We start from the raw sequence: 41,655 nt of genomic DNA, 5'->3' as shown, positions 1-41,655 counted from the left end.
CGTAAGTAACGAAGTTTGATGCAAATGTCAGATCGTATGCGCCTGTTAGGGCGCGGCTGGTAAGAGAGCCTTACAGGCGCATCAGAAAAACCTCCGGCTATGCCGGAGGATATTTATTTATATCAGGCAAAAATCGTCATCAGATAGGCGGCAAATAAAGCCAGATACGCCGCGCCGTTTAGCACGTTGGTGCGTCCGGTAGAGAACGAAATATGGCACAGCACTAACGAGGCCACCATCACTACCATTTCCGGCGCGCCTAAACCAAACACCAGATCATTACCTGTCGCCCATGCGATGAGCGTGACGACCGGCACGGTTAATGAAATCGTCGCCAACACCGATCCGAAGAACAGATTCATTGCCCGCTGAACCTGATTATTCAGTACCGCCTTCAGCGCGCCCAGTCCTTCCGGCGAGAGAATTAACAGCGCGACCAGGAAACCGGTAAAGGCGACCGGAGCGTTCATGCTGGTCAGCAACGCCTCCAGCGGGCTGGCATTCATTTTGGTAACGGCAATGACCGCAATTAAATGAATGAGTAACCAGACCGTATGCCAGCCGCTACTGTGCGCGGAGGGTTTACCGTGGTGTGGATTGTCATCATCGCCTTCATCTTCATGTTCATAGATAAATAAGCTCTGGTGCGTTTTGGTTTGAATCAACAAAAATACGCCGTACATCGCGGCGGAAATTAACGCGACCAATAATGCCTGACCAGTAGAAAAATTGGCTTGCGGCAATGCCATGGGAAAAACCAGCACAATAATCGCCAGCGGAAATAGCGCGATAAGATACTGCTTAATCCCAAATAAATTCATATATTGCGTTGCGAATTTACGCCCGCCCAACAACAACGAAAAACCGACCAGTCCCCCGGTGACAATCATAATAATAGAGTAGAGCGTATCGCGCATAAGCGTTGGCGCAGCATCGCCGGTAGCCATCAGCGCGGAAATTAAACTCACCTCAAGAATAACGACGGACAGGCTTAAAATAAGCGATCCGTAGGGTTCGCCGAGTCGGTGCGCTAATACATCGGCATGACGGACCACGCTAAATGCGCTGCTTAAAATACCAATAAGTGCAAGGATATTGATGCCAATAACCACTGGTAGTGACTGGCTACTTCCCCAAAGGAACAGCACTACCAGCGCAAGAACCGGGAAAATAAGCGAAGTCTCCTTATGGCGGGTTTTCACCGCCTCACAGGCATGTGTCATGTGGGTCTCCCTTGTGCAGGTGTTAATATTTTGGAAAGAGTAAAGAAGGTAAAAATAGCAGAAATTTGTATTTTTTTAGTGGTTTTTTACGTAGTTTTACGGCGTAGACGATTTTTTTCTTTCAAGGTCAGTAAAACAAGTATCTTGTTTTAACAGTGTTTAAATAACAAAAAGTTAATTTCCGTAAAAAGCAAAAATCCTCCTCGACTGGCGTAATAACGCATTGTTTACCACACTTAATGTTTTCCCTGAAGACGGAGGCGCTGATGCCGTATAAAGCCAAAAGTGATTTACCCGATAATGTGCGGAATGTTCTTCCAGCCCATGCCCAGGACATTTACAAAGAAGCGTTTAATAGCGCCTGGGAGCAATATAAAGATAAAGCCGATCGTCGTGATGACGCCAGTCGCGAGGAAACCGCACACAAAGTCGCTTGGGCGGCGGTTAAAAACGATTATGAAAAAGGCGAGGATGATAAATGGCATAAGAAAAAATAAACGCGGTATTACTCACGCGTTAGCCTGATTTTCTTGCCGGAAGTCTATCCTGACGCGGGAGCTTTTCCCGCGTACAGATTCAAAATGTCAGCACTTTGTCCGCCGCCAGCGTCCATTGCGCCAGCTCGACCAGCGTTCCGATTTCCACACCGTCAATCAGCGGCAGGGGAGTGATACCACGTCCGTCCGCACAGGTTTTGCATAATTTTACCGGTACGTTTTGCGCGGTTAGAATTTCCAGCATTTGCTGAATATTGTAGCCTTCGGCTGGTTTTTGACCGCGTAACCCTGCGGTTACGGCATCTGACATCAAAAACAGGCGTAAATCGAGATGGCTTTCCTGCTCGCGAAGCGCAATGGCCAGACGCAGGCTATTAAATAATGATTCGCTGCCGTAGGCGGCGCCGTTAGCGATAATGACGATATTTTGCATGGATAACCCTTCTCCTTGAGAAATTTTGTCGGCAATGGCGTTATGTTACCTCGGGAACCGGGTACCGCCAAATGCGTGGAGAAAATCCCGGGACGCTCTGCGGAAAAAATAAGGATATTCCTGGAAACACGAGAAAAGGCTGCAAAACCTGTCCGGACACGTTATGGTTTACTCTGATGCCATTCCTCTTATCTTTTGTTGTAGAAGTTGCCGACACGTTGAGCCGTATTGTTTTTCGTTCATTCTCACTCTCGCTTCTCTTGCTGGCTGCCAGCGGTACGATCCGTGCGCAGGCGCAAGACCCTTTCGATCAAAACCGTCTGCCGGATTTAGGCATGATGCCGGAATCCCACGAAGGGGAAAAGCATTTTGCCGAGATGGCCAAAGCGTTTAGCGAAGCCAGCATGAAAAATAACGATCTGGATACCGGTGAACAGGCGCGGCAATTCGCTTTCGGACAGGTACGCGATGTGGTCAGCGAGCAGGTTAACCAGCAGCTTGAAAGCTGGCTATCAGCCTGGGGCAGCGCCAGCGTGGATATTAACGTCGATAACGAAGGTCATTTTAACGGCAGTCGCGGAAGCTGGTTTATCCCTTTACAGGATAAACAGCGCTATCTGACCTGGAGCCAGCTTGGTCTTACGCAACAGACTGACGGACTGGTAAGCAACGTTGGCATAGGACAGCGCTGGGCGCAGGATGGCTGGCTTCTTGGCTATAATACCTTTTACGATAATCTGCTGGATGAAAATCTGCAGCGCGCCGGCTTTGGCGCGGAGGCGTGGGGAGAATATTTGCGTTTATCCGCCAACTATTATCAGCCTTTTGCCGACTGGCAGACGCATACGGCGACCTTAGAACAGCGAATGGCGCGCGGATATGATATCAACGCGCAAGTGCGGCTGCCGTTTTACCAGCATATCAATACCAGCGTTAGTCTGGAGCAGTACTTTGGCGATAGCGTGGATCTGTTTGACTCCGGAACGGGGTATCACAATCCTGTCGCGTTAAAACTGGGTCTCAACTATACGCCAGTACCTTTGCTTACTATGACCGCCCAGCACAAACAGGGCGAGAGCGGGGTCAGTCAGAATAACCTGGGGCTGACGCTTAACTACCGCTTCGGCGTGCCGCTCAAAAAGCAGCTTGCCGCCAGTGAAGTGGCGCAAAGCCAGTCATTACGCGGTAGCCGCTATGATACGCCGCAACGTAACTCGCTGCCGACAATGGAGTATCGGCAGCGTAAAACGTTAACGGTTTTTCTGGCGACGCCGCCCTGGGATCTTACGCCTGGTGAGACGGTTGCGTTAAAATTGCAGGTGCGCAGCGTGCACGGTATTCGTCATTTGAGCTGGCAGGGCGATACACAGGCATTAAGTTTGACGGCAGGAACGGACACCCGCAGTACCGAGGGCTGGACAATCATTATGCCGGCCTGGGATCACCGCGAAGGCGCGGCAAATCGCTGGCGTTTATCGGTGGTGGTTGAGGATGAAAAAGGTCAGCGTGTCTCTTCCAATGAGATCACGCTCGCGCTGACTGAACCGTTTATCACGATGCCGGACGATAATCCGCATTGGCAACCGTTCCAGGAGCAATAATTAAAAGATGCGTTCCTGATGCATCCAGACGGCGGCCTCCACGCGCGATTTCAGCTTCATTTTCTTGAGCATATGTTTCACGTGCACTTTGACCGTACTTTCGGTGATATCCAGACGCCGGGCAATCATCTTATTTGGCAATCCCTGCGCGATGAGCTTCAGAATATCGCGCTCACGCGGGGTGAGTTGCGTCACATCGCGATCGGTGGTAGCGCGGTTGGCCCGCAGGCTGGCCGCCAGTACCGGCGTTAACGCTTCACTTAATACCATTTCGCCGGCGGCGGCCTGTTGTAACGCTTTGAGCAAGTCCTCCGGCTCTATGTCTTTCAACAGATAACCATCCGCGCCGCGCTTTAGCGCCGTGACGACATCTTCTTCATGGTTGGATACGCTGAAAACGACAATACGTCCTGACAGCGCTTTTTCGCGTAATTTATCCAGCGTTTCGAGACCATTCATTCCCGGCATATTCAAATCAAGGAGGATCAGATCGGGATCGAGCGATTCCGCCAGGTCAATACCCTGCTCACCGTTGCTGGCTTCTCCGACCACGCTGATATCGGGCGCCATACTCACAAGCTGCTTTACACCCGTGCGTAGCATCGGATGGTCATCGATTAACAGGATGGTTGCCGGTTCCTGATTATTCATGGGTATCTCCCTGGGTTTCTGTGAAGTTTGTTTCTGGAATAAAAGTAACAGTGACCTCTGTTCCGCCAGTCTCGCGTCGGCGTACCTGGCAATCGCCGCGCAAACTTTGCGCCCGATCGCGCATGATGATCATGCCGTAGTGATTACTGCGTTCGGCGTTTTCCGGGACGCCGCAGCCATTGTCCTGCACTTTTAGTTTGACCTGTTTGCCACATTGCGTCACTGTCACCACCACATCGTCGGCATGAGAGTGTTTAAGGGCGTTGCTGGGGGCTTCCCTGGCAATTTGCAACAGGTGTATCGCCTGGTGTGATGGCACCAGGCGGGGGGGAAGCTGATAATCCAGTTTTACCGTAAAGCCAAACCGGGCGCTGAACTCCTGGCAGCTTGCCTCCAGCGCCGGACGTAGCCCGGGTTCCGTCAACTGTAAGCGGAAAGTGGTTAACAGTTCGCGCAGTTGCGCCCAGGAGCAGTTCAGCTCATTGCGAATTTGGCTGAGTAACTCACGGCTGCTTTCCGGTAACGCGTCGCCCTGCATTTGCAGGCAGCTCACCTGCATCTTCATACAAGAGAGCGACTGGGCAATAGAATCATGCAGTTCGCGGGCAATGGTGGCACGCTCTTCCATGACAATCAACCGCTGCTGGCGCTCCTGATGCCTGTCGAGCGCCAGAGTCGCGGTAAGCTGTTCAACCAGCGTGTCCACCAACTGTTGCTGATCGTGGCTGAGATGGCGTCCATAGGGCAGCGTCGCCAGCAAAATACCGTATTGGGTGTGAGAGTCGGTGAGCCGCCATTTTAAGGTGGTGCCGCCGTTAATCATCGGCAGGGCGCTACGTGGGCAAAGGTGGCAGCCTTTATCATCGCAACTGATGTCCGACTGACAGGTAAATTCCTGGTGATTATCTTCATCTTCCAGGTCATAGACTCGCAGCTCAATATCATGCAACTGGGTTAAATTTTGCAGGCCATTCAGTACCGGTGAAAGACGTTCACATAGCGGAGCCTGTGAATGCAGTCGGCGGTTGGCTTGCCACAAAAACGAGAGAATCTGGTTTTTATGTTCCAGACCGGCTGTTTTTTCCTGTACTCGCTGTTCCAGTACTGCATAACTTTCGGCCAGTTCTTCAGACATATTATTGAGCGCAGAACCCAACGCGGCCATCTCATTGCGTCCACTGATATTGGCACGTTGGGTAAAGTCGCGCTGACTGACGGCGCGCGCCATTGATAACAACTGTTTCCAGGGCTGCAAAAGGCGAACACGTAGCCAGATAATCGTAAATACCAGCAATAGCGCCATAAAGATCGCCATTACCCGGTGAACTAATACCACTCGTTCGATACGCAATTCAGTCGTATGGTCGAACGACGTCACCAGGCGATCCAGGCCCGCCACAAAGCGCGTGATATCTTCTGCGACCGCGTGCGCGTTTTGCGCGTGCTGTAGCCTTGGCGAGAGTTCGTTATGCCAGTAATCCTGCAACGCTTTAAGCTGCTTCTGCTGCCCGTCTCGCTCAGCGGCGCGGGTCAGTTCAGGGCTGAATGCCGTTTGCTCCATCTCATCCAGCAGCTTTTGATCTTTAGCATCCAGCGGGACAGCGGCCAGTAGTCGATAGCTTTGCATACGCAATGAGCCCGCTTTATTAATCGCATGAGCGCTACCCTGCACGCCCTGAACCAGCCAGCCGGAAACCGCCATCCCCGCCACGCCGATAGCGGTAGAGAGCATGACAATCAGCGCCAGTTGGTTAACCAGCGTAAGAGGAGAGAAACACCGTTTAAACATGTTACCTTCTTTCTTCGGGGTAATGTCGCCGAAAAAACGTAGCAAAAAAGGGGGCGTCAATCGGCTGTGCCGCTATTCTCAACGATACAGCGGAGTATACCCATACCTATAACGAGTTACTCCTTAATTGCCGCCGTAAAGAGGTATCTGCGACGGGAAGGAGTAGACAGACACAGCATGGTGAAAAACCACAGCTTTTTTACCAAAATAGCCTACTCATTAAGGGTAATAACTATTTTTAGTCGCCGGTGATGACGACTTTTCCTTTGATTTATATCAACTTACCTTCGGCAGTAAACCCTAATGTGGCAGACATCAAATCAAGAATCAGAGGTGTCTATGAGTCACTCATCCGCCCCGGAAAGGGCAACTGGCGCTGTTATCACGGAATGGCGTCCGGAAGATCCGGCGTTCTGGCAGCAGCGCGGCCATCGTGTCGCTAGCCGTAATTTGTGGATTTCTGTCCCGTGTTTACTGCTGGCGTTTTGCGTCTGGATGCTATTCAGCGCAGTGGCGGTGAACCTGCCGAAAGTGGGATTTAATTTTACGACCGATCAGCTCTTTATGTTGACTGCGCTGCCATCTGTTTCCGGCGCGCTGCTACGGGTGCCTTACTCCTTTATGGTGCCGCTATTTGGCGGACGTCGCTGGACAGCGTTCAGTACCGGTATCCTCATCGTGCCTTGCGTATGGTTAGGCTTTGCCGTTCAGGATACCAGTACGCCATTTAGCACTTTCATTATTATTTCCTTGCTGTGTGGTTTTGCCGGCGCGAACTTTGCCTCCAGTATGGCGAACATCAGCTTTTTCTTTCCTAAACAAAAGCAGGGCGGCGCGCTGGGTCTGAACGGCGGTCTGGGCAATATGGGCGTGAGCGTGATGCAGCTGGTTGCGCCGCTGGTGGTTTCGCTCTCTATCTTTGCCGCCTTTGGCAGCCACGGTGTAGAGCAGCCGGACGGTTCTCAGCTCTATCTGGCGAACGCAGCCTGGATTTGGGTGCCTTTCCTGGCCATTTTTACGCTGGCAGCGTGGTTCGGCATGAACGAACTGGCGACGTCTAAGGCCTCGCTAAAAGAGCAACTGCCGGTGCTCAAACGTGGTCATCTGTGGATCATGAGTCTGCTGTATCTGGCGACCTTCGGATCGTTTATCGGTTTCTCCGCGGGGTTCGCTATGCTGTCTAAAACGCAATTCCCGGATGTGCAGATCCTGCATTATGCGTTTTTCGGTCCGTTTATCGGCGCGCTGGCGCGTTCGGCAGGCGGCGCAATTTCTGACCGTCTGGGGGGGACTCGCGTCACGCTTATCAACTTTGTCCTGATGGCGATTTTCAGCGGTCTGCTGTTCCTGACATTACCTACTGGCGGCGTTGGCGGTAGCTTTATCGCATTCTACGGGGTATTTCTGGCGCTATTCCTGACGGCGGGGCTGGGGAGTGGTTCTACCTTCCAGATGATCTCCGTTATCTTCCGTAAACTGACGATGGACCGGGTAAAAGCGGAAGGCGGGTCGGACGAAAGAGCCATGCGTGAAGCGGCGACCGATACGGCGGCGGCGCTGGGCTTTATTTCCGCGATTGGCGCGATTGGCGGCTTTTTTATTCCGAAAGCGTTTGGTTCATCTTTAGCATTAACCGGTTCGCCAGTCGGCGCGATGAAAGTCTTTCTTATTTTCTATATCGCCTGCGTCGTTATTACCTGGGCGGTATATGGACGTCATTCTAAAAATAAAAAGTAACTTTTGATTATCCTTTGCGCGGCGTTAGACCGCGCTTTTTTTTACCCGCATTTAGTTACAACATACTTATAGTCAAGAAGAGAGGCGCGACAGGGCTGACCACGCACATTTTTATCGGTCATCCAGGGGGATACCCCTTAATACCCACTTGTTGAAAATTTAACATTCATGTCGTGCGTAAATTTAATTTTATGTAATTAAATCAGTAATATATATAAATAAAACTCCTCCTCCAAAAGGAGTATGCCGGAGGTTTGCGCGCCATTTGCATCCCTGTCCGCCTTGATCGTTATCAATTCTCACGCCCATTCAGCGCGTTACCTTCGCCCTTAGTTAAGCAATGTCGATTTATCAGAGAGCCGTAAGGTTCCACACAGGAGAAACCCGATGAGTAAATTCCTGGACCGGTTTCGCTACTTCAAGCAGAAGGGCGAAACCTTTGCCGATGGGCACGGCCAGCTTCTCGAAACAAACCGGGACTGGGAGGACGGATACCGCCAACGTTGGCAGCATGACAAAATTGTGCGCTCAACCCATGGGGTGAACTGCACCGGTTCTTGTAGCTGGAAAATTTATGTCAAAAATGGTCTGGTGACCTGGGAAACACAGCAAACCGATTACCCGCGCACCCGTCCTGATATGCCAAACCATGAACCTCGCGGCTGCCCGCGCGGGGCAAGTTACTCCTGGTATCTCTACAGCGCTAACCGACTGAAATATCCGCTAATGCGCAAACGTCTGATGAAGATGTGGCGCGAGGCGAAAAAACTGCATCGCGATCCGGTAGAGGCATGGGCCTCCATCATTGAAGATGCCGATAAAGCCAAAAGCTTCAAACAGGCGCGTGGTCGTGGCGGCTTTGTTCGCTCCTCATGGCAGGAAGTGAACGAGCTGATCGCCGCTTCCAACGTGTACACCGTGAAAACCTATGGCCCTGACCGCGTCGCGGGCTTCTCACCCATTCCGGCGATGTCGATGGTTTCCTACGCTTCCGGCGCACGTTATCTTTCGCTGATTGGCGGTACCTGCCTGAGCTTCTACGACTGGTACTGCGACCTGCCGCCAGCCTCCCCGCAAACCTGGGGCGAGCAGACCGACGTGCCGGAATCCGCTGACTGGTACAACTCCAGCTATATTATCGCCTGGGGCTCTAACGTGCCGCAAACCCGTACGCCGGATGCCCACTTCTTTACCGAAGTACGTTACAAAGGCACTAAAACCGTCGCGGTGACGCCGGACTATGCCGAAATCGCCAAACTGTGCGATCTGTGGCTGGCGCCGAAGCAGGGGACCGATGCGGCGATGGCGCTGGCGATGGGCCACGTCATGCTGCGCGAGTTCCACCTCGACAACCCGCGCCAGTACTTCACCGATTATGTCCGTCGCTATACCGACATGCCAATGCTGGTGATGCTTGAAGAGCGTGATGGTTATTATGCCGCAGGTCGTATGCTGCGCGCTGCCGATCTCGTTGATTCGCTGGGGCAGGAAAATAACCCGGAATGGAAAACCGTCGCTATCAACAGCAACGGTGAAATGGTGGCGCCAAACGGTTCAATTGGTTTCCGCTGGGGCGAAAAAGGCAAATGGAACCTCGAACAGCGCGACGGGACTACCGGTGCAGAAACTGAATTGCAGCTCAGCTTGCTGGGCAGCCAGGATGAGATTGCTGACGTGGGCTTCCCGTATTTCGGCGGCGAGGGTTCAGAGTACTTTAATCATGTGGCGCTGGATAACGTCCTGCTGCATAAACTGCCGGCAAAACGTCTGCAACTGGCCGATGGTTCTTCAGCGTTAGTCACTACCGTTTACGATCTGACCATGGCGAACTATGGTCTGGAACGCGGCCTGAACGATGAAAATTGTGCCGCCAGTTATGATGATACCAAAGCATATACGCCAGCATGGGCCGAGCAGATCACCGGCGTGCCGCGGGCGCAGATCATCCGTATCGCACGGGAATTCGCCGATAACGCGGACAAAACGCACGGGCGTTCAATGATTATCGTTGGCGCCGGTCTGAACCACTGGTATCACCTCGATATGAACTATCGCGGGCTGATCAATATGTTGGTGTTCTGTGGTTGCGTTGGTCAGAGCGGCGGCGGCTGGGCGCACTACGTCGGCCAGGAAAAACTGCGTCCGCAGACCGGCTGGCAGCCGCTGGCGTTTGCCCTTGACTGGCAGCGTCCCGCGCGTCACATGAACAGCACCTCTTACTTCTATAACCACTCCAGCCAGTGGCGCTACGAGACGGTGACCGCCGAGGAGTTACTGTCGCCGATGGCGGACAAATCCCGCTATAGCGGCCATCTGATTGACTTCAATGTGCGCGCCGAACGTATGGGCTGGTTGCCGTCGGCACCGCAGTTAGGCACCAACCCGCTGTATATTGCGCGTGAAGCGGAAAAAGCCGGTATGACGCCGGTAGATTATACCGTCAAATCCCTGAAAGACGGTTCGATTCGCTTTGCCGCCGAGCAGCCGGAAAACGGTAAAAACCATCCACGTAACCTCTTTATCTGGCGTTCCAACCTGCTTGGGTCTTCCGGTAAAGGTCACGAGTATATGCTGAAATATCTGCTGGGTACTGAGCATGGTATTCAGGGGCTGGATCTCGGCAAGCAGGGCGGTGTGAAGCCGGAAGAAGTGGAATGGCGTGACAATGGCCTGGACGGCAAACTGGATCTGGTGGTGACGCTGGACTTCCGCCTGTCGAGCACCTGCCTGTACTCCGATATCGTACTGCCGACCGCCACCTGGTATGAAAAAGACGATATGAATACCTCGGATATGCATCCGTTTATTCATCCGCTGTCTGCCGCCGTAGATCCGGCCTGGGAATCGAAAAGCGACTGGGAAATCTACAAAGGCATTGCGAAGAAATTCTCCGAAGTCTGTGTAGGCCACCTGGGTAAAGAGACTGACGTCGTGACGCTGCCGATCCAGCACGACTCTGCCGCTGAACTGGCACAGCCGCTGGACGTGAAAGACTGGAAAAAAGGTGAATGCGATCTGATCCCAGGGAAAACCGCGCCGCACATCATGACCGTTGAGCGCGATTATCCGGCCACCTATGAGCGCTTTACCTCTATTGGCCCGCTGATGGAGAAAATCGGCAACGGCGGGAAAGGGATTGCCTGGAACACGCAGAGCGAAATGGACTTGCTGCGTAAGCTCAATTACACCAAAGCGGACGGTCCGGCGAAAGGCCAGCCGATGCTCAACACGGCGATTGACGCGGCAGAGATGATCCTGACGTTAGCGCCGGAAACCAACGGTCAGGTGGCAGTGAAAGCCTGGGCGGCGCTGAGCGAGTTTACCGGTCGCGACCATACGCATCTGGCAACTAATAAAGAAGAAGAGAAAATCCGCTTCCGCGATATTCAGGCCCAGCCGCGCAAAATTATCTCCAGCCCGACCTGGTCTGGTCTGGAAGATGAGCATGTTTCTTATAACGCCGGTTATACCAACGTTCACGAGCTGATCCCGTGGCGTACGCTGTCTGGTCGCCAACAGTTGTATCAGGATCACCAGTGGATGCGCGACTTCGGCGAAAGTCTGCTGGTGTATCGCCCACCGATCGACACCCGCTCGGTGAAAGCGGTGATGGGGCGTAAATCCAACGGTAATCCGGAGAAGGCGCTCAACTTCCTGACGCCGCACCAGAAATGGGGTATCCACTCGACCTACAGCGATAACCTGTTGATGCTGACCTTGTCGCGTGGCGGCCCGATTGTATGGATGAGTGAAACCGACGCCAAAGAGCTGGGCATTGAAGATAACGATTGGATCGAAGTCTTCAACAGCAACGGCGCATTGACCGCACGCGCAGTGGTCAGCCAGCGTGTACCGGCGGGCATGACCATGATGTACCACGCGCAGGAACGTATCGTAAACCTGCCGGGGTCGGAAATTACCCAGCAGCGCGGCGGTATTCATAACTCGGTGACGCGTATTACGCCGAAACCGACCCATATGATCGGCGGCTATGCGCAGTTAGCCTACGGCTTTAACTACTACGGTACCGTCGGCTCCAACCGCGATGAGTTTGTGGTGGTACGTAAGATGAAGAACATTAACTGGTTGGATGGCGAAGGCAATGACCAGGTACAGGAGAGCGTAAAATGAAAATTCGTTCACAAGTCGGCATGGTGCTGAATCTCGATAAGTGCATCGGCTGTCATACCTGTTCAGTCACCTGTAAAAACGTCTGGACCAGTCGCGAAGGTATGGAATACGCCTGGTTCAACAACGTAGAAAGTAAGCCCGGCGTTGGTTTTCCTAATGACTGGGAAAATCAGGAAAAATGGAAAGGCGGCTGGATCCGCAAAATCAACGGCAAACTACAGCCGCGCATGGGCAACCGGGCGCTGCTGCTGGGTAAAATCTTCGCTAACCCGCATCTGCCGGGCATCGACGACTACTACGAGCCGTTTGATTACGACTACCAGAACCTGCATACTGCGCCGGAAAGCAAACATCAGCCGATCGCGCGTCCGCGCTCGCTGATTACCGGCCAGCGGATGGACAAAATTACCAGCGGGCCAAACTGGGAAGAGATTCTGGGCGGCGAGTTCGAAAAACGCGCCAAAGATCAGAATTTCGAAAACATGCAGAAGGCGATGTACGGCCAGTTCGAAAACACCTTCATGATGTACCTGCCGCGCCTGTGCGAGCACTGCCTCAATCCGGCGTGCGTGGCAACCTGCCCAAGCGGTGCCATCTACAAGCGTGAAGAAGACGGCATCGTGCTGATCGACCAGGACAAGTGCCGCGGCTGGCGTATGTGCATCACCGGCTGCCCGTACAAGAAGATTTACTTCAACTGGAAGAGCGGGAAGTCCGAGAAGTGCATCTTCTGCTACCCGCGTATCGAAGCGGGTCAGCCGACCGTTTGCTCCGAAACCTGTGTTGGCCGTATCCGTTATCTTGGCGTACTGCTGTATGACGCCGATGCCATTGAAAGCGCTGCCAGTACGGAAAACGAAAAAGATCTGTACCAGCGTCAACTGGACGTGTTCCTCGATCCGAACGATCCGGCTGTCATTGAGCAGGCGCTGAAGGACGGCGTGCCGCAGAGCGTGATCGATGCGGCGCAGCAATCGCCAGTGTACAAAATGGCGATGGACTGGAAGCTGGCGCTGCCGCTGCATCCGGAATACCGCACGCTGCCGATGGTCTGGTACGTGCCGCCTTTGTCACCGATTCAGTCTGCCGCCGACGCGGGTGAACTGGGCAGCAACGGTATTCTGCCGGATGTAGACAGTCTGCGTATCCCGGTGCAGTACCTGGCGAATCTGTTGACCGCTGGCGACACTCAGCCGGTACTGTTGGCGCTGAAACGGATGCTGGCGATGCGTCACTACAAACGTGCGGAAACCGTAGACGGTAAAGTGGATACCCGCGCGCTGGAAGAGGTGGGTTTAAGCGAAGCCCAGGCGCAGGAAATGTATCGTTACCTGGCGATTGCTAATTACGAAGATCGCTTTGTGGTGCCGAGCAGCCATCGTGAACTGGCGCGTGACGCATTCCCGGAGAAAAGCGGTTGTGGCTTTACCTTCGGCGATGGTTGCCACGGGTCTGATACCAAATTCAATCTGTTCAACAGCCGCCGCATCGACGCTGTTGATGTGACCAGCAAAACGGAGCCGCACGCATGATTGAACTCGTCATTGTTTCGCGTCTGCTCGAGTACCCGGATGCTGCCCTGTGGCAGCATCAGCAGGAGTTGTTCGATGCGCTCGCGTCATCTGAGAACCTGGATAAAGAGGATGCCCAGACTCTGGGCGTTTTCCTGCGCGATTTAACCGCGCAGGACATGCTGGATGTACAGGCCGCTTATAGTGAACTGTTTGACCGTGGTCGCGCCACATCGCTGCTTCTGTTTGAACATGTACACGGGGAATCCCGCGATCGCGGTCAGGCGATGGTTGACCTGATGGCACAGTATGAACAGCACGGTTTGCAGCTCGACAGCCGCGAACTGCCCGATCATCTGCCGCTGTATCTGGAATACCTTGCGCAGTTGCCGAAAAGCGAAGCGTTAGGGGGGGTACAGGATATCGCGCCGATTCTGGCGTTGCTCAGCGCACGTTTGCAACAGCGTGACAGCCGTTATGCGGTGCTGTTCGATCTGCTGTTAAAACTGGCGAATACCGTTATCGACAGCGGCAAAGTGGCTGAAAAAATTGCGAATGAAGCACGTGATGATACCCCGCAGGCGTTGGATGCGGTCTGGGAAGAAGAGCAGGTGAAATTCTTCGCCGATCAAGGGTGTGGCGAGTCGGAAATCTCCGCTCACCAGCGTCGTTTTGCCGGGGCCGTGGCGCCGCAATATCTGAATATCACCACCGGAGGACAGCACTAATGCACTTCCTGAATATGTTCTTCTTTGATATCTACCCGTACATTGCCGGATCGGTATTTCTGATCGGTAGCTGGTTACGTTACGACTACGGCCAGTACACCTGGCGGGCGGCTTCCAGTCAGATGCTGGATCGCAAAGGAATGAACCTGGCGTCAAACCTGTTCCACATTGGGATTCTGGGTATTTTCGCCGGTCATTTCCTGGGCATGTTAACGCCGCACTGGATGTATGAAGCTTTTCTGCCGGTCGACGTGAAGCAGAAGATGGCGATGATTGCCGGCGGCGCCTGCGGAATGCTGACGCTGGTTGGCGGTATTTTACTGCTCAAGCGTCGTCTGTTCAGCCCACGTGTCCGCGCCACCACTACCGGTGCAGATATTTTGATTCTCTCATTGCTGGTGATTCAGTGCGCGCTGGGTCTGCTGACCATTCCGTTCTCCGCCCAGCATATGGACGGGAGTGAAATGATGAAGCTGGTCGGGTGGGCGCAGTCAGTTGTGACCTTCCACGGTGGCGCATCCGCACATCTGGACGGTGTAGCCTTTATCTTCCGTATGCACCTGGTACTGGGGATGACGCTGTTCCTGTTATTCCCATTCTCGCGCCTGGTGCATATCTGGAGCGTGCCGGTCGAGTACCTGACCCGCAAATACCAGATTGTACGTGCGCGTCACTGATTTTCTCTCGATGCCCTAAACTCCGCTTCGGCGGAGTTTTTTTATGGCTGTTTGCCGGAGTGCAGCATAAATGCCTTATCGACCGCCGCCTTGTTTCGTTTACAGCGGGTCTGCCATGTCTGGCATCTGAATCCGGACTCTTTGTTTCTGGGTTTATTCAGCATCTGTGCGAGTTTTTTGTAAGCAGAAAAAGGATGATGCAGCATATAATCACGCCATAAACGACAATAAGGATAGTTGTATGCGTTTTTCATCAATTTTCAAAATAATAATATTAAATATATTTATTTCAAAAATGGCTCACGCTGCTGTCTGCGAGGAGCGCTATCCCCCCGACTCAGAAGAATGCCAGTACGTTCAGGAATTAGAGCAAAAAGCGGAACAAGGAGATGAAGGCGCGCAGTTCTCGCTTGGAAGCTGGTATGCGGAGGGGCGATACGTTAAGCCTGATTATAAACTAGCCATAAAATGGCTGGAGAAAGCGGGTAAACAAGGTTCTGATTTTTCCTATTTCATCCTTGGCTATCATTACAACTATGGTGAAAATTTTCCACTTAGTCGGCAAAAAGCGCTGGAGTGGTATCGCAAGGCGGCAGAACTAGGGGATAGTAGTACGCAAGAAATCCTCGGTGACGCCTATATGTATGGCGATGGGTTTCCCCAAAATACCCAGCTAGCGCTGGAGTGGTATCGAAAAGCCGCCTCTCCAACCAATGATGCGGGCGTTGTCCGCGGCCAGGGTTCAGCTTCGTCAGCACAATTTAAGCTTGGAGTAATGTACGCCCACGGTCAGGGCGTTCCTCAGGATTATCAGCAAACGGCGATCTTGATGCGTAAAGCGGCGGAAAATATGTACTACCCCGCGCAACTTTATCTCGGTGTTGCCTATTTTTATGGTGAAGGCGTGCCTCAGGATTATCGTCAGGCAGTTTACTGGCTTAATGAAGGTATACCAGGCAGCTATACGCCAGGCCACATTCCGCTGAATGCGCTCTATGATAAAGCGCATCCCGCTGACCAGGTTCACTCTCAGACGTGGTATCGAAAAACAGCGCAACGCGTGATGGCAAAGGTACAGTTCAATTTTGGCGTATGGTATTACAACGGTTATCACTTATTGAAAGATCACAATCTGGCGCTGGAGTGGTATCGCAGAGCCGCAGCGCAGGGATTGGCCGAGGCGCAGGATGCGATCGGCGTGATGTTTATGCAGGGCGAGGCCGTTTCTCAGGACTACCAACAGGCGCTGGCGTGGTATCGCAAAGCCGCACGCCAGGGACTGCCTGCTGCGCAAACGCATCTGGGCATCATGTCTGCTTTTGGTCGCGGCGTCGCGCAAAGCGACAGACAGGCTATCGCATGGTATCGAAAAGCAGCAAAACAGGATTTTGCGAAAGCGCAATATCAGCTTGGCGTAGCATATAGCATGGGAAGAGGCGTGCCTGAAAATAGCCGGAATGCGCTGAAGTGGTACCTTAAAGCGGCAGAGCAGGGGTTTACTCCGGCACAATTAGCGCTTGGGGAAATTTATGCTCATGGGCGCCAGGGGGTGCCTAAAGATAATAAGCAGGCCTATATTTGGTATTACATGGCAAGTATATATACGGAAAAATCTAAGGATGATTGTTCAGCGCTCATTGCCGAAAGAAACCGACTCAAGGGAACGCTTACCCCAGATCAACTTAGCGAGACATATGCCGCCTTTGATCTCATCAGGCGAAAAATCAACCAGTCAAAGGAGGCGAAAAAGATTGCCAGGAAGAAGTATTGATAAGATAGCCAATAAGCTATGGCGCCATGGTGTGAAGTCTGCCTGTGGGGTAAGGATACGGGGCAGTGCTGATTGATTTGAAATTGGTGCCTTATGAAGTAATGGTGGTGGGGGAAGGATGACTCAGCGCTGCGCGTTTCGCCCTTCGGGTCGTTGCCTGCGGCAACGTTCTCTCGCTTTCGCTCGAATCGAACCTTAGTCGAAGCTTCTCATCCTTCCCCACATGGGTAGAATTATGACAAACCGATGTCGAATGAAGGTTAGATGCTTTCTGAAGATCATGATGGTGGTGGGGGAAGGATGACTCAGCGCTGCGCGCTTCGCCCTTCGGGTCGTTGCCTACGGCAACGCTTTCTCGCTGCGCTCGAATCGAACCTTCGAAGTCGATGACGGCAGATTTACAGTCTGCTCCCTTTGGCCGCTCGGGAACCCCACCACGGGATAAATTCATTATGCTGCTTGCATTCTATAGCGGGAAGGATTATTCGGAGCTAAAGCTCCTCACCCTTCGGGCCGTTGCCTGCGGCAACGTTCTCTCACTATTGCTCGAGTCGAACCTTGAAGTCGATGACGGCAGATTTGCAGTCAGCTCCCTTATGATCGCTCGGGAACCCCACCACGGGGTAATGCTTAATACTGGCCCGCTTCCTTTCGGGAAGCGGGGCGCATCATATCAAATGACACGTCGCTGTAAAGCATTCCTTTGCCTGAAATGAACTGTTTGCGTACTTTTCATCCGTAACGGATTAAAGCTAATCAATTCATATTACTGACGATTAAAGAATAATCGTCCGATTGCCGTAAACAAAGACCCGCTGCGCCAGAACCTGATACAGCGCGCGGCTTAATACGTTTTTCTCAACGTCGCGCCCGGCACGCATCATATCTTCTGCGGTGTAGGTGTGATCGACGTGAATCACGTCCTGCATAATGATTGGGCCTTCATCTAGATTATCATTCACATAGTGCGCGGTAGCGCCGATGATTTTCACGCCGCGCTCATAGGCCTGATGATAAGGACGCGCGCCGATAAACGCCGGCAGGAATGAGTGGTGGATATTGATAATTTTGTTCGGGAAGCGCGCCACAAAACCTGGCGTCAAAACACGCATATACTTGGCCAGCACTACATAGTCCGGTTGATGGGTATCAATGGCGTCCGCCATCTTCGTGTCATGCTCTTCACGCGTTAATCCCTCATGGCTGACCAGTTCGAAAGGGATCTCAAAACGTTCAACCAGCGAGCGTAACGTTTCATGGTTGCCAATGACCGCGGCGATTTCAACATCCAGCCCGCCATAGTTGGCTTTCATCAGCAGGTCGCCCAGACAATGCGCCTCTTTGGTAACCAGAATCACTACCCGACGGCGTCCGGCGGGATTGAGTTCACGAACAGAGCCTTCCGGTAAGGCGCTGTCCAGATCGGCCAGAAGAGTGGAATCATTGAAGATGCCTTCCAGCTCGGTCCGCATAAAAAAGCGTCCGGTGCGATGGTCCACAAATTCATTGTTTTGCACAATATTAAGCTCGTGCTTATAGCAAATGTTGGTAATCCGCGCGATAAGGCCTTTTTGATCGGGACAAATAGTACGCAGAACTTTACGTTGTAGTGATTGCATTGCCGGAAAAATCCTGTTGAGAGTGTTTGCTGTATCAATACTGTCAGGCGTCACTGGCCGCAGCACTTTTTAAATTTTTTGCCTGAACCGCACGGGCAGGGATCATTTCGACCCAACTGCGGGCGGGTACCGTCAATATAATACCACTGACCGTTTTCTTTGATAAAACGAGAACGTTCGATAATCGCCCCGTTTTTCCCTTGTTCGGAAAAACGCGCGATAAAACTAACATACCCTGTATTTTCTGCTTCTGACTAGGTATGTTCAAAAATAGTCAGGCCGAGCCACCTGGTATTGGCAAATCCGGCGATGATATCATCACGAAACGCGGCCGCATTGCAAGTTGGATGCCAGCTCTTAATTAAGTAATCTGCGTCTTTCATCACAAAAGCGCAGTAACGAGAGCGCATGAGATGTGACGGATCGGGTGCTACTCGTTCTCCGGACACAATACGACCACAACATAGGCTATACTCGTCAGCGCTACCACAGGGACAAGGCTGAGACACAATAATCTCCCTGAATATAAAACGGCGTTGAACGCCAGGGTGGCATTATGTTAACTGAGCAGTGGCGATGTTGCTACGTCTTGAAGCCAGGGGAAGTCGTTAAGTACGATGAGAAAAATGAAAATAGGGCTGGCGCTGGGATCTGGCGCAGCGAGAGGATGGTCTCATATTGGGGTCATCAAAGCCCTCAAGCAAACAGGCATTGATATTGATATCGTTGCAGGATGCTCAATAGGTTCACTGGTCGGCGCCGCGTATGCCTGTAATAAATTATCGGCGCTTGAACAGTGGGTATGTTCATTCCGCTACTGGGATGTTTTACGCCTGATGGATGTATCCTGGGGCAGAGGAGGGTTGCTTCGCGGCAAACGCGTATTTAATCACTATCGGGATATTATGCCCGTCACGGATTTTGACCACTGTTCAAGACGTTTTGGCGCGGTCGCGACGAATCTTAGCACGGGACGAGAGCTATGGTTTACTGAAGGCGATCTACACCTTGCCGTACGCGCGTCGTGCAGTATGCCAGGGCTGATGTCTCCGGTTGAACATAACGGTTACTGGCTGGTAGATGGCGCAGTCGTTAATCCGGTACCTGTTTCGTTAACCAGGGCGCTGGGGGCTGATATCGTTATTGCGGTAGACCTGCAACATGATGCCCACCTCATGCAGCAAGATTTGCTCTCTGTAAATGTCGGGAATATCAATGAAGAGAGCGATGATGCGCTGCCCTGGCATAAGCGTTTAAAAGAACGTTTCAGTAGCCTGACTTCACGCCGTGGCGTGAGTTCGTCTGGGGCAATGGAAATCATGACAACCTCCATCCAGGTGTTGGAAAATCGTCTTAAACGTAACCGTATGGCTGGCGATCCGCCTGATATTCTCATTCAACCATTCTGTCCGCAAATCTCTACGCTGGATTTTCATCGCGCCCATGCCGCTATTGCGGCGGGTCAGTTAGCCGTAGAGAAAAAGATGGACGAACTTATACCCTTGGTGCGTACCGACGTTTAATGTACCTTTTACGATCACTTAAGCAAATTCTGACAGGCGCAAGCGGCAATACCATGCCACTATTGATTAAAGCCAGTCAGGGGAGAGAACATGACGCAGCCATTGGTCGGAAAACAGATTCTTATTGTTGAAGACGAGCCTGTATTTCGCTCGCTTCTGGATTCGTGGTTTTCCTCTTTGGGAGCGACAACGGCATTGGCAGGCGACGGGGTGGATGCCCTGGAGTTGATGGGGCGTTTTACCCCTGATCTCATGATATGTGATATCGCTATGCCGAGAATGAACGGTCTCAAACTGGTAGAAAACTTACGTAATCGCGGAGACCAGACGCCTATTCTGGTTATTTCCGCAACAGAAAATATGGCGGATATCGCCAAAGCGTTACGCCTTGGGGTTGAAGATGTCTTGCTGAAGCCGGTAAAAGATCTCAACCGCTTGCGGGAAACCGTATTCGCTTGCTTATACCCTAATATGTTTAACTCGCGGGTTGAAGAAGAAGAACGCCTGTTTCGTGACTGGGATGCAATGGTGAGTAATCCGACCGCCGCAGCGCAATTGTTGCAGGAATTGCAGCCCCCGGTACAGCAGGTGATTTCTCATTGCCGCATTAATTACCGGCAGCTCGTCTCCGCCGATCAGCCTGGACTGGTGCTGGATATTGCGCCGCTATCTGATAACGAACTGGCATTTTATTGCCTGGATGTCACCCGGGCGGGCGATAACGGCGTGTTAGCCGCATTGTTGCTGCGGGCGCTATTTAACGGCTTATTGCAGGATCAGCTCGGCCAACAAAAGCACCGTTTACCGGAGTTAGGCGCGCTATTAAAACAGGTAAATCATCTGCTCAGACAAGCCAATTTACCTGGGCAATTCCCGCTATTTGTCGGCTACTATCACAGTGAGCTCAAAAATTTGATTCTCGTCTCCGCCGGATTGAACGCCACCTTAAATACGGGCGCTCATCAGGTTCAAATTAGCAGCGGCGTGCCGCTAGGAACATTGGGTAACGCCTACCTTAACCAATTAAGCCAGCGTTGCGACTCGTGGCAGTGTCAAATATGGGGCGCAGGAGGGCGTCTGCGATTGATGTTGTCTGCGGAATGACCAAACGGAAGAGTGAGCGGAAATTGCTTTACCGGCCTTTCCCGACGAGTGTTACTATCTGCGGCAGATTTATAAGTATTTGTCTTAATTATACCAATATAAGTCCTTTTTGGACCTGAGGCTTGTTCTGGTACTGATATACTGGAACACGATACAGATTAATGAACACGTTCAATACATGAACAGTCCAGGAGAATTTTAAATGGCTGCCCTTAATTCGAAAGTCAAAAAAGCCGTTATCCCGGTCGCGGGATTGGGAACCAGGATGCTGCCAGCGACCAAAGCTATCCCGAAAGAGATGCTGCCGCTGGTTGATAAGCCATTAATTCAGTACGTCGTGAACGAATGTATCGCTGCTGGCATTACTGAAATCGTGCTTGTTACGCACTCGTCTAAAAACTCTATTGAAAACCACTTTGATACCAGTTTTGAGCTGGAAGCGATGCTGGAAAAACGCGTTAAGCGTCAGCTTCTGGAGGAGGTTCAGTCTATTTGCCCTCCGCATGTCACTATTATGCAGGTACGTCAAGGGCTGGCAAAAGGCCTGGGCCATGCCGTATTGTGCGCGCATCCCGTTGTCGGAAACGAACCTGTCGCTGTTATTCTGCCAGACGTTATTCTTGACGAATATGAGTCCGACCTGTCTCAGGATAACCTGGCTGAAATGATCCGCCGTTTCGACGAAACCGGCAATAGCCAGATTATGGTTGAGCCAGTAGAAGATGTGACTGCATACGGCGTGGTCGATTGCAAAGGCGTTGAGCTGGCGCCGGGCGAAAGTGTGCCGATGGTTGGCGTGGTTGAAAAACCAAAAGCGGATGTCGCGCCGTCTAACCTTGCGATTGTCGGGCGTTATGTGTTGAGCGCGGATATCTGGGCGTTGCTGGCGAAAACCCCTCCGGGCGCCGGGGATGAAATTCAGTTGACCGATGCTATCGATATGCTGATCGAAAAAGAAACGGTTGAAGCCTACCACATGAAGGGTAAAAGCCATGACTGTGGTAATAAGTTAGGATATATGCAGGCATTCGTTGAATATGGCATCCGTCATAATTCGCTGGGTGCTGAATTTAAAGCCTGGCTTGAAGAAGAAATGGGTATTAAGAAGTAACGATACGTTATAAATTTTTTAACAGAAGCGCTGGTAAATCCGGCGCTTTTTTTATGCCTGGGGTCGTCAGCGGAGAACTCAGGCAAAAAAAATCCCGCCAGCGGCGGGATTTTAAGCATCCAGGAAGTAAATTATTCCTTGATCAGGAAATCTTCCAGTTGCTTACCTTGTTCTTCCATTGCTTTTTTGATTACAGCCGGTGTACGACCCTGGCCAGTCCAGGTTTTAGTTTCACCGTTTTCGTCAACATAGCTATATTTAGCCGGACGAGCTGCGCGTTTAGCTTTGGTACCGGATTTAGCGGCAGCCATGCTATTCAGCAGTTCATTCGGGTCAATGCCGTCGGCAATTAACATTTCACGATACTGTTGCAGTTTACGAGTGCGTTCTTCCACTTCAGCAGCAGCAGCGCTTTCTTCTTCACGACGCTCATTAACGACAACTTCTAATTTTTCCAGCATTTCTTCAAGCGTTTCCAGAGTACATTCTCTTGCCTGCGCACGAAGAGTACGGATGTTGTTCAGAATTTTAAGTGCTTCGCTCATTGTAGTAATCTCAAACTTATATTGGGGTGGTTTGTTGAGCTAATAATAGAGCGATAAATTCAGTTGTGCAATAGCCAGGAATGTAAGGAATTCAAAATTACGCTTTATTAAGCACACGTTTTAATTATCTCAACTTAAATTTTCCTTGAGGCGCCGCACAAAAAAGAGCTTATTGCCAGGGGGGATACTCACCGTCTGTCACTAAAAATTTAGGATTCAGGTCACATTTTATCATGATGAAATACGATCTCATTGCAGAGATATCAATCTCTTGTATTAGCTTTCCTTACAAGAAAACCCTATTACTTTGCATTGGGTATGAGTAACGGTAACAATAAGTACAAGGTTTTCATATTGGCGGGTGATGATAAGCATTGTTGATGAATTTTAACGGCATAATTTGTGAAGGAATGTGTATATACCCTTCATACTTCAAGTTGCTTATGTGTTGGCTACGCTCGCGCACCCCAGCCACATAGTTATCTATGCTCCTGGGGACTCACTCCCTTGCCGCCTTTAAGCAACTCGAATTATTTTGGGTATAGTGAGCGATGTTTGTACAATTCTTAATACTCACCGGAGCGCGAGCCGCGCCGTCGCATCGGTAAATTATGGTACAATCCCGCCAATCTTTATTTCACTCAGGTGAGGTCCTGCGACCAATGGCACAGCTATATTTCTACTATTCGGCAATGAATGCGGGTAAGTCGACTGCACTGCTGCAATCTTCATACAATTATCAGGAACGCGGGATGCGTACCGTCGTATATACGGCGGAAATCGACGATCGTTTCGGCGCAGGCAAAGTCAGCTCTCGTATCGGTTTGTCGTCGCCGGCAAAATTGTTTAACCAAAATACATCCTTGTTTGAAGAGATTCGTGCCGAGAGCGCGCGGCAGACAATACATTGCGTGTTAGTCGACGAAAGCCAGTTTTTGACTCGCCAGCAGGTTTATCAATTATCCGAGGTTGTCGACAAATTAGATATTCCAGTACTCTGCTATGGGCTACGAACAGACTTTCGTGGGGAGCTCTTTGTCGGCAGCCAATACTTGCTGGCATGGTCAGATAAGCTGGTGGAATTAAAAACTATCTGTTTCTGCGGTCGTAAAGCCAGTATGGTTTTGCGCCTTGATCAGGACGGCAGGCCTTATAACGAAGGCGAACAGGTGGTTATTGGCGGGAATGAACGCTACGTTTCAGTTTGCCGTAAGCATTATAAGGACGCGCTGGAGGAGGGCTCACTGACGGCGATTCAGGAGCGCCATCGGCACATATGATACCTGAGGTAAAGATCGGCTTATAAAACGCCCTGTAGCGCTTTGGAGGTCATTATTCAGGCCTCCTGACGAAGGGCGTGCCGTGAGCGCGTAGGCCAGATGGTAAGCATAGCGCCTTCAGGCATCAGATAAACAGGTAAAACAAAAAAACGGCCTCAATTGAGGCCGTTATTGTCATGCTAAAACAGATAACGAATTAAGCGGATTTTTTCGCTTTTTTCTCTGCTTTCGGTGCGGCAACGACGTCTTTCTTCGCTGCAACTTCACCTTCGGTGAAATCACGACCGTAGTAGGTATCCAGCAGAATCTGTTTCAGTTCGGAGATCAGCGGATAACGCGGGTTAGCGCCGGTGCACTGGTCATCGAAGGCATCTTCAGACAGTTTGTCAACGTGTGCCAGGAAGTCAGCTTCCTGCACGCCTGCTTCACGTATAGACTTAGGAATGCCCAGCTCAGCTTTAATGCTTTCCAGCCATGCCAGCAGTTTTTCAATCTTAGCGGCGGTACGGTCGCCCGGCGCGCTCAGGCCCAGGTGGTCAGCAATTTCAGCGTAACGACGGCGTGCCTGCGGACGATCGTACTGGCTGAAAGCGGTCTGCTTGGTCGGGTTGTCATTCGCGTTGTAGCGGATAACGTTACAAATCAGCAGGGCGTTCGCCAGACCGTGCGGAATGTGGAACTGAGAGCCCAGTTTGTGCGCCATGGAGTGACATACACCGAGGAAGGCGTTGGCAAACGCGATACCGGCGATAGTCGCTGCACTGTGAACACGTTCACGCGCAACCGGGTTTTTAGACCCTTCGTGGTAAGACGCCGGCAGGTTTTCTTTCAGCAGTTTCAGAGCCTGCAGAGCCTGACCGTCAGAGAACTCAGAAGCCAGTACGGAAACGTAAGCTTCCAGGGCGTGAGTTACCGCATCCAGACCACCGAACGCACACAGGGACTTCGGCATATCCATCACCAGGTTGGCATCGACAATCGCCATATCCGGGGTCAGGGCATAGTCAGCCAGCGGATATTTCTGACCGGTTGCATTGTCGGTCACAACCGCAAACGGTGTGACTTCAGAACCGGTACCGGAAGTGGTGGTGACGGCGATCATTTTCGCTTTCACGCCCATTTTCGGGAACTTGTAGATACGTTTACGGATGTCCATAAAGCGCAGCGCCAGTTCTTCGAAGTGAGTTTCCGGATGTTCGTACATGACCCACATGATTTTCGCGGCGTCCATCGGGGAACCGCCGCCCAGCGCGATGATCACGTCCGGTTTGAAGGAGTTAGCCAGCTCAGCGCCTTTGCGAACAACGGAAAGCGTCGGGTCTGCTTCAACTTCGAAGAAGACTTCGGTTTCAACGCCAGCCGCTTTCAGCACAGAGGTGATCTGGTCTGCATAGCCGTTGTTGAACAGGAAGCGGTCAGTCACGATGAGCGCACGTTTGTGGCCATCAGTAATCACTTCATCCAGCGCGATGGGCAGAGAGCCACGGCGGAAGTAGATAGATTTCGGAAGTTTGTGCCACAACATGTTTTCAGCTCGCTTAGCAACGGTTTTCTTGTTGATCAGGTGTTTCGGACCAACGTTTTCAGAGATGGAGTTACCACCCCAGGAACCACAACCCAACGTCAGGGAAGGTGCGAGTTTGAAGTTGTACAGGTCACCGATACCACCCTGAGAGGCCGGGGTGTTGATCAGGATACGCGCGGTTTTCATCATCTGACCGAAGTAAGCAACGCGTTCTGGCTGGTTATCCTGGTCAGTGTACAGGCAGGAGGTGTGACCGATACCGCCCATAGCGACCAGTTTTTCTGCTTTTTCTACCGCTTCTTCGAAATCTTTCGCACGGTACATCGCTAGAGTCGGAGACAGTTTTTCGTGTGCGAACGGTTCGCTTTCGTCAACGACCGTAACTTCACCGATCAGAATCTTGGTGGTTTCTGGTACGGAGAAGCCTGCCAGTTCAGCGATTTTGTAGGCTGGCTGACCGACGATAGCGGCGTTCAGAGCGCCATTTTTCAGAATAACGTTTTGAACCGCTTTCAGCTCCTGGCCCTGCAGCATGTAGCCGCCGTGGCTGGCGAAACGTTCGCGAACGGCATCATAGACGGAATCAACAACGACAACAGACTGTTCAGAAGCACAGATTACGCCGTTATCGAAGGTTTTAGACATCAGAACAGACGCCACAGCGCGTTTGATATCAGCGGTTTCATCAATGACAACCGGGGTGTTACCTGCGCCTACGCCGATTGCCGGTTTACCGGAGCTGTATGCAGCTTTAACCATGCCTGGACCGCCAGTGGCGAGGATCAGGTTAATATCCGGGTGGTGCATCAGCGCATTAGACAGTTCTACGGAAGGTTGATCGATCCAGCCAATCAGATCTTTCGGTGCGCCGGCAGCGATAGCCGCTTGCAGAACGATGTCTGCCGCTTTGTTAGTTGCTTCTTTAGCGCGCGGATGCGGAGAAAAGATGATGGCGTTACGGGTCTTCAGGCTAATCAGCGATTTGAAGATCGCAGTAGAGGTCGGGTTAGTGGTTGGAACGATACCGCAAATAATGCCGATAGGTTCAGCAATGGTGATGGTCCCGAAGGTGTCGTCTTCTGACAGCACGCCGCAGGTTTTTTCATCTTTATAGGCATTGTAAATATATTCAGAAGCGAAGTGGTTTTTAATCACTTTGTCTTCCACGATACCCATACCTGATTCGGCGACGGCCATTTTGGCCAGCGGAATGCGGGCATCAGCGGCTGCCAGAGCGGCGGCGCGGAAGATTTTGTCGACCTGTTCTTGAGTGAAACTGGCATATTCACGCTGGGCTTTTTTTACACGCTCTACGAGTGCGTTAAGTTCAGCGACATTAGTAACAGCCATAATGCTCTCCTGATAATGTTAAACTTTTTTAGTAAATCATCTGCGCGATACGTGAGTATAGACAGATCGACGATACTTTGTATAAATACCTGAAATTCAGGTGGTTACTTAACGTCCGTTTCGCTCTGATTTACTAAAAGAGCTTCTGCGTTAGTATCATTTAACTCTAACGCGTTACGTCCAGGTGGCGTAAGCAAGATTACTCACTTCTGAGTAGCGATTGTGTGATCTAAATCAAGATTACGCAAAGCTGACACCTTTCAGCAGGCCATTTTAGCCTTTTATGTAAATTGTTAAGAAATCGTTGTCATGAAGAGTAAGTGGATTAGCATAACGAGTACATATAAATAACAGCGATGAATGGATGAAATTAGGTGTAGATAAGAGGTGAACTATGCGAATAAAAGGCGTATCTTCTGCGCGTTTTGATCATTAACGAACATTGACTTCATCCGGCTAACGCTTCGGAGCTAACCGTGATTCAACCGCTTTTTGATTTTCCTGTTTACTTTAAGTTCTTTATCGGGCTCTTTGCGCTGGTTAACCCGGTGGGGATTATTCCCGTTTTCATCAGCATGACCAGCTACCAGACGGCCACGGCGCGTAATAAAACTAACCTCACCGCGAATCTGTCGGTCGCGATTATCTTGTGGAGTTCCTTATTCCTCGGCGATGGCATCCTGCAGCTGTTTGGTATTTCTATTGATTCGTTCAGAATTGCGGGCGGTATCCTGGTTGTCACCATTGCAATGTCGATGATCAGCGGGAAGCTGGGGGAAGATAAACAAAACAAGCAAGAAAAGTCAGAGACGGCCATACGCGAGAGCATTGGCGTTGTGCCGTTAGCGCTACCGTTAATGGCGGGGCCAGGGGCGATTAGCTCCACTATCGTCTGGGGGACGCGTTATCACAGCATCGCGCATTTGCTTGGTTTTTCAGTTGCCATTGCGCTTTTTGCGCTTTGCTGCTGGGGCGTGTTCCGTATGGCGCCGTGGCTGGTTCGTTTGCTGGGGCAAACCGGTATCAACGTTATTACCCGAATCATGGGGTTGTTGTTAATGGCGCTCGGCATCGAATTTATTGTCACAGGAATAAAAGGCATTTTCCCCGGCTTGCTCAACTAAACTCCCACCTGTTGATTTACAGGCGGCGCCCTAAGGGGGCCGCCTTGTGACATTCCCAGTGACATTCCCACGTAACACTTCTTACTTTGATAAGCATTCAGCGTTTAAATGATAAAAAATACTAATATAATCTAACGCTATTTATTTTTATTAATCAATCTATTATGAACATTACTGAGACCGTGAGAAGCGGTAGGTCTGTTATTTTATTCACACCATACTCTGGGGCTTGATGAAGGATTATTGAAATGTTATTAGTTGTTTCAGCTCCATCGTAGATGAATGTGCTAAATAATGAGCATTTGTTAAATTTGTGTGTGTTTTCTGGCGCAGGCATAACCTACGATGCGACAGAGAGATATTTTTCTTTCAACTTATTGATTATAAAGAATAAATCAAAGATTTTTAACATTCTTTAACCGTTTTTCTGGGCAGGCAATTTTCCATAAAAGAGAATTGGTTAACAAAATTGTAAAATGAATTGGCGGTTCAGAAACGCATTTGATACTTTTCGGCCAAACATTTTGCAGAAGATTTCACATTGTTGATAACTATTTTCATTTACATGGTTGTCAGAAATAACGTGCGACGTGGGCAGGTACGTCGTATACCGAATCGACGAAAGCGATCGAACGAATCGTCAGAATAAATAAAGTCGGTGATAGCAAAAGCAGTGACAGACCTGGCAGTACACCACCAGTGCTGTACAGGAGCCCTGACGGGATTAAACAGGCTGGTAAAAACCAGTAATTATAATGAGTGGAGTACAAACACAATGTCTAACATCACGAAAAAAAGTTTAATTGCAGTGGGAATACTCACTGCGTTCATCGCCGCCAGCGCCGCGACTGCGGCAGACGTGCCCGCCGGTGTTCAGTTAGCCGACAAGCAAACGTTGGTACGTAATAATGGATCAGAAGTGCAGTCTCTCGACCCGCATAAAATTGAAGGCGTGCCGGAATCGAACGTCAGCCGTGATCTCTTTGAAGGCTTATTAATTAGTGATGTCGAGGGGCATCCTTCACCGGGCGTCGCGGAAAAATGGGAAAATAAAGATTTTAAAGTCTGGACATTCCATCTACGTGAAAATGCGAAATGGTCAGATGGTACGCCCGTCACCGCCCATGATTTCGTTTATAGCTGGCAACGCCTGGCCGATCCTAATACGGCATCGCCGTACGCCAGCTATCTGCAATACGGTCATATCGTTAATATCGATGACATTATCGCCGGTAAAAAACCCGCCACCGATCTGGGGGTAAAAGCGCTTGATGATCACACCTTTAAAGTGACCTTAAGTGAGCCGGTGCCTTATTTCTACAAATTGTTGGTCCACCCTTCAGTGTCTCCTGTACCGAAATCAGCGGTCGAAAAATTTGGCGATAAATGGACGCAACCAGCCAATATTGTCACTAACGGCGCTTATAAGTTAAAAAATTGGGTGGTGAACGAACGTATCGTGCTGGAGCGTAACCCGCAATACTGGGATAACGACAAAACCGTCATCAATCAGGTAACTTATTTGCCTATCTCTTCGGAGGTGACGGATGTTAACCGCTACCGCAGCGGCGAGATCGATATGACTTATAACAATATGCCGATCGAATTATTCCAGAAACTGAAGAAAGAGATCCCGAATGAAGTCCGCGTAGACCCTTATTTGTGTACCTATTATTACGAAATTAATAATCAAAAAGCGCCGTTTAACGATGTCCGCGTGCGTACCGCGCTGAAACTGGCGTTAGATCGCGACATTATTGTTAATAAGGTTAAAAATCAGGGCGATTTACCCGCTTATAGCTACACGCCGCCGTATACCGATGGCGCAAAACTGGTAGAGCCTGAGTGGTTCAAATGGTCCCAGCAAAAGCGTAATGAAGAAGCGAAGAAATTGTTGGCTGAAGCCGGCTTTACGGCGGATAAGCCCTTAACATTCGACCTGCTGTATAACACCTCCGATCTGCATAAAAAACTGGCTATTGCCGTGGCGTCTATCTGGAAGAAAAATCTGGGCGTCAATGTGAATCTGGAGAATCAGGAATGGAAAACCTTCCTGGATACCCGTCATCAGGGCACCTTTGATGTCGCCAGAGCCGGGTGGTGCGCAGATTATAATGAACCGACCTCGTTCCTGAATACCATGTTGTCCGACAGTTCAAATAACACCGCGCATTATAAGAGCCCGGCGTTTGATAAGCTGATTGCCGACACGCTGAAAGTGGCGGACGATACGCAGCGCAGCGAACTCTACGCTAAAGCGGAGCAGCAGTTAGATAAAGACTCGGCTATTGTGCCGGTGTATTACTACGTTAACGCGCGCCTGGTGAAACCCTGGGTGGGCGGGTATACCGGTAAAGACCCGCTGGATAATATTTATGTGAAAAACTTATATATTATCAAACATTAATGGCAAGACATGGGACAACTGCGGTTGTCCCATGGTGTCTTTTTTCATCGCACTATAACTTTCCCTGGCGGATCTTTTGTCACGTCCGGGAAGTAAAGGCACAGGCCAGAAGGTACGGGCAATGTTGAAATTTATTTTACGCCGCTGTCTGGAAGCGATTCCGACGCTGTTTATTCTTATTACCATCTCTTTCTTTATGATGCGCCTCGCGCCGGGGAGTCCTTTTACCGGCGAGCGCGCATTGCCGCCGGAAGTGCTGGCCAATATTGAAGCAAAATATCATCTGAACGATCCCATCATGACGCAGTACTTCAGCTACCTGAAGCAGCTGGCGCATGGCGATTTTGGACCATCGTTTAAATATAAAGATTACACGGTCAACGATCTGGTTGCCGCCAGCTTCCCCGTTTCGGCGAAACTTGGCGCCGCCGCTTTTTTGCTGGCGGTCATTATTGGTGTCAGCGCTGGCGTGATTGCCGCGCTAAAGCAAAATACGCGATGGGATTATACGGTGATGGGATTTGCCATGACCGGCGTCGTTATCCCCAGTTTTGTGGTAGCGCCGCTACTGGTGATGGTCTTTGCAATAACCTTGCAATGGCTGCTTGGCGGCGGCTGGAACGGCGGGGCGTTAAAATTTATGATCCTGCCGATGGTCGCGCTTTCACTGGCCTATATTGCCAGCATCGCTCGTATTACGCGCGGCTCAATGATTGAAGTTCTGCATTCGAACTTTATTCGTACCGCGCGGGCAAAAGGATTACCGATGCGCAGAATCATCTTCCGCCATGCGTTAAAACCTGCGCTGCTGCCGGTTTTATCCTATATGGGGCCAGCCTTTGTCGGCATTATTACCGGCTCAATGGTGATTGAAACGATTTATGGCTTACCGGGCATTGGGCAGCTTTTCGTTAATGGCGCGCTCAACCGCGATTACTCGCTGGTGTTAAGTTTGACCATTTTAGTCGGGGCGCTGACCATATTGTTTAACGCCATTGTCGATGTGCTCTATGCCGTTATCGACCCGAAAATTCGCTATTGATACTGGAGCTCGCGATGATGTTAAGTAAGAAAAACAGCGAGACGCTGGAAAATTTCAGTGAAAAGCTGGAGGTGGAAGGTCGCAGCCTTTGGCAAGATGCCCGTCGGCGCTTTATGCATAACCGTGCGGCGGTGGCCAGTCTTATTGTCCTGTTTCTGATAGCCCTATTCGTGACAGTAGCGCCTATGCTGTCGCAATTTACCTATTTCGATACCGACTGGGGCATGATGTCCAGCGCGCCGGATATGGCGTCCGGCCACTATTTCGGCACTGACTCTTCCGGGCGCGATCTGTTGGTGCGCGTTGCCATCGGCGGGCGTATCTCATTGATGGTCGGGATTGCCGCCGCGCTGGTGGCGGTCATTGTCGGAACGCTGTATGGCTCGCTGTCCGGGTATCTGGGCGGCAAAATTGATTCTGTGATGATGCGTTTGTTGGAGATCCTCAACTCGTTCCCGTTTATGTTCTTTGTGATTTTGCTGGTGACGTTTTTTGGCAGAACATTCTGTTGATTTTCGTCGCCATCGGCATGGTCTCCTGGCTTGATATGGCGCGTATCGTGCGTGGCCAAACCCTAAGTCTTAAACGTAAAGAGTTCATCGAAGCCGCGCAGGTGGGTGGTGTGTCGACCGCCAGCATTGTGATCCGCCATATTGTGCCTAACGTCCTGGGCGTAGTGGTAGTGTATGCATCGTTGCTGGTGCCCAGCATGATTCTGTTTGAGTCTTTCCTCAGTTTCCTGGGGCTTGGGACGCAGGAACCGTTAAGCAGTTGGGGAGCGTTGTTGAGCGATGGCGCAAATTCAATGGAAGTCTTACCGTGGCTGCTGCTGTTTCCGGCTGGCTTTCTCGTGGTGACGTTATTCTGTTTTAACTTTATTGGCGATGGCCTGCGTGATGCCCTCGACCCAAAAGATCGTTAAGGAGTACAGCCATGAGCTTATCAGAAACCGCAACTCAGGCGCCGCAACCGGCGAATGTACTGCTGGAGGTAAACGATCTTCGTGTTACGTTCGCTACGCCTGATGGCGATGTGACGGCGGTCAACGATCTGAACTTTACGCTTCGCGCTGGAGAAACGTTAGGTATTGTTGGCGAGTCTGGATCGGGGAAATCGCAAACGGCGTTCGCATTAATGGGACTGCTGGCGACGAATGGTCGAATCGGCGGTTCCGCGACCTTTAACGGACGTGAAATTCTTAATCTACCTGAGCGCGAACTGAATACGCTGCGCGCAGAACAGATTTCGATGATTTTTCAGGACCCGATGACCTCGCTAAATCCTTATATGCGCGTTGGGGAGCAGTTAATGGAAGTCCTGATGCTGCATAAAGGAATGAGCAAAGCGGAAGCTTTTGAAGAGTCCGTCAGAATGCTGGATGCCGTAAAAATACCGGAAGCGCGCAAACGGATGAAAATGTACCCGCACGAATTTTCCGGCGGAATGCGTCAACGTGTGATGATTGCGATGGCGCTGTTGTGCAGGCCGAAACTGCTTATTGCCGATGAGCCTACCACCGCGCTTGATGTTACCGTGCAGGCGCAGATTATGACCTTGCTTAATGAGCTAAAGCGCGAATTTAATACCGCCATTATCATGATTACCCACGATCTGGGCGTGGTCGCGGGTATTTGCGATAAGGTCCTGGTAATGTATGCCGGGCGTACCATGGAATACGGTAAGGCGCGCGATGTCTTTTATCAGCCCGTTCATCCGTATTCGATAGGCTTGCTTAATGCGGTGCCGCGTCTGGATAGCGAGGGGGCGGAAATGCTGACGATTCCGGGCAATCCTCCCAATTTATTGCGTTTGCCTAAAGGTTGTCCGTTCCAGCCGCGTTGTCCTCATGCGATGGAGATCTGCAATAATGCGCCGCCACTTGAAGCGTTCAGTCCTGGTCGCTTGCGCGCCTGTTTTAAACCGGTGGAGGAACTGCTATGAATGCTGTGATTGAACAACGTAAAGTTCTCCTCGAAATCGCCGATCTAAAAGTACATTTTGATATCAAAGAAGGGAAGCAGTGGTTCTGGCAACCGCCGAAAACCCTGAAAGCGGTGGACGGCGTTACGCTACGCCTGTATGAAGGCGAAACGCTTGGCGTGGTGGGGGAATCCGGCTGCGGCAAGTCGACGTTTGCGCGCGCCATTATTGGTCTGGTGAAGGCGACAGACGGTAAAGTCGCCTGGCTGGGAAAAGATCTGTTGGGCATGAAAGCGGATGAGTGGCGCGAGGTGCGCAGCGACATCCAGATGATTTTCCAGGACCCGCTGGCGTCACTCAACCCGCGAATGACGATTGGCGAAATTATCGCTGAACCGCTGCGCACTTATCATCCTAAGCTTTCGCGCCAGGACGTGCGTGACCGCGTGAAAGCCATGATGCTGAAAGTGGGGCTGCTGCCGAATCTCATCAACCGTTATCCCCATGAGTTTTCCGGGGGGCAGTGCCAGCGCATCGGTATCGCCCGGGCGTTGATCCTGGAGCCTAAGCTCATTATTTGCAATGAGCCGGTGTCGGCGCTGGACGTTTCTATTCAGGCGCAGGTGGTGAATTTGCTCCAGCAGTTACAGCGAGAGATGGGGCTGTCGTTGATTTTTATTGCGCACGATCTGGCGGTCGTAAAGCACATATCCGATCGTGTCCTGGTGATGTATCTCGGTCATGCGGTAGAATTGGGCACCTATGATGAGGTGTACCATAATCCACTGCATCCTTATACCAAAGCGCTGATGTCGGCGGTACCGATTCCCGATCCCGATCTGGAGCGAAATAAGAAGATACAATTGCTGGAGGGCGAATTACCTTCGCCCATTAACCCGCCTTCCGGCTGCGTGTTCCGTACACGCTGTCCGCTAGCCGGGCCAGAATGCGCGCAAACGCGACCGGTGTTGGAAGGGAGTTTTCGCCATGCCGTTTCCTGCCTTAAAGTAGACCCGTTATAATCGCAAGGGCTGACAATTCGTCAGCCCTTCTTTTAGGTGAGGTTACCGTGTCACTTTCTTTGTCGTCGGTTCGCCGTCGTCTTTATCATAATCTGTTCGATTTGACTACGCGCTCAAGTCGCCGTTTTGAAGGGTTATGCGCGCTGTTTGCGCTGCTTAGCGTACTGGTCATTTTTGTTGAATCAGGCGTAGGAACGGAATATCACCTGACATTTGATGAATGGCATATTTTTGTCTGGCTGGAGCTGTGCGTTACCCTGATATTTACCGGTGAATACTTGCTCAGACTGTTTAGTTGGCCCGAACCGGCAAAATACGTTTTTAGTTTCTGGGGATTTATTGATCTGGTGACGATTTTGCCGCTGTACGTCATGTGGCTATGGCCGGAAATTAGCCTGAACTATATGTTTGCCTGGCGCGCTATGCGAGCGATTCGCGTGCTGCGTATTCTTAAACTGCTACGTTTTATGCCATCCCTGCGCGTATTCTGGAGCGCCATTATTAGCGCGCGTCATCAGCTTATTCTGTTCTATTCATTTATTGCGATCGTGATGATTATTTTCGGTGCCCTGATGTATCTTATTGAAGGACCGAAATATGGCTTCACGACGCTTAATGCCTCGGTGTATTGGGCGATAGTGACAGTCACAACCGTGGGGTACGGTGATATTACGCCGCATACGCCGCTGGGACGTATTGTCGCGTCGGTGCTTATTTTGATTGGTTATTCGGTGATTGCGATTCCTACAGGACTGATTACCACGCACATGAGCAGCGCGTTTCAAAAACGTCACTGGCAGCAAAAATGTCCGCAGTGCCAGCAAAGCCAGCATGAACATAGCGCGCAATATTGTAACCGATGCGGCAGTAAGCTACCGGATTAAACAGGCTTGCCGGAGGGCGCTATCAGACGCCATCCGGCCTGAACCGCTTATTCGCGCCAGAGAATATGGCACAGCTTGTGGTCCTTTTCCCGGCACAGCAGAACGCGGGCAAAAATGTCGTTAATTTCGCCGTCTTCGGTATCCGCCAGGCCAATCACCACCTCGGCAAAAAAGTCTGGATTCAGGTCAAAATCGACGTGCTCTTGCCAGTCTTCAGCGGGATCAAACAACTCCGCGCCGCCGCGCTCCTCGAATTGCAAATTGAACAGAATGATATCAGCCGGATCAAGATTATCCGCCGCCAGCTCAAGAAAAATATCGTAAGCCTGCTCAAGCGTTTCGTCTTCAGTCAGGCGATTGTTCAGATCCATTTCCATAGTGACTACCTGTTTACTCATGTTGGTCACGTTTTACAGCAATGGACTAAAGAAGTAAAACAATCGCTCGGTAATACGCTGCCATAACGGACGTTTTACCCACAAACGCGCATCTAACAGGCGGGAGCGCGAAATATAATCGTCCTGTACCGCAGCCAGATCGGCGCCGAAACCCGTATCATCAATGACCAGCGTAATCTCGAAATTAAGCCACAGGCTACGCATGTCGAGATTCACGGTACCGACCAGGCTCAGTTCGCCATCGACCAGCACGCTTTTGGTATGCAACAGCCCGCCTTCGAACTGATAGATTTTCACGCCCGCCGCCAGTAACTCGCTGAAAAAGGCGCGACTGGCCCAGCCGACGAGCAGTGAATCATTTTTACGGGGCAGGATAATACTGACATCCACGCCGCGCTGCGCAGCGGTACAAATGGCGTGCAGCAGATCGTCGCTGGGGACGAAATATGGCGTGGTCATAATTAAATATTCGCGCGCAGCATAGGTGGCGGTTAATAGTGCCTGGTGAATGAGATCTTCCGGAAAACCAGGACCGGAAGCAATGGTATGAATGGTATGCCCGCTGGCCTGCTCAAACGGCATAATATTCACGTCCGGCGGGGGAGGCAGAATGCGTTTACCCGTCTCGATTTCCCAATCGCAGGAGTAAACAATCCCCATTGCTGTCGCCACGGGACCCTCCATCCGCGCCATCAAATCGACCCATTGTCCAACGCCGGCATCCTGTTTGAAAAAACGCGGGTCCACCATATTCATACTGCCGGTATAGGCGATGTAATTGTCAATCATCACCATTTTACGGTGCTGGCGAAGATCCATACGGCGTAAAAAGACGCGCATCAGATTCACCTTCAGCGCCTCTACGACTTCAATGCCAGCGTTACGCATCATGGCCGCCCAGGGGCTGCGGAAGAAAGCGACGCTACCCGCGGAATCCAGCATAAGCCGGCAATGGATGCCGCGGCGGGCGGCGGCCATTAGCGATTCAGCGACCTGATCCGCCATGCCGCCTGGCTGCCAGATGTAAAACACCATTTCGATATTATGCCGCGCCAGTTGGATATCGCGAATAAGCGCCTGCATGACATCATCGGAGTCGGTAAGTAATTGCAACTGGTTGCCTTTGACGCCCGCAATCCCCTGACGTCGTTCGCACAGCTTAAACAAGGACGATGCGACGCTACTGTTTTCTTGCGCGAAAATGTGTTTGCAGGCTTTGAGGTCATTCAACCATTTGGCGGTAGACGGCCACATGGCGCGGGCACGCTCGGCGCGACGTTTGCCTAAATGCAATTCGCCCACGGACAAATAGGCGATGATCCCGACCAGCGGAAGGATATAGATGATTAACAACCAGGCCATTGCGGAGGGAACTGCGCGCCGTTTCATTAGAATACGTAATGTGACGCCGGCAATGAGAACCCAGTATCCCAAAATGACCAGCCAACTCACCACGGTGTAGAAGGTTGTCATAACTTTAAAAATCCTTTAGAAAGCGTGTTGTTAAGAGTTTACGCGTCAGGATTCACATGGCAAATAAAAACACGGGAAAAGCGCTGGTCTGCATCCGGCGAGGGGGTATAATGGCGCTTCTGTTACAGTGAGAGTCGTAAACATGAAGCGTAGTAGAACGGAAGTGGGGCGCTGGCGAATGCTACGTCAGGCGAGCCGCCGTAAAGCGCGTTGGCTTGAAGGGCAATCACGCCGTAATATGCGTATCCATACTATCAGGAAATGCATCTTTAATCGTCAGCGTAATTCATTACTCTTTGCGATTCACGGTGTGTGAGCCAGAAAGGGCACCGTATGCGGTGCCCAACAGGCCATCCTTTTCAAAAGATCTTCTTATACGGTTTGACCGAAACCTGCGCATAGACGCCCGCTGCGACGTAGGGATCCGCATCAGCCCAGGATTGCGCTGCTTCTAAAGATTCAAATTCAGCAATCACCGTTGACCCGGTAAATCCGGCTACCCCAGGATCGTTACTGTCCACTGCGGGCATCGGCCCGGCAGTTAATAATCGCCCTTCATCATGCAGAAGTTGCAGGCGCGCCAGATGCGCGGGCCGTACCGAGAGGCGTTTTTCAAGCGAGTTGGCATTATCCTGAGCGTAAATAACATACAGCACGGGTAGAGCTCCTTAATCGGTAAAAGTTGCTGATTACGTTATTGGAAAGGGCATTTAACTGCAATGTAAAGATACCGACTTTGTTAAACATGCACATTTTGTGTGGTGTTTTTGTGCAATATCATCTTTTAAATGCCGCTATCGGCAATGCCTTATTGAATATGATTGCTATTTGCATTTAAAATTCAGCTCTGGTTTTTCAACTGAAACGATTATGACTTCAATGACCCTTGATTTACCTCGTCGCTTTCCCTGGTCGACACTCCTTTCCGTAGGCATTCATGGTGCTGTAGTGGCAGGTTTGCTCTATACCTCGGTACATCAGGTTATTGAATTGCCTGCGCCAGCGCAGCCTATCACGGTGACAATGGTTTCACCCGCTGACCTGGAGCCGCCCCAGGCGGTTCAGCCGCCGCCGGAGCCGGTGGTTGAACCCGAACCGGAGCCAGAGCCGATCCCTGAACCGCCTAAAGAAGCGCCCGTGGTGATTGAGAAACCCAAACCTAAGCCAAAACCCAAGCCAAAACCGAAACCGGAACCGGTGAAAAAGGTTGAAGAGCAGCCGAAGCGCGAAGTCAAACCAGCCGCACCGCGTCCTGCCTCACCGTTTGAAAATAGCGCCCCGATGCGGCCAACAAGCGGCACCGCATCGGCGACCAGCAAGCCGGCGGTGAGCGTGCCCACTGGACCTCGAGCTCTGAGCCGTAACCAGCCGCAGTATCCGGCGCGAGCACAGGCGTTACGTATTGAAGGCCGCGTAAAGGTGAAGTTTGACGTGACCGCTGCTGGGCGAGTGGAAAATGTACAGATTCTATCCGCGCAGCCAGCCAATATGTTTGAGCGTGAAGTTAAGAATGCGATGCGAAAATGGCGCTATGAAGCAGGCAAGCCGGGTTCCGGGCTGGTGGTCAATATTATCTTCCGTCTGAACGGTGCGGCGCAGATTGAGTAATCTCTGGCGCCGCCAGTAGGAATATACCATCACCTGCTGGCGGCGTAAGCGGGTATACTTAACCCTGAACCGGGAGCGGGCGAGGTTTACCGTCCGGATCGACGGCAACATAAATAAACAGCGCCTCGGTGGCCTTGTAGCGCTGTCCAATCGGTTCTGACGCGACTTTTTTCACCCAGACTTCAATATTGATGCTAATAGACGTCGTACCGCGTTTAACGCAGCGCGCGTAGCAGCATACGACATCGCCAACCGCGACGGGGCGCAGAAATGTCATTCCTTCCACGCGTACGGTTACAACCCGACCGTGCGCGATCTCTTTGGCCAGTATCGCGCCGCCAATATCCATTTGCGACATCAGCCAGCCGCCAAAAATATCGCCGTTCGCATTGGTATCGGCAGGCATGGCCAATGTACGTAAAACCAGCTCGCCCTGAGGAGTATTATCCATTGTTGTCATTGTAAAACCGACTATCAGAAAAAATTACAGCCGCGATGCTACTATGAATATTGTGTGGAGAATAGTGGGAATAAAGGTACTGACGGGAAAGCGCAGGGCGTAAAGGCGGAGAAAATATCGCCAGGCGTTCGCAGTCTGGCGATGATAAGTCACGGGAGGGTTATGATTTATCTTCCTGTGGCAGATGCCGGTAGATATAGACGCCGCTCAGCAGGGTAAAAATGAGCGTCAGCGCCGTGAGTCCGAAGACCTTAAAGTTAACCCAGATATTTTGCGGCAACCAGAAGGCGATATAAATGTTAGCCAGACCGCACGCAATAAAAAACAGCGCCCACGCCAGGTTCAGCTTTGACCAGACCTGCTGCGGCAACGCCAGTTCTTTACCTAACATACGTTGGATTAACGGTTTTTTCATCACCCACTGGCTTATTAACAGCGCGCCGGCGAACAGCGCATAAATAACCGTCACCTTCCATTTAATAAATTCATCGTTATGGAAGAAGAGCGTCAGACCGCCGAAGACGGCAACCAGAACAAAGGTAATCAGCGCCATCTTCTCTATTTTCCGATAGCGCACCCAGCTATAAATCAGCACGATTGCCGTTGCGACAATCAGTGCGGAGGTCGCCGCATAGATGTCATAAAGTTTATAAAACGCAAAAAAGACAACCAGCGGTAAAAAATCCAGAAACTGCTTCATTCTTCGATTCCATCATCAACGAGCGTCGAATGCGCCGCGTAACGGCGCATTGCGGATTATTGGCGAATCAACATATACAGGCGGAATAAGTAGATAAGCAATACTGCGGAAATCAGATTGCTCAACGTATTCGCCAGTACAGCGCCTACATTTGGGGTCAGTACAGCGAAGCTGGGCGCGAACAGCAATAGCAATGTTTTAGCCAGTAACCAGCCTATCACCGCAGGCGCGACCAGTTTCATGTTAGCCCAGGCTAAACGCATACTGCTGCGCATTGCGGCAAACACGCCCATTTTCTCTTCAACCAACATCACTGGCGCAAGCGCCAGCACAATGGCCATAATAATCCCCGGAACGACAATCAGCATTATACCGATTTGCACTAACAGGGTAGTCAGAAAAATAAGAATAAACAGTTTAGGCAATGCAGGGGCGCTGGCGCCGATAGCGCGCAGCGCGCTAACCCGATGTCCCGCTGAAACTAACTGAATCATCAGGATGATACCGCCGGCCAGAATAGCGTTGCCGATAAGCCCGGAAAACGTCGAGGCGGCAGAGGCGCGCAACAGGATCTGTTGCTGCTCCGGCGTCATATTTTGTACCAGCTCAAACAGGCCAGCGCTGCCTGCCAGATGTTCTCCTTCACTGAGTTGCGCGATTTGCGCATCGCTGGGTGAAAAGGCATGACCTAAGACCACCGTGATAAATGCGCACAGCAACGAAACCAGCAAGATAGTAATAAATTGATTTCGGAAAAAATTTCCGGCGTCACGGTAAACGGACTTCGCCGTGATAGACATGCACTCTCCTTGAGTTTTGCAGGTGTTAATTTGCGGGCAATTGTACCCTGGATAACTCTACAGTGGCAGCATCAGCAGTTGTATGGAAAAGCATATCTTTGTAAAGCGGCGGTAATCCGTATCGCGCGCGGGCGCGATTACACGCCTCATTCACTTCGCCTCCTTCGCCCGATATCGAAAATTCGCGACAGGTTGAAGGGCGGTTTTCATAAATAGCGCAACTGACGTTTTCACCCGGCGTGCCAATTAGCGCTTTACAGTGCGGCTGTTTTTGGTTGGTACCGGCCATACAACGTAAAAAAGGGGTAACAGGCTCGGTTAATGACGCCGGAACGCGTCCGCTGGCATCGTCGCCTTCAGCCCAATAAAAGGAGACACGAAAATAGGCACAACAGGCACCGCATGTCATGCATGGGTTAAGAACGCTCATGATTCACCTGCAAAAAACTCACGTATCAATAGATTACAACGGAAATTAATCTGTCCCGCAGTGTTCGCGAATCTTACCGCCACGCGCCATTGCGGGACATTGATTACCTTAGCCAGCCTTTATCGCCAGGGCAACAGGAGCAGACAAATATTTGCATAGCGTGAATATGTCAAAATTGATCTGAATTCCTATAACCAGGATTTTCAATACAAGTTCTAAATTAATCTGGATCAATAAATGTTAAATTATAAGAACAAATGTGATCTGTGTTAGATCACTTATTACTTCATTGTGGGTATATTCATCACGCTTTTATAACCATAACGATGGAGCGGGTATGAAAAAATTTACAGTGGCGGCACTGGCGTTAACAACTCTTCTCTCAGGCAGCGCGTTCGCGCACGAAGCCGGAGAATTCTTTATGCGTGCAGGTCCGGCAACCGTCAGACCTACAGAAGGGGCGGGTGGTACGCTGGGGCATTTAAACGGGTTTGATGTGAGTAATAACACGCAACTCGGCCTGACATTCACTTACATGGCGACGGACAATATCGGGGTTGAATTGCTGGCGGCCACGCCGT

General features: G+C 51.1%; 35 protein-coding genes, 1 tRNA gene, 2 other RNA genes and 2 pseudogenes (1 of these 40 only partly in view). 22 read left to right on the top strand and 18 right to left on the bottom strand.

The features are described from left to right. Window positions 1-122 precede the first annotated feature (122 nt). Window positions 123-1,223: a sodium-potassium/proton antiporter ChaA gene (gene chaA / locus AAYN39_RS06575; RefSeq protein ID WP_000148419.1), complete on the bottom strand. Its 1,101-nt coding sequence runs from the start codon at window positions 1,221-1,223 to the stop codon at window positions 123-125. Between the two features lie 266 nt (window positions 1,224-1,489). On the opposite strand from chaA, the gene chaB reads away from it, so the two are divergent. Further along, window positions 1,490-1,720 (top strand): putative cation transport regulator ChaB, encoded by a 231-nt coding sequence (gene chaB / locus AAYN39_RS06570; protein WP_001146392.1) that lies wholly within the window; start codon window positions 1,490-1,492, stop codon window positions 1,718-1,720. Window positions 1,721-1,799: 79 nt separating this feature from the next. Here chaB and AAYN39_RS06565 read toward each other — a convergent pair whose 3' ends face one another. Further along, window positions 1,800-2,153 (bottom strand): DsrE/DsrF/TusD sulfur relay family protein, encoded by a 354-nt coding sequence (locus tag AAYN39_RS06565; protein WP_001179794.1) that lies wholly within the window; start codon window positions 2,151-2,153, stop codon window positions 1,800-1,802. A gap of 176 nt (window positions 2,154-2,329) precedes the next feature. On the opposite strand from AAYN39_RS06565, the gene AAYN39_RS06560 reads away from it, so the two are divergent. Then, on the top strand, window positions 2,330-3,754 hold the full coding sequence (locus AAYN39_RS06560) for a YchO/YchP family invasin (protein ID WP_024131181.1): 1,425 nt from the start codon (window positions 2,330-2,332) through the stop codon (window positions 3,752-3,754). Here the strand turns inward: AAYN39_RS06560 and narL are convergent, their stop codons facing one another. Further along, window positions 3,755-4,405 (bottom strand): two-component system response regulator NarL, encoded by a 651-nt coding sequence (gene narL / locus AAYN39_RS06555; RefSeq protein WP_001064595.1) that lies wholly within the window; start codon window positions 4,403-4,405, stop codon window positions 3,755-3,757. Further along, window positions 4,398-6,194 (bottom strand): nitrate/nitrite two-component system sensor histidine kinase NarX, encoded by a 1,797-nt coding sequence (narX, locus tag AAYN39_RS06550; protein WP_000476250.1) that lies wholly within the window; start codon window positions 6,192-6,194, stop codon window positions 4,398-4,400. Before narX ends, narL begins: the two co-directional genes overlap by 8 nt. 339 nt (window positions 6,195-6,533) lie before the next feature. Between narX and narK the strand changes: the two genes are divergently transcribed. The 6 genes from narK (at window position 6,534) to AAYN39_RS06520 (ending at window position 16,749) form a co-directional block, all read left to right on the top strand. Next, window positions 6,534-7,931, top strand: coding sequence for a nitrate transporter NarK (gene narK, locus AAYN39_RS06545; protein WP_000019848.1), 1,398 nt, complete (start codon window positions 6,534-6,536; stop codon window positions 7,929-7,931). Between the two features lie 387 nt (window positions 7,932-8,318). Further along, window positions 8,319-12,062, top strand: a complete 3,744-nt coding sequence (locus AAYN39_RS06540; protein WP_000032878.1) for a nitrate reductase subunit alpha — start codon at window positions 8,319-8,321, stop codon at window positions 12,060-12,062. Beyond that, on the top strand, window positions 12,059-13,594 hold the full coding sequence (gene narH / locus AAYN39_RS06535) for a nitrate reductase subunit beta (protein ID WP_000702629.1): 1,536 nt from the start codon (window positions 12,059-12,061) through the stop codon (window positions 13,592-13,594). Before AAYN39_RS06540 ends, narH begins: the two co-directional genes overlap by 4 nt. Continuing rightward, entirely contained in the window at window positions 13,591-14,301 is a 711-nt protein-coding gene (gene narJ, locus AAYN39_RS06530; RefSeq protein ID WP_000571671.1) for a nitrate reductase molybdenum cofactor assembly chaperone, read from the top strand. The genes narH and narJ overlap by 4 nt, the downstream gene beginning before the upstream one ends. Beyond that, window positions 14,301-14,978 carry a respiratory nitrate reductase subunit gamma gene (gene narI / locus AAYN39_RS06525; protein ID WP_000545591.1) on the top strand — a complete coding sequence of 226 codons (678 nt, stop codon included), beginning with the start codon at window positions 14,301-14,303 and terminating at the stop codon, window positions 14,976-14,978. The genes narJ and narI overlap by 1 nt, the downstream gene beginning before the upstream one ends. Window positions 14,979-15,219: 241 nt before the next feature. Beyond that, complete coding sequence (locus tag AAYN39_RS06520; protein WP_001212716.1) at window positions 15,220-16,749, top strand: tetratricopeptide repeat protein; 1,530 nt, start codon at window positions 15,220-15,222, stop codon at window positions 16,747-16,749. A gap of 102 nt (window positions 16,750-16,851) precedes the next feature. Here AAYN39_RS06520 and AAYN39_RS06515 read toward each other — a convergent pair. The 5 genes and pseudogenes from AAYN39_RS06515 to AAYN39_RS06495 form a co-directional block, all read right to left on the bottom strand. Next, a non-coding RNA gene (locus tag AAYN39_RS06515) (RtT sRNA) lies at window positions 16,852-16,983 on the bottom strand. A 50-nt stretch (window positions 16,984-17,033) separates the two neighbouring features. After that, window positions 17,034-17,185: transfer RNA gene (locus AAYN39_RS06510), tRNA-Tyr, on the bottom strand. 28 nt (window positions 17,186-17,213) lie between these two features. Then, window positions 17,214-17,355, bottom strand: a non-coding RNA gene (locus AAYN39_RS06505) — RtT sRNA. Between the two features lie 170 nt (window positions 17,356-17,525). Then, window positions 17,526-18,368 (bottom strand): formyltetrahydrofolate deformylase, encoded by an 843-nt coding sequence (gene purU, locus AAYN39_RS06500; RefSeq protein ID WP_001191159.1) that lies wholly within the window; start codon window positions 18,366-18,368, stop codon window positions 17,526-17,528. 50 nt (window positions 18,369-18,418) lie between these two features. Then, window positions 18,419-18,877 (bottom strand): annotated as a pseudogene (locus AAYN39_RS06495) (YchJ family protein). Between the two features lie 108 nt (window positions 18,878-18,985). Here AAYN39_RS06495 and rssA point away from each other — a divergent pair. The 3 genes from rssA (at window position 18,986) to galU (ending at window position 22,106) form a co-directional block, all read left to right on the top strand. Beyond that, entirely contained in the window at window positions 18,986-19,891 is a 906-nt protein-coding gene (rssA, locus tag AAYN39_RS06490; RefSeq protein WP_001230581.1) for a patatin-like phospholipase RssA, read from the top strand. Between the two features lie 90 nt (window positions 19,892-19,981). Beyond that, window positions 19,982-20,995, top strand: a complete 1,014-nt coding sequence (gene rssB / locus AAYN39_RS06485) for a two-component system response regulator RssB (protein WP_000193432.1) — start codon at window positions 19,982-19,984, stop codon at window positions 20,993-20,995. Between the two features lie 202 nt (window positions 20,996-21,197). Then, a complete protein-coding gene (galU, locus tag AAYN39_RS06480; protein WP_000729450.1) occupies window positions 21,198-22,106 on the top strand; it encodes a UTP--glucose-1-phosphate uridylyltransferase GalU in 909 nt (302 codons plus the stop codon). A 131-nt stretch (window positions 22,107-22,237) separates the two neighbouring features. Here the strand turns inward: galU and hns are convergent, their stop codons facing one another. Continuing rightward, the gene (gene hns, locus AAYN39_RS06475) at window positions 22,238-22,651 is read right to left on the bottom strand and encodes a histone-like nucleoid-structuring protein H-NS (protein WP_001287383.1); all 414 of its coding nucleotides are present in this window, start codon (window positions 22,649-22,651) and stop codon (window positions 22,238-22,240) included. A 662-nt stretch (window positions 22,652-23,313) separates the two neighbouring features. On the opposite strand from hns, the gene tdk reads away from it, so the two are divergent. Next, window positions 23,314-23,931, top strand: coding sequence for a thymidine kinase (gene tdk, locus AAYN39_RS06470; RefSeq protein ID WP_000068097.1), 618 nt, complete (start codon window positions 23,314-23,316; stop codon window positions 23,929-23,931). Window positions 23,932-24,127: 196 nt separating this feature from the next. On the opposite strand, the gene adhE is transcribed toward tdk, so the two are convergent. Beyond that, complete coding sequence (adhE, locus tag AAYN39_RS06465; RefSeq protein WP_000301680.1) at window positions 24,128-26,806, bottom strand: bifunctional acetaldehyde-CoA/alcohol dehydrogenase; 2,679 nt, start codon at window positions 26,804-26,806, stop codon at window positions 24,128-24,130. Between the two features lie 476 nt (window positions 26,807-27,282). On the opposite strand from adhE, the gene AAYN39_RS06460 reads away from it, so the two are divergent. From AAYN39_RS06460 to AAYN39_RS06430, 7 genes and pseudogenes are all read left to right on the top strand, one after another. Continuing rightward, window positions 27,283-27,930, top strand: a complete 648-nt coding sequence (locus AAYN39_RS06460) for a YchE family NAAT transporter (RefSeq protein WP_000615840.1) — start codon at window positions 27,283-27,285, stop codon at window positions 27,928-27,930. 775 nt (window positions 27,931-28,705) lie between these two features. After that, the gene (gene oppA, locus AAYN39_RS06455; RefSeq protein ID WP_001682191.1) at window positions 28,706-30,337 is read left to right on the top strand and encodes an oligopeptide ABC transporter substrate-binding protein OppA; all 1,632 of its coding nucleotides are present in this window, start codon (window positions 28,706-28,708) and stop codon (window positions 30,335-30,337) included. A 121-nt stretch (window positions 30,338-30,458) separates the two neighbouring features. Then, window positions 30,459-31,379: an oligopeptide ABC transporter permease OppB gene (gene oppB, locus AAYN39_RS06450; protein WP_000911094.1), complete on the top strand. Its 921-nt coding sequence runs from the start codon at window positions 30,459-30,461 to the stop codon at window positions 31,377-31,379. Window positions 31,380-31,393: 14 nt separating this feature from the next. Continuing rightward, window positions 31,394-32,301 (top strand): annotated as a pseudogene (oppC, locus tag AAYN39_RS06445) (oligopeptide ABC transporter permease OppC). A gap of 11 nt (window positions 32,302-32,312) precedes the next feature. Continuing rightward, on the top strand, window positions 32,313-33,320 hold the full coding sequence (locus tag AAYN39_RS06440) for an ABC transporter ATP-binding protein (RefSeq protein ID WP_000058853.1): 1,008 nt from the start codon (window positions 32,313-32,315) through the stop codon (window positions 33,318-33,320). After that, on the top strand, window positions 33,317-34,321 hold the full coding sequence (gene oppF / locus AAYN39_RS06435; RefSeq protein ID WP_000994704.1) for a murein tripeptide/oligopeptide ABC transporter ATP-binding protein OppF: 1,005 nt from the start codon (window positions 33,317-33,319) through the stop codon (window positions 34,319-34,321). The genes AAYN39_RS06440 and oppF overlap by 4 nt, the downstream gene beginning before the upstream one ends. A 47-nt stretch (window positions 34,322-34,368) precedes the next feature. Beyond that, window positions 34,369-35,205, top strand: a complete 837-nt coding sequence (locus AAYN39_RS06430; protein ID WP_000059078.1) for an ion transporter — start codon at window positions 34,369-34,371, stop codon at window positions 35,203-35,205. A 47-nt stretch (window positions 35,206-35,252) separates the two neighbouring features. Here the strand turns inward: AAYN39_RS06430 and AAYN39_RS06425 are convergent, their stop codons facing one another. Both AAYN39_RS06425 and cls read right to left on the bottom strand, forming a co-directional pair. Continuing rightward, on the bottom strand, window positions 35,253-35,582 hold the full coding sequence (locus AAYN39_RS06425; protein WP_000425070.1) for an HI1450 family dsDNA-mimic protein: 330 nt from the start codon (window positions 35,580-35,582) through the stop codon (window positions 35,253-35,255). Window positions 35,583-35,615: 33 nt separating this feature from the next. After that, window positions 35,616-37,076 carry a cardiolipin synthase gene (gene cls / locus AAYN39_RS06420; protein ID WP_000206886.1) on the bottom strand — a complete coding sequence of 487 codons (1,461 nt, stop codon included), beginning with the start codon at window positions 37,074-37,076 and terminating at the stop codon, window positions 35,616-35,618. Between the two features lie 142 nt (window positions 37,077-37,218). On the opposite strand from cls, the gene AAYN39_RS06415 reads away from it, so the two are divergent. Beyond that, the gene (locus AAYN39_RS06415; RefSeq protein WP_001531561.1) at window positions 37,219-37,392 is read left to right on the top strand and encodes a YciY family protein; all 174 of its coding nucleotides are present in this window, start codon (window positions 37,219-37,221) and stop codon (window positions 37,390-37,392) included. A 43-nt stretch (window positions 37,393-37,435) separates the two neighbouring features. On the opposite strand, the gene AAYN39_RS06410 is transcribed toward AAYN39_RS06415, so the two are convergent. Continuing rightward, window positions 37,436-37,732, bottom strand: coding sequence for a YciI family protein (locus AAYN39_RS06410; protein ID WP_000967605.1), 297 nt, complete (start codon window positions 37,730-37,732; stop codon window positions 37,436-37,438). 223 nt (window positions 37,733-37,955) lie between these two features. Between AAYN39_RS06410 and tonB the strand changes: the two genes are divergently transcribed. Next, a complete protein-coding gene (gene tonB, locus AAYN39_RS06405; protein WP_010989146.1) occupies window positions 37,956-38,684 on the top strand; it encodes a TonB system transport protein TonB in 729 nt (242 codons plus the stop codon). Window positions 38,685-38,742: 58 nt separating this feature from the next. On the opposite strand, the gene yciA is transcribed toward tonB, so the two are convergent. The 4 genes from yciA to AAYN39_RS06385 all read right to left on the bottom strand — a co-directional run bounded on the left by yciA (window position 38,743) and on the right by AAYN39_RS06385 (window position 41,074). Further along, window positions 38,743-39,144, bottom strand: coding sequence for an acyl-CoA thioester hydrolase YciA (gene yciA / locus AAYN39_RS06400; RefSeq protein WP_000210317.1), 402 nt, complete (start codon window positions 39,142-39,144; stop codon window positions 38,743-38,745). Window positions 39,145-39,304: 160 nt separating this feature from the next. Then, a complete protein-coding gene (locus AAYN39_RS06395) occupies window positions 39,305-39,844 on the bottom strand; it encodes a septation protein A (protein ID WP_000808682.1) in 540 nt (179 codons plus the stop codon). Window positions 39,845-39,900: 56 nt separating this feature from the next. After that, a complete protein-coding gene (locus AAYN39_RS06390) occupies window positions 39,901-40,644 on the bottom strand; it encodes a YciC family protein (RefSeq protein WP_000028506.1) in 744 nt (247 codons plus the stop codon). A 25-nt stretch (window positions 40,645-40,669) separates the two neighbouring features. Beyond that, window positions 40,670-41,074: a YkgJ family cysteine cluster protein gene (locus AAYN39_RS06385; RefSeq protein ID WP_000114955.1), complete on the bottom strand. Its 405-nt coding sequence runs from the start codon at window positions 41,072-41,074 to the stop codon at window positions 40,670-40,672. Between the two features lie 337 nt (window positions 41,075-41,411). Here AAYN39_RS06385 and ompW point away from each other — a divergent pair, with 337 nt between their 5' ends. Next, window positions 41,412-41,655: the 5' portion of an outer membrane protein OmpW gene (ompW, locus tag AAYN39_RS06380; RefSeq protein WP_000714798.1), read on the top strand. Its footprint extends 395 nt past the window's final position; 244 of the gene's 639 nt are visible here — the first part of the coding sequence; the start codon lies at window positions 41,412-41,414; the stop codon falls past the right edge of the window.

The organism is Salmonella sp. K21076, from assembly GCF_039650795.1.
GTDB classification, from domain to species: domain Bacteria; phylum Pseudomonadota; class Gammaproteobacteria; order Enterobacterales; family Enterobacteriaceae; genus Salmonella; species Salmonella enterica.
The sequence above is the reverse complement of the archived record's forward strand: the minus strand, read 5'-3'. Positions and strand labels throughout refer to the sequence as shown.

Coding starts and splice junctions, on each gene's coding strand:
- chaA (WP_000148419.1), bottom strand. CDS start 1,223: ATGACACATGCCTGTGAGGCGGTGAAAACCCGCCATAAGGAGACTTCG.
- chaB (WP_001146392.1), top strand. CDS start 1,490: ATGCCGTATAAAGCCAAAAGTGATTTACCCGATAATGTGCGGAATGTT.
- AAYN39_RS06565 (WP_001179794.1), bottom strand. CDS start 2,153: ATGCAAAATATCGTCATTATCGCTAACGGCGCCGCCTACGGCAGCGAA.
- AAYN39_RS06560 (WP_024131181.1), top strand. CDS start 2,330: ATGCCATTCCTCTTATCTTTTGTTGTAGAAGTTGCCGACACGTTGAGC.
- narL (WP_001064595.1), bottom strand. CDS start 4,405: ATGAATAATCAGGAACCGGCAACCATCCTGTTAATCGATGACCATCCG.
- narX (WP_000476250.1), bottom strand. CDS start 6,194: ATGTTTAAACGGTGTTTCTCTCCTCTTACGCTGGTTAACCAACTGGCG.
- narK (WP_000019848.1), top strand. CDS start 6,534: ATGAGTCACTCATCCGCCCCGGAAAGGGCAACTGGCGCTGTTATCACG.
- AAYN39_RS06540 (WP_000032878.1), top strand. CDS start 8,319: ATGAGTAAATTCCTGGACCGGTTTCGCTACTTCAAGCAGAAGGGCGAA.
- narH (WP_000702629.1), top strand. CDS start 12,059: ATGAAAATTCGTTCACAAGTCGGCATGGTGCTGAATCTCGATAAGTGC.
- narJ (WP_000571671.1), top strand. CDS start 13,591: ATGATTGAACTCGTCATTGTTTCGCGTCTGCTCGAGTACCCGGATGCT.
- narI (WP_000545591.1), top strand. CDS start 14,301: ATGCACTTCCTGAATATGTTCTTCTTTGATATCTACCCGTACATTGCC.
- AAYN39_RS06520 (WP_001212716.1), top strand. CDS start 15,220: ATGCGTTTTTCATCAATTTTCAAAATAATAATATTAAATATATTTATT.
- purU (WP_001191159.1), bottom strand. CDS start 18,368: ATGCAATCACTACAACGTAAAGTTCTGCGTACTATTTGTCCCGATCAA.
- rssA (WP_001230581.1), top strand. CDS start 18,986: ATGAGAAAAATGAAAATAGGGCTGGCGCTGGGATCTGGCGCAGCGAGA.
- rssB (WP_000193432.1), top strand. CDS start 19,982: ATGACGCAGCCATTGGTCGGAAAACAGATTCTTATTGTTGAAGACGAG.
- galU (WP_000729450.1), top strand. CDS start 21,198: ATGGCTGCCCTTAATTCGAAAGTCAAAAAAGCCGTTATCCCGGTCGCG.
- hns (WP_001287383.1), bottom strand. CDS start 22,651: ATGAGCGAAGCACTTAAAATTCTGAACAACATCCGTACTCTTCGTGCG.
- tdk (WP_000068097.1), top strand. CDS start 23,314: ATGGCACAGCTATATTTCTACTATTCGGCAATGAATGCGGGTAAGTCG.
- adhE (WP_000301680.1), bottom strand. CDS start 26,806: ATGGCTGTTACTAATGTCGCTGAACTTAACGCACTCGTAGAGCGTGTA.
- oppA (WP_001682191.1), top strand. CDS start 28,706: ATGTCTAACATCACGAAAAAAAGTTTAATTGCAGTGGGAATACTCACT.
- oppB (WP_000911094.1), top strand. CDS start 30,459: ATGTTGAAATTTATTTTACGCCGCTGTCTGGAAGCGATTCCGACGCTG.
- AAYN39_RS06440 (WP_000058853.1), top strand. CDS start 32,313: ATGAGCTTATCAGAAACCGCAACTCAGGCGCCGCAACCGGCGAATGTA.
- oppF (WP_000994704.1), top strand. CDS start 33,317: ATGAATGCTGTGATTGAACAACGTAAAGTTCTCCTCGAAATCGCCGAT.
- AAYN39_RS06425 (WP_000425070.1), bottom strand. CDS start 35,582: ATGGAAATGGATCTGAACAATCGCCTGACTGAAGACGAAACGCTTGAG.
- cls (WP_000206886.1), bottom strand. CDS start 37,076: ATGACAACCTTCTACACCGTGGTGAGTTGGCTGGTCATTTTGGGATAC.
- AAYN39_RS06415 (WP_001531561.1), top strand. CDS start 37,219: ATGAAGCGTAGTAGAACGGAAGTGGGGCGCTGGCGAATGCTACGTCAG.
- tonB (WP_010989146.1), top strand. CDS start 37,956: ATGACCCTTGATTTACCTCGTCGCTTTCCCTGGTCGACACTCCTTTCC.
- yciA (WP_000210317.1), bottom strand. CDS start 39,144: ATGACAACAATGGATAATACTCCTCAGGGCGAGCTGGTTTTACGTACA.
- AAYN39_RS06395 (WP_000808682.1), bottom strand. CDS start 39,844: ATGAAGCAGTTTCTGGATTTTTTACCGCTGGTTGTCTTTTTTGCGTTT.
- AAYN39_RS06390 (WP_000028506.1), bottom strand. CDS start 40,644: ATGTCTATCACGGCGAAGTCCGTTTACCGTGACGCCGGAAATTTTTTC.
- AAYN39_RS06385 (WP_000114955.1), bottom strand. CDS start 41,074: ATGAGCGTTCTTAACCCATGCATGACATGCGGTGCCTGTTGTGCCTAT.